This is a genomic window from Streptomyces sp. NPDC037013 (genome assembly GCF_055607265.1).
This window is the reverse complement of sequence record NZ_JBVJRV010000007.1, coordinates 507,631-562,237: the sequence shown is the minus strand read 5'-3', so window position 1 is coordinate 562,237 and position 54,607 is coordinate 507,631. Positions and strand designations below refer to the sequence as shown.

Genomic DNA, 54,607 nt, shown 5'->3' with positions numbered 1-54,607 from the left:
CGGATCCTGGTGCCGGACGTCGCGGCGCCGACGGGCGGCCCGGGGCGGGGGGATGAGCCGGCTGGATCCGCCGACGATCCCGGGCTCCGCGCGCATCTGCTGCGGGGCGTCCGGTCGTACGAGTGTGAGGTGACCGCGCTCGCCCGGCGGCTCCGGCAGGGGGACCGGGCCGAGCTCGACGCGCGGTTCAGGGCGCTGCACATCACGCCCCTGCTGACGTTCTGCCTGATCGACGGCGAGGTGCTGTTCGAGGGTGGCCGGGACCAGGCGGTCCTCACCCTCTGGCGGGCCGAGGCGGGGGCCGTGGGTCGGGCCAAGGTCGCCCAGCGGCAGGATCTTTTCGACACGTTGTGGCGGGTGGCGTCGCCGTTGAGCGGCGGGTTTCCTCTGTGAGGTGGCGGGTCGCTGCCGGGCCCGTCCGCCCGGAGCCGGGGGCGCCGTACCGAGGTCACGCGTAGCGCGTCAGTCCCGTGTGGAGCCGGGTGAAAGCGTCGTTCGCCGCCGTGGTCGCGGCCGGGGCCACCTCGTCCGCGCTCTCGCCCGCCGCGATGCGGCGCCAGTTCTCCTCGGCGAGGATCCGCTGGACGGCCACGATCTGGCCGGCGGCGAGGCGTGCCTCCAGCGCGTCGCCGCCGTGGGCCTCCGACAGGGCGGCGGCCAGGGCCTGTTCGGAGCGGTCCTGGTAGCCGTAGAGGCGGGCGACCAGGGACGGCGTGCCGTACAGGAGGCGGTGGAAGGCGAGGACGGCCGGGGCGTCGTTGAGGCCCGTGACCGGGTCGCGGCGGTCGAGGCCGGCGAGGAAGTGCGCGTGCAGCGCGTCGAGCGCGGTGGCCCCGGCCGGGCGTGCGGCGACCACCCGGGCCGCCTCGTCCTGGTGATCGGCGAAGCGGTGGAGGACCAGGTCTTCCTTCGACGCGAAGTAGCGGAACAGCGTCGGCTTGGAGATCTCGGCCGCCTCCGCGATCTGCGCGACGGACACCTTGTCGAAGCCCTGCTCCAGGAAGAGGGCGATGGCGGTCTCGGAGATCGCCTCGTACCTGCGCTGCTTCTTGCGCGCGCGCAGACCGCCCGCGTCGGCGGCATCGGCGTGCGGGTGGCTGCTGGTACTCGCGCTGCTCATGGCGGGAGTCTAGCGGAACGTCGTTACCGGGTTATCAATGTGACTCGATCATGAATCTGCCTCGGTCATGAATCTGGCTCGGTCACTAACGTAACCCGTATACGAATGTAACTCAGTTGCATTATTCTGGAGCGCATGACCACGCCTCCCGCCCCGGACCCCGGTGACCTCGCCTCCGACGCCCTCGCCCGGGAACGCCGCTTCCACGACCTCTGCCGCGCCGCCCTCGACGGCATGGTCGAAGGCGCCGAGGAGATGGTCGTCGGAGGAGAGGACGTCTCCGCATCGGGAGCCGACGCGGAGGTGCTCGGCCGCCGCTTCCGCAGCCACGCCAGAGCCATGCGCGAACTCCCCGCGGCCCCGCTCTTCTTCGGCCGCCTCGACTTCGCCGAAAACGGCGCCGAGGGCGACCGCGCCGGTGAACACCGCGGCCAGAGCTACCACATCGGGCGCCTGCGCATCACCGAACACCCCTCGGCTCCGCCCCTCGTCGTCGACTGGCGCGCCCCCGTCTCCCGCGCGTTCTACCAGGCAGGCGCACGCGACCCGCAAGGCGTCGCCGTCCGCCGCCGGTTCGGCTGGGCGCCCGGCAGCAAGGGCGACTCCGCCGACCTCACCGGCATGGAGGACGAACTCCTGGGCGGAGCCGGGGAGGCGGGGCCGGGTGCCCTGAATGCACCGACCGGCCGGATCCTCGCCGGGGAGATCGAGCGGCCCCGCGTCGGCCCCATGCGCGACATCGCCGCCACCATCCAGCCCGAACAGGACGACCTCGTCCGCGCCGAACTCGCCGAATCCGTCTGCGTGCAGGGCGCCCCCGGCACCGGCAAGACGGCCGTGGGACTGCACCGCGCCGCCTACCTGCTCTACACCCACCCCCGGCGCGTCCAGCGTTCGGGCCTCCTCATCCTCGGACCCAACCGCACCTTCCTGCGCTACATCGCCGAAGTGCTGCCCTCCCTCGGCGAGACCGGCGTACGGCAGTCCACCGTCCAGGACGAGATCGCGCACCACCCGGTGCGCGCCACCGACAGCGAGGCCGCCGCCGTCGTCAAACACGACGTACGGATGGCCACCGTGCTGCGCCGCGCCCTGTACGCGCACATCGCGCCGCCGACCGGGGACCTCGCGGTGCCGGACGGCTCGTACCGCTGGCGGGTCCCGCTCGGCGAGTTGGAGCGCATCGTCGCGGACGTACGGGACGAGGAACCGCCGTACAGCGTCGGGCGCGAACGGGTGCGCAGCCGGGCCGTCCGGGCCGTCCAGGAGCGCGCCGAACGCAGGGCGGGCCCGCGGAACAACACCTGGCTGCAGAAGATCGCCCGCTCCCGGGCCGTCACCGCCTTCACCGACGCCACGTGGCCGAGGGTCCGGGCCGACGAGGTGCTCGCCGCCCTGCTGGGCGACGCCGACACGCTCGCCGCCGCGGCCGACGGCGTCCTCGGCGACGCCGAACAGCGGGCCATCCGCTGGCCCCGGCCACCCCGCTCGTACAAGTCCGCGAAGTGGTCCGCCGCCGACCTCGTCCTCCTCGACGAGGTGGCAGGGCTCCTGGAACGCCCCCCGGGCTACGGGCACATCGTCGTCGACGAGGCGCAGGACCTCTCACCCATGGAGTGCCGGGCCATCGCCCGCCGCGCCGGCTTCGGCTCCCTCACCGTCCTCGGCGACCTCGCCCAGGCCACCACCCCCTGGGCCGCCCGCAGTTGGCCCGGCCTCCTCGCCCACCTGGGCAGGCCCGACGCCACCGTCACCTCGCTCACCACCGGCTTCCGGGTGCCGCGGGCCGTCGTCGCCCTCGCCAACGAGCTCCTCGCCCGCCTCGACGTGGACGTGCCTCCCGCCCGGTCGCTGCGCGCCGACGGGGAGTTGAGGGTCCGCAGGACGGACGACGTGGCCGCCGCCGCGGTCGACGCCGTGCGCGACGGGCTCGGGCGGGAGGGCTCGATCGGGGTCATCGCGGCCGACGGCGAGGTCGAGCGGCTTGGCCGGGTCCTCGCCGCCGCCGGCATCGACGTGGCGGCCCCCGACGAACCGGGCGCCCGGGTGACGCTGCTGCCCGCGTCGGTCGCCAAGGGCCTGGAGTACGACCACGTCGTCGCCGTCGAACCCGCCGCCATCGCGGCGGCGGAACGGCGCGGCCTGCACCGGCTGTACGTCGTGCTGACCCGGGCCGTCTCCCGCCTCGACGTGGTGCACCGCGGTCCGCTGCCGTGGGAGGAGTAGGGCGGCGCGCCCCCAGCTTCCGGACGGCGTGCTCGGCGCTCCAGGGCCGCGTGCTCAGCGTTCCAGGACCGCCTCCATCACCGCTTTCGCTATCGGCGCCCCCAGCTTGCCGCCCGCGATCTCCGAGCGCGCGATGTTCATGTTGGACGGGTCGACGAAGACGGCGACCGCGACCGGTGACTCGCCCTTGTCGTTCTTGGCGTACGAGACGAACCACGCGTACGGGCGCTCGTCGTTGACGTTCGCGCCGTGCTGGGCCGTGCCGGTCTTGCCGCCGACCGTGACACCGTCGATCCGCGCCTTGTTCGCCGTACCGTTCTCGACGGTGTTCTCCATCATTTCCTGCACCGTCTTCGCCGTCTTCTCGGAGACGGCCCGGTCGAGCTCGTGCGGCTCGCCCTTCTCGATCGCCGAGAGGTCGGGGCCGCGCAACTCCTCGACCAGATAGGGCTTCATGACCACACCGTCGTTGGCGAGACCCGCGGTGACCATCGCCATCTGCAGCGGGGTACTGGTCAGACTGCCCTGCCCCATGCCGGTCAGCGCGGTCTGCGGCTTGTCGAGCTTCTCCGGATAACTGCTGGCCACCGCCCGCACCGGGATGAACTGCTCCTCGTTGAAGCCGAACTTCTCCGCCGTCTCGCGCATCCTGTCCTTGCCGACCTTGAGCGCGATGTCGAGGAAGACGTTGTTGCAGGACCACTGCATGCCCTTCTTCATCGACACCTTGTCGCAGTTGGCGTCGGGCACGTCGTTGCCGATGCGGGTGGAGCTGAGCGGCAGCTTGTACGGGGTCTCGGCGCCCGTCGGCTCGTCGATGTCCGTCACCACGCCGTGCTCCAGGGCTGCGGCGGCCGTCAGGATCTTGAAGGTGGAGCCCGGCGGATAGATCTCGCGCAGCGCGCGGTTGCTCAGCGGCTTGTCCTTGCGCCGGTCGAGCTCCTTGAACCTCCGGCCCTCCTCCTGCGAGATGCCCGAGAAGACCGACGGATCGTACGAAGGGGTGCTGGCCAGGGCGAGCACCTTGCCCGTACGGGGATCGAGCGCCACCACGGCACCCTTGGCATCGAGGTCCACCAGGCCCTGGTAGGCGGCCTTCTGCGCCTCTGGGTCGATGGTCGTGACGACGTCGCCGCCCTGCTGCTTCTTGCCGGTCAGCATGTCCAGGGTGCGCTTGATGAAGAGCCGGTCGTCGTTGCCGCTGAGGATGCCGTTCTCGACGCCCTCCAGGAAGGTGCCGCCCTGCGCCTGCGAGAAGTACCCCGTGACCGGCGCGTACATCGGGCCTTCCTTGAAGACCCGCTTGTACTTGAAGTCGGAGCCGGGCGTCTCCTTCGACCCGGTGATCGACTTGCCGCCGACGATGATGTCGCCGCGGGGGTGGGAGAAGGCCTCGATCTGGACGCGCCGGTTGTGCTTGTCGTTGGCCAGCTCGTCGTTCCGCGCGAACTGCACCCACGTCGCCCGCAGCAGCAGGGCGAGTGTCAGCAGCCCGCAGAAGACGGCTATCTGCCGCAGCGGACGGTTCATGGGTGGCTCCCCCCGGTGCCGACGGACGAACTGTACGAGCTGTGCGAACCATCCTGTCCGCTTTCGCCCCGGCGTGGGGGGAGAACCGGGGATCCGGTGCCGGGGGCGGGGACGGGCCGGGGGAGAGACGGATACGGCTACCGGTGGTCGTGGCCGTCGCGGAGCACCTCGATCACGCTCGCGTAGCTGTCCGGCCCGTGGCCCCTGGCGGCGGCGCGCTCCATCGTCGTACGCAGCAGCTCGGGAAGGCCGGTGTCGACGCCCCGGGCGTGCGCGGCGTGGATGAGGTGCCCGATCGCGACGATCTGCACGTCCACGGTGGCGTCGTCGCCGGGGTAGCGGCCGGCGTCCACCTGCGGCGCGTACGTCGACACGAAGCCGGACACCGCGCCGTTCAGCCAGCGCAGTGCGATCCGGGTGAAGTCCGCGGCCGACGTCCCCCCGGAGGTCACCAGTGCGGTGCCGTGCAGCCAGCCCGTGAACGTCGCCCACATCAGGCCGAGCAGCGCGGCGTCGTAGAGCGAGGCGAGACCCGGGTCCGCGCCCAGGTACAGCGGGTCGCCGAGCGCGTCGAGGGCGGGCCGCCACATCTCGAAGACGGTCTTCGAGCCGCTGTAGAGGAACATCATCTCGGGGCTGCCGACACCCCGCGGGGTGGTCATGATGCCGCCGTCGAGGTACTCGGCGCCGTGCTCCCCGGCCCACGCCGCCATCCCGGCGGCCTGCTCCGGCGCTCCGGAGGTGAGGTTGACCAGGGCCTTCCCGGCGAGCCCGCCCGCCTTCGCGAGGGGGTCCAGGACGGTGCGCAGGGCGTCGTAATCGAGTACGCAGGCGAGGACGAGGCCGCTCGGCGCGACGGCCTCCGCCGGGGTCGCCGCCACGTGCGCGCCGCGGTCGGCCACCGGCTTCGCCTTCTCCGGCGTGCGGTTCCAGACGGTGGTGGGGTGGCCGCGGTCCAGGAGGGCGGCGGCGAGGGCGGAGCCCATGAGGCCGAGACCGATGACGGTGACCGGAGCGGGGGAGTCTGTGGCGGAGGAGTTCGTGGCGGTGGCGGGGGAGTTCGGGTGGGTGCTGTGCTGTGCGTTCATGGGGACCACGCTCGCAGGGCGCGGACGGGCCCGACAGTGACACCGGTGACGGTGATCACCAAATTCCTGCCTGCCCCCGCGGGCCGCCCCACGCCCCGTACGCTCGCGGGATGAGCGCTGGTTCCGTCGCGGTGGTCGTCGCCGACGAGATAGGCATCCCGTCCTGGGATCTGTACGAACTGAGCATCCCCTTCACGGTGTTCGGCAAGCCGCAGCCCGACCTGTCCGACCACTGGTACGACCTGCGGCTCTGCTCGTCCGGCGAACGGGACACCGCCGCCGGGGACTTCGGCGTCACCCTGCGTACGCCCTACGGCCTCGAAGGGCTCGACGGCGCCGGCACCGTCATCGTGACGTCGGTGCCGGACGCCTGCGTCGAGGAGGAGGCGCCGCTCCCGCCGGGCCTCGCCGATGCGCTGCGCAAGGCGCACGCGGCGGGCGCCCGCATGGTCTCCCTGTGCACCGGCGCCTTCGCGCTCGCCGAGGCGGGGCTGCTCGACGGCCGCACGGCCACCGCCCACTGGATGCACACGGCCCAGCTCGCCGCGCGCTACCCGAAGGTCACCGTCGACGACTCCGTCCTCTACGTGGACGACGGCGACGTCCTGACCAGCGCCGGTCTCACCGCAGGCCTCGACCTCTGCCTGCACCTGGTCCGCCGCGACCTCGGCGCGCACGTCGCCAACCAGTTGGCCCGCCGGATGGTGGTGCCCGCCCACCGGCCGGGCGGCCAGGCGCAGTTCATCGACCTGTCCGTGCCGGCGACGGACGACGCGGGCCTCGGACCCGTACTGGAATGGGCCCGCGCGCACCTGGACCGGCCGCTGACCGTCCACGACCTGGCGCGCCGCGCGGCGATGAGCCCGCGCACGTTCTACCGCCGGCTGCGGGCGGCCACCGGTACGACGCCGCTCCAGTGGCTGCTCAACCAGCGGCTCGCCAGGGCCCAGAGCCTCCTGGAGACCACGGACCTGCCCGTGGAGAAGGTGGGCGAACTCAGCGGCCTCGGCACCGCCAACAACCTGCGGCACCACTTCCTCAAGCAGGTCGGGGTGTCGCCCGGCGACTACCGGCGCTCCTTCTTCGGCCGCCCGGCCGCCTGACGAGCAAGCGGTTGGTGCCGGAGGTGGGCGGTCGGCGATCGGTGGTCGGCGGGTCTTCGTCAGCGGATCGTCAGGGGGCCCGAAGCGGCCGGGAGCAGAGTCGTCCCTGTCACCGAGACGGCGCCGCGCCCACGGCGCCGTACCGCTCCGCGAACAGGGGAGAACGCCATGACCACCGCGACTGCCGCCGCGACCGCCACTGAAACTGCCGCCGCAACTGCCTCCGCCACCGCCATCGACCACCCCGGCGGCCCCGGCACCGGCCCCGGCTCCCGCTCCCCCCTCCTGCGGCCCGCGCGGCTCGGTGGGCTCGCTCTCCCCAACCGGCTGGTGCTGGCCCCGATGACCCGCAACCGGGCCTCCGCCGACGGCGTGCCGGAGCCCGTCATGGCCACGTACTACGCCCAGCGCGCCACCGCGGGGCTGATCGTCGCCGAGGCGTCCACGCCCAACGCGGTCGGGCAGACGTACGCCAACATCACCGCCATCCACACCGACGCCCACGTGGCGGGCTGGCGGCGGGTCACCGACGCCGTGCGCGCCGCGGGCGGCCGGATGTTCCTGCAGTTGCAGCACGGCGGCCGGGTCGGGCACCCCGACAACAGCGGTCTGACGCCGGTCGCGCCCTCGCCCGTACCGCTCCCCGACACCATCCACACGCCCACCGGCCACCAACCGGCCGTCGTGCCACGGGAGATGACCGTCGCCGAGATCGACGAGACGGTCGCCGACTTCGCGGCCGCCGCCCGGCGCGCGATCGACGCGGGCTTCGCCGGGGTCGAGGTGCACGCCGCCAACGGCTACCTGCTCCAGCAGTTCCTGGCCCGCAACACCAACCACCGCACCGACGCGTACGGCGGCCCGGTCGCGCACCGCATCCGGTTCGTCGTGGAGGTCGTGCGCGCCGTCGCCGACGCGATCGGCGCCGAACGGGTCGGCGTACGCATCGCCCCCGGCATCACCGTCAACGGCATCGAGGAGGGCGACACCGAGGACATCTACCCGGCCCTGGTCGAAGCGCTCAAGGGCGTCGGCGGCCTCGCCTACCTCCACGTCGTCTTCGCCGACCCCGAGAGCGCCCTCTTCCGGCGGATCCGCGCCGACTGGCCGGGCACGCTCATCGCCAACCCGGTCCTCGGCTGGGGCGGCCCGCTGCCCGACGACGGCGGCCGGCAGGCGGGCGAGCGGCTCCTCGCGGCCGGCGCGGACCTGATCTCGCTGGGCCGCGCGTTCCTCGCCAACCCCGACCTGGTCGAGCGCATGCGCCTCGGCGCACCGCTCAACCCCCTCAAGGACAAGGGCCTGATGTACGTGGGCGGGGCGGACGGCTACACCGACTACCCCACCCTGCGCGACGCCGGGTGACCCGGCGCGCGGCCTCCGAGGGCGCCCGGTCAGTCCTGGAGCTCCAGGACGTCGGCGATCACGCAACTGACGTTGTCGGGGCCGCCCAGGCCGTTGGCGAGCCCGACGAGTTCCCGTACGGCCGCTTCGGGGTCGTCGACGGTGGCGACCACCCGCCGTATGTCCTCCTCCGGTACGACGGCGGACAGGCCGTCGGAGCAGAGCAGGTAGCGGTCGCCGGGCAGGGCGTCGTGCAGGCGTACGTCGGGTGTGGCGTCGCCGCCCCGGGTGAGGGCCCGCCCCAGCAGCGCACGCTGGGGGTGGGAGGAGGCTTCCTCCGGCGTGATGCGGCCCTCGTCGACCATGGACTGCACCAGCGTGTGGTCGTGCGTGATACGGAAGAACTCCCCGCCGCGCAGGAGGCAGGCCCGCGAGTCGCCGATGTGGACGAGCGCGAGCCGCGAACCGGTCCACAGCATCGCGGTGAGCGTGGTGCCGGCCTCGTCCGGGGCGGACCCGGACGACCCGGGCGACCCGGATGACCCGTACGACTCGTACGACCCGGACGTCACGATGCCGTCCACGGCCTGCCGGGCCTGCTCGACCGCTTCTTCCAGCGCGCCGAGGAGACTCCCCGCGGGAACGCTCTCGGCCTCCAGGATCTCCAGGGTCTCCAGCCGCTTGAGCGTCTCGACCGCGGCGGCGCTCGCGGGACCGCCGGTCCGGCCGAAGCCGTCGGCGACGGCGAGCAGCCGGGAACCGGCGTACGCGGTGTCCTGGTTGCTCTCGCGGACGAGACCGGTGTCGGAGAGCGCGGCGTAACGGATTCCGAGGCGTCGGGTCGTCGGTGACAAGGCGGGGTCCTTCCATGACAGATGGTCGATGAGGAAGGTGGCCAGGTCCCGCCGGGCGGCGGTGTCGGCCTCGACCTGCGCCCAGTACGCACGTACCTCCTGGGCCGCGGGACTCCCACCCGCGCCCGCCTCTGCGTCCCCATCCGCCCCCGCGTCCAGCGCGCAGACGTGGCGGATGCGGGCGAGCGGCATGCCGAGGCGGCGCAGCCAGGCGACGAGCCGGGCCCGGTCCAACTGGTCCGGCGCGTAGAGGCGGTAGCCGGTCACGGGGTCGACCCGCGCCGGGGTCAGCAGGCCGAGCTCGTCGTAGAGACGCAGCGCCTTCGGCGACAGCCGGGACGCCTTCGCGAACGCCCCGATGGTCAGCAGCTCCATGCCGCCCCTCCCTCATCCCGGGCGCTCTGCCCGGCCCCACCGATGCTGCGGCTTCCCCCAAGGTGAAGGTCAACGGCCCGCAGCGGCCGCCTTTCCTACTTTGCGTGTGGCTGGACGAAGCGGAGCATGTTGCCGGCCGGATCGCGGAAGGCGCAGTCGCGTACGCCGTACGGCTGGTCCACCGGCTCCTGCAGGACCTCGCCGCCCGCGGCACGGATCCGTTCGAACGTGCCGTCACAGTCGGCGGTACGGAAGTTGACGCCCCGGAGCATGCCCTTGGCCATCAGCTCGGCCGCCGCCCGCCGGTCCGCGGCCGGGGCGTTGGGGTCGGCGATGGGCGGCTCGAGGACGATCTCCACGCCCGGCTGCGCGGGCAGGCCGACGGTCACCCAGCGCATTCCCTCGAAGCCCACGTCGTTGAGCACCTCGAAGCCGAGTACGTCGCGGTAGAAGGCGAGGGCCTTGTCGTGGTCGTCGACGGCGATGAAGCACTGTGCGAGTTCGATGTCCGCGTCCATGTCCGTCTCCCTGTCTCCGCTCCTGGCCGGCTCCACGCGGTCCACGCTAAGCACTGCGGCGGGTCTTCGCTTCTCCGTTCCTGACCGGCCGGGTGCGGAGTTTGGCGACGCAGGCAGGGACGGCGGCACCGTCGGCGTGGTCGCGGGCGCGGTAGGCGCTCGGGCTCTCGCCGACCAGCTCGGTGAAGCGGGAGCTGAACGAACCCAGCGACGTACAGCCCACCTCGAAGCAGACCTCGGTGACGCTGAGGTCGCCGCGGCGCAGCAGCGCCTTGGCGCGCTCGATCCTGCGGGTCATGAGGTAGCTGTACGGGGTCTCTCCGTAGGCGGCGCGGAAGCTGCGCGAGAAGTGCCCCGCCGACATGAGGGCGCCGCGCGCCAGCGCGGGGACGTCGAGCGGCTGCGCGTAGTCGCGGTCCATCCGGTCCCGGGCCTGGCGCAGCCGGACGAGGTCGGAGAGAGACACGTGGGACACATGGACCACGTTACCGATGCGGGCGGCGCGGCGCCTGCGCTCCGGGGACCGCCCCCGCTCCCGCCCCCCGCCCGGTTCAGGCGCCGACGTACTTCGCCAGATGCTCCCCGGTGAGGGTGGAGCGGGCGGCGACGAGGTCGGTGGGCGTGCCCTCGAAGACGACGGTGCCGCCGTCGTGGCCCGCGCCGGGTCCGAGGTCGATGATCCAGTCGGCGTGGGCCATGACAGCCTGGTGGTGCTCGACGACGATGACCGACTTGCCGGCGTCGACGAGCCGGTCGAGCAGGCCGAGGAGCTGCTCGACGTCGGCGAGGTGGAGGCCGGTGGTCGGCTCGTCGAGTACGTAGACGCCGCCCTTGTCGCCCATGTGGGTGGCCAGCTTGAGACGCTGCCGCTCGCCCCCGGAGAGGGTGGTGAGCGGCTGCCCCAGGCTGAGGTAGCCGAGCCCGACGTCCGAGAGGCGCCGCAGGATCTTGTGGGCCGCGGGCGTGTGTGCCTCGCCGCCGCCGAAGAACTCCTCGGCCTCGTCCACCGGCATCGCGAGGACCTCGCTGATGTCACGGCCGCCGAGCCGGTACTCCAGGACCGAGGCCTGGAAACGCCGACCCTCGCACTCCTCGCAGGGGGTGGCGACGCCCGCCATCATCGCCAGGTCGGTGTAGATGACGCCGGCGCCGTTGCAGGTGGGGCACGCGCCCTCGGAGTTGGCGCTGAACAGGGCCGGCTTCACGCCGTTGGCCTTGGCGAACGCCTTGCGGACCGGGTCGAGCAGGCCGGTGTAGGTCGCGGGGTTGCTGCGCCGTGAGCCGCGGATCGGGCTCTGGTCGACGGTCACCACGTCCGCGCCCGCGGGCATCGACCGGTGCACGAGCGAACTCTTGCCGGACCCGGCGACGCCGGTGACGACGGTGAGCACGCCGAGAGGGATGTCGACGTCGACGTCGCGGAGGTTGTGCGCGTTCGCGCCGCGGATCTCCAGCGCCCCGGTGGGTTTCCGCACGGTCTTCTTCAGGGCGGACCGGTCGTCGAAGTGGCGTCCCGTGACGGTGCCGGAGGCCCGCAGCCCCTCGACGGTGCCCTCGAAACAGACGGTGCCGCCCGCCGTTCCGGCGCCGGGGCCGAGGTCGACGACGTGGTCACCGATGGAGATCGTCTCCGGCTTGTGCTCCACGACGAGCACGGTGTTTCCCTTGTCCCGCAGGCGCAGCAGCAGGTCGTTCATCCGCTGGATGTCGTGGGGGTGCAGGCCGATGGTGGGCTCGTCGAAGACGTACGTGACGTCGGTGAGCGACGAACCGAGGTGGCGGACCATCTTGACGCGCTGCGCCTCGCCGCCGGAGAGCGTGCCCGCGGGGCGGTCCAGCGCGAGGTAGCCGAGCCCGATCTCGACGAACGAGTCGAGGGTCTGCCGCAACGCGGCGAGCAGCGGCGCCACGCCCTCGTACGCCTTGGCGGGCGAGGAACCCCCGCCCAGCGCGCGGAGCCACGCGGCCAGGTCCCGGATCTCCATGGCGCACAGGTCGGCGATGCTCTTGCCCTTGATCTTCGAGGAGCGGGCGCCCTCGCTGAGCCGGGTGCCGTCGCACTCGGGGCAGGTGGTGAAGGTGACCGCGCGCTCCACGAAGGCCCGGATGTGCGGCTGCATCGCCTCCTTGTCCTTGGCCAGGAACGACTTCTGGATCTTGGGGATCAGCCCTTCGTACGTGAGGTTGACCCCGTTGACCTTCACCTTGACCGGCTCGCCGTACAGGAAGGCCTGCAGTTCCTTCTTCGTGTACGCGCGGATCGGCTTGTCCGGGTCGACGAAGCCGGACTGGGCGTAGACCTGCACGGTCCACTGGCTGTCCGACTTCCAGCCGGGGATGGTGAAGGCGCCCTCGGCGAGCGACTTGGAGTCGTCGTACAGCTGCTTGAGGTCGATGTCGGAGATGGTGCCGCGGCCCTCGCAGCGGGTGCACATGCCGCCGGTGCGCCGGAAGGTCGCCTTCTGCGCCTTGGTCTTGTTGCCGCGCTCGACGGTGATGGCGCCGCTCGCCCGCACCGACGCGGTGTTGAAGGAGTACGCGCTGGGCGGGCCGATGTGCGGCTCCGCGAGCCGGCTGAAGAGGATGCGCAGCATCGCGTGGGCGTCGGTGGCGGTGCCGACGGTGGAGCGGGGGTCGCCACCCATCCGCTGCTGGCCGACGGTGATCGCGGTGGTGAGCCCGTCGAGCACGTCGACCTCGGGCCGCGCCTGCGTGGGCATGAAGCCCTGCACGAACGAGCTGTACGTCTCGTTGATCAGCCGCTGCGACTCGGCGGCGATCGTGTCGAACACGAGCGAGCTCTTGCCCGAGCCGGAGACGCCGGTGAACACGGTCAGCCGGCGCTTCGGGATCTCGATGCTGACGTCCCTGAGGTTGTTCTCACGGGCACCGTGCACCCGGATCAGATCGTGACTGTCGGCGAGGTGCGGCCCCGAATTCAGCGCGTCCGAGTCTTCAGGCTGGGTCTTCTTGGCCTTGCTCATCATGGTCTCCGTCTGTCGGGCCTCGGACCGGCCGGCGGGCCACCTCGGCCGCCTGCACGTCGGGGTCCGGCACGCGGGGCGTGCGGGAGGGAGTCGGGGTGAAGGGCGACTGCGGGTGTCACGGTAGCGGCGCCCCGACACGAACGCTTCTCGATTACTGATCGATTACTGACCGGTCGCCGACGGAACCCGAAGGTCCCCGACGGCTCGGCCGCCGGGGGCCGGTCGTTTCGGCCTTTCGCGCGTTCGTCAGGAGCCGGGTTTCGGGTCGAAGAATTCGCGCTTGTCCTCGACGCCCTTCCATTTGTCGGCGTCCGGGAGTGCTGAGCGCGTCTCGCTGATGCCGGGCCACTTCTTGGCGTAGGTGGCGTTGAGCTCGAGGTAGTCGGCCCACTTCTCGGGCACTTCGGATTCCTCTTGGATGGCGCTGTTCGGGCACTCCGGCTCGCACGCGCCGCAGTCGATGCACTCCTCCGGGTGGATGACGAGCATGTTCGCGCCCAGGCGGAAGGCGTCGACCGGGCAGACAGCCACGCAGTCGGTGTAACAGCTCGACGTCCCGGAGGCTCCTGGGGGTGAAGTCGGCTCCGTAACCCGAGCTGTTGAGGGCGTCGGCGATCCACTGGGCGCTGGTGTGGATGTCATCGAGGAGGGAGGTCATGACCGGGTCACCTGATCTCTGCGCTGCCGCAGACGAAGGGACAGAAGAACAGCGGGCAAGAGTGGTGTGGCGCACTTTTGCAAGCGGGCGCTTGCAAAAGTTAGCAAGGGTGCCGCACCATCGACGCATGGCATCACTCAACGTCGGCAATCTCGGCGAGTACCTGCGCGAGCAGCGGCGCACCGCGCAGCTGTCGCTGCGGCAGCTCGCCGACGCCGCCGGGGTGTCCAATCCGTATCTGAGCCAGATCGAGCGCGGCCTGCGCAAGCCGAGCGCCGAGGTCCTGCAGCAGGTCGCCAAGGCCCTGCGGATCTCCGCGGAGACGCTGTACGTACGGGCCGGGATCCTCGACGAGAAGGAGCGGGACGAGCTGGAGACGCGCGCCGTCATCCTCGCCGACCCCTCCATCAACGAGCGCCAGAAGCAGGTGCTGCTCCAGATCTACGAGTCGTTCCGCAAGGAGAACGGCTTCGAGACCTCGTCGTACGCGGACGACGCTTCGCCGTACGCCGATCAGGACACCGCCGATGAAGGCACGCCCGAGTCCGACGGCACGTGATGCCCGACCGAAGCACCACCCTCAAGTGACAAGCTGACGCGAATCCGGGAGGACCATCGTCATGGCCATCACCGATGACCTGCGCAAGACCCTCAGCAACCCCACGCCCGCGTACTTCGTCGCCGGATCCGCGGACATCGTGCTCCAGCGGGCGAAGCAGGTGCCCGGTCTCGTCGAGCAGCTGATCGCCGAGGCGCCGGCCCGTTTCGACGCGGTGCGCAACACCGACCCCAAGGCCGTGCAGGACAAGGCCGCCGCCCGCGCCAAGGAGGCGCAGGAGACCCTCCAGGCCAAGGTCACCGAGGTGATCGGCTCGCTCGACACCGACCTGAAGAAGCTCGGTGAGACCGCCCAGGACCTCGCGCTGCGCGGTGTCGGCGTCGCCGCCGAGCTCGCCATCAAGGCCCGCGAGCGGTACGACGCGGTCGCCGAGCACGGCGAGCAGGCCGTGAAGTCCTGGCGCGGCGAGGCCGCCGAGGAGATCCTCGACCTGGCCGAGACCGTCGAGCCCGACGCCGAGCCGGCCACCGGCGAGGACCGGGCCGCCAAGGAGCCCGCCCTCGTCAAGGAGCCCGCCCCCGTCAAGGTCGTCCAGCAGCCCGCCCCGGTCGCCGAGCCCAGGACCGCGGCGGCCCCCCGGGCGAAGACCACGGCAGCGCCGGCGAAGAAGCCCGTCGCGAAGAAGACCGCGGCCCGCAAGGCGCCGGCGAAGAACACCACGCCGCCCGCCGCCGAGTGATCCGGCGGGGCGGCGGTTGAGGGTCCCGGACCCGTCCAGACCCGTCCGGCCCCACCTCCACCCCTTTCGGACACTGTCGTGAGTACGGGGCGGGCACTCCCGAGGTGCCCGCCCCGTTGACGGGGTAGCGGGTACCGTGGCCGCGTACTGATGAGCCGAGACTGGTGGTGGACGTTGTGCTGATGCAAGGGTTCGCGAACTTCATGTGGCTGCTGTCGCTGGCCCTGATCGTCTTCAGCGGATTCGCGCTCATCGACGCCGCCGTCCGGCGCGAGGACGCCTATCGCGCGGCGGACAAGAAGACCAAGCCGTTCTGGCTGATCATCCTCGGGCTCGCCTTCGTGGTGAACCTGATCTTCAACATCCTGTCGTTCCTGCCGATCATCGGCCTCGTCGCCACCATCGTGTACATGGTCGACGTGCGCCCCGCGATCCAGCAGATCACCGGCGGCGGCCGCGGTGGCCGCCGGGGCGGCTCCAGCAGCGACGGCCCGTACGGCCCGTACAACGGCGGCCGCTAGACGTCGTCCGTCAGCGATCGTGCGCGACGGCGGCCCACAGACGTCGGCCGCGACGGCGGCTAGCGGCCGCCCGGTGTCCGGTCCAGGAGCAGTACCGCCACGTCGTCCGTCAGGTCCCCGCCGTTGAGGGCGCGGACCTCGTTCACGGCGGCCTCCAGGAGTTCGTCGCCCCGCAGCCCCGAGTCGATCTGGCGGCGGACCATCTCCACCATGCCGTCCTGGCCCAGGCGCTGGTTGCCCTGGCCGATGCGGCCCTCGATCAGACCGTCCGTGTACAGCATCAGGCTCCACGCGCCGCCCAGCTCCACCTGGCGGCGCGGCCAGCGGGCGCGCGGCAGCAGTCCGAGGGCGGGGCCGCCGTCCTCGTACGGAAGCAGCTCGGCGAGGCGGCCCTCGCGCGCGATCAGCGGCGACGGGTGCCCGGCGAGGCAGAGCCCGGCCCGGCGGCCGTCCGGGGCGATGTCGACCGTGCAGAGCGTCGCGAAGATCTCGTCGTCCGCGCGCTCGTGTTCCAGGACCTTCTGCAGCGTGGACAGCAGATCGTCGCCGCACAGGCCCGCGAAGGTCAGCGCGCGCCAGGCGATGCGCAGCTCCACGCCGAGCGCGGCCTCGTCGGGGCCGTGGCCGCAGACGTCGCCGATCATGACGTGCACCGAGCCGTCGGGGGTGCGAACGGTGTCGTAGAAGTCGCCGCCGAGCAGCGCGCGGGAGCGGCCGGGGCGGTAGCGGGCGGCGAACCGCAGCGGTGAGCCCTCCAGGAGCGGCGTGGGCAGCAGCCCGCGCTCCAGGCGGGCGTTCTCCTGGGCCCGCAGCCGCGACTCGGTCAGCTGGCGCTGGGCGACGTCGGCGCGCTTGCGCTCCACCGCGTACCGGATGGCGCGGCTCAGCAGCCGCCCGTCCAGCTCGTCCCGGAAGAGATAGTCCTGGGCGCCGACCCGTACGGCCTCGGCGCCGCGCTCGGAGTCGTCGTTGGCGGTGAGCGCGAGGACGGCGTGCCGGGGCGCGAGGCGCAGCACATGCCTGAGGGCGGCCAGCTCGTCCTCGTCGGACGCGTCGGTGCCGTCGACCTCCTCCGTCCCGTCGGCCCCGGCGGTCCCGTGGGCGGACGGGGTGGTCGGGCCCGTCAGCGCCAGGTCGAGCAGGATGCAGTGGACGTCGTCGGTGAGCAGCCGCTCGGCCTCGGTGAGGTTGCGGGCGGTGCGGACGCGGATGGGCTTGCCGGCGGAGTCGAGGAGTTCGGGAACGCTCAGCGAGCCCGCCGGGTCGTCCTCGATCACCAGGAGGGTGAGCGGGGCGCCGGCGGTGGTGGCCTTGGCGCCGGGGCGGCCGGGGCCGGGGTTGGGGCGGTGGCCGGGTGCCGCCTGGTCGTGGGCGGGGGTCACGGGGCTGTCGTGGGCGGGCGCCGCCGCGTCGTACGGGGGCGTCGGATGAGCCTGACCGCCTTCCGCGGCCGGGATCTCTCTCTGCCGCGGTATGGGTACGGGCATCGCTGGGTTCCTTCCCTCCCCCCGAGGGCATGGCGCCACGCAGGTCGACGCGGCACCGACGGGGACCATAGCGGTAGCCGCGCCTCCATTGGAATGCCGCGCGGCAAACGGCCACCGTCATATGCCGCATCCAGGAACGCACTTGGGCACGGCAGGCTCCCACCGGGGATGACGAACATCACGCCACGAGGGTTGATCCGGACCCCCCGGGGTGCGGTGGGTCACACGCGAGCCGCAGGGTGGAACGAGCACAAGCCCCCAAGCCCGCCCACCCCCGCTTCCCGGCCTCGCCCGCCGCCTACTTATCCGGCCGTACAACCCCAAGGATCTGCATCGACCCCGCCCCCGCGATCGTCACGTCCCGGCCCGGCCGGGGGGCGTGCACGATCGCGCCGTCGCCCAGGTACATCCCGACGTGGCTCGCGTCCGAGTGGTAGATGATCAGGTCGCCGGGGCGCATGTTCTCCACGGCGACGTGCGGCAGCTGCTTCCACTGCTCCTGCGAGGTCCGCGGAATGCCGCGCCCCGCGGATGCCCAGGCCTTCGAGGTGAGCCCCGAGCAGTCGTACGACTTCGGGCCCTCCGCGCCCCACACGTACGGCTTGCCGATCTGGGCGGTGGCGAACTCGATGGCCTTCTTGCCCTGGGGCGAGGCCTTGCCGCCGACGTCCTTCAGGACGCCCGAACTCACCCACGCCGACTGCTTCTTGAGGGCCGCCGCCTCCTCCAGCTTGCGCAGCCGCTCCCGCTCCTTCTTCTCCAGCGTCGACTCGAGCTTCTCGGCGGCCGCGATCTTCTTCTTGATCTTCTTCTTCGACGCGGCCTTCGCCTTGCGGTTGGCTTCCAGCCTCTTCCAGCGGGCGGTGGCGTCCTCGGCGTAGATCCGCAGGTCGTCCTGGGTTCTCTCCAGCTCGGTCAGCATGCCCTTGGTGGCCTTCTCGCCCTGGCGCATCCGTCCGGCGCCGTCCAGGAACTGGCCCGGGTCCTCGCTGAGCATCAGCCGCGCCTCGGCCGACAGGCCGCCGACGCGGTACTGCGCGCGGGCCGCGGCGCCCGCGCGGGCCTTCAGCTTCTTGAGCTTCGCCTGGCCCTTGGCGATGTCCTTGGCCAGCTTCACGATCTGCTCGGACTGCTTCTCGGCCTTCTCCTCCGCGGCGTTGTACGCGTCGGTGGCCACGCCCGCGTCGTGGTAGAGGTCGTCGATCTCCTTGCGGACCTGCTCCAGGGACTTGTCCGTACGGGGAGCCGGGTCGGCGGGCGGACGCGCCGGACTCGCGGGGGCGCTCGGCGGACTCGCGAAGGCCGTCCCCGGTGCGGCCAGCACCGTCGCCGCGCAGATCAGCGCCACGGCCGTCGCCGTCGAGCATCGCTTCCCAGTCACGCTCCGCCACCCCCAAAGCTGATTTACCGTCAGTAACTTTCGGTCGCCACCGGGATGGTGCCATGCCGGCGCCCGATACGACAGAGCCCGGCAGCCACTTGAATCCCCCCGCCTGCCTCCTGTGACGAACGACACTCGGAGATCGTTCCACCCAGGTCACGGGCGCGCGTCGACCGCGGGGCGGGCGGGTGAACGCCGGGTGCGCCCCGTCAAGGGTCGACCCTCGCCCAACCAGCTTGGCAAGCAGGGGAGTTGGCGCCGGACGCGGCCCCTGGACCCGCGGGCGGCGGGACCGAAATGGAGTACCACCTTCGGCGTATGGCGTGGCGTCAGACCCGGCGCGGGGCCAACGCCTCCCACCGCACCGTCACTTCCCCCTGCCGCCACCGCGCCACGCCGTCGAGCACCGGCCAGTCGGCGGTCAGGTCCCGGACCGCCCTGATCCACCGCTGCCGTGCCCCGTACGAGGCGTACGGCGCCGCGGCCGCCCACGCCCGGTCGAAGTCCCGCAGGAACGCGTGGACCGGCTCGCCCGGCACGTTCCGGTGGATCAGCGCCTTCGGCAGCCGCTCGGCGAGGTCGGACGGCCGCTCCAGGGAGCCGAGCCGCGCCGCGAACGTCACCGTGCGCGGCCCCTCGGGCCCGAGCGCCACCCACACGTGCCGCCGCCCGATCTCGTCGCAGGTGCCCTCGACGAGCAGCCCGCCGGGGGAGAGGCGGCCGCACAGCCGCTCCCACACGCCGGCGACCTGGTCCTCGTCGTACTGGCGCAGGACGTTCGCGGCCCGGATCAGGTCCGGGCCCCGCCCGCGCGCGGGGCCGTCGCCGGGCAGCGGCACCTCGAAGCCGCCGTGCCTGAAGGAGAGCCCCTCGCGCTCGTACGGGGCGGCGGCCGCGACCCGCGCCGGATCGATCTCGATGCCGACCACGCGCACGCGTGGCGCGACGGTACGCAGCCTGAGCAGCAGCTCGACCGCGGTCCAGGGGGAGGCGCCGTAGCCGAGGTCGACGGCGACCGGGTCCGCGGCGCGGCGCAGTGCGGCGCCGTGGGCGGCGGCGATCCAGCGGTCCATGCGGCGCAGCCGGTTCGGGTTCGTGGTCCCGCGCGTCACCGTTCCCACGGGGCGGGAAGAGGAGCGTGGGGCCATGGGAGAAGGGTATGCGGGAACGACGGTGGAGAAGCTCCGCGTAACGCTTTGGCAAAGACGTGCCAGGCGGAAATGGAGCGGCGACGTCCGGTGTTCTCCCTCTGGAGGACCGTACGCCCTCCGTGTAGTCATGCCCGTACGCAAGGAGGACCGCCACGTGAGCCAGTACGTGTCCAGGCTCGGGCGTCGCTCCCCGGCGGCACCCTCCCGGCTCCGCATGCCCGGCTCCCAGCGCCGGCCGCGCCGCGTGGCCATGCTCAGCGTGCACACCTCGCCGCTGCACCAGCCCGGCACGGGCGACGCGGGCGGCATGAACGTCTACATCGTCGAACTCGCCAAGCGCCTCGCCGCCATCAACGTCGAGGTCGAGATCTTCACGCGCGCCACCGCCGGCGGACTGCCGCCCGCCGTCGAGCTGGCGCCCGGCGTCCTCGTGCGGCACGTCGACGCGGGCCCCTACGAAGGGCTCGCCAAGGAAGAGCTGCCGGCCCAGCTCTGCGCCTTCACCCACGGTGTGATGCAGGCCTGGGCAGGCCACCGCCCCGGCTACTACGACCTGGTCCACTCCCACTACTGGCTCTCGGGCCACGTCGGCTGGCTCGCCGCCGAACGCTGGGGCGCCCCGCTCGTCCACGCCATGCACACCATGGCGAAGGTCAAGAACGCGGCGCTCGCCGAGGGCGACACCCCCGAACCGGCCGCCCGCGTCATCGGCGAGACCCAGATCGTGCGCGCCGCCGACCGCCTCATCGCCAACACCGCCGAAGAGGCCGACGAACTCGTACGCCACTACGAGGCCGACCCAGGCAAGGTCGCCGTCGTCCACCCCGGCGTGAACCTCGAACGCTTCCGCCCCGCCGACGGGCGCGCCGCGGCCCGGCACCGCCTCGGCCTGCCGCAGAACGCCCTCGTACCGCTCTTCGCGGGCCGCATCCAGCCTCTGAAGGCCCCCGACCTGCTGCTGCGCGCGGTCGCCGTCCTGCTGGCCGAGCGTCCCTCGCTGCGCTCGAACATCGTCGTCCCCATAGTCGGCGGCCCGAGCGGCAGCGGCCTCGCGAAGCCGGAAGGGCTGCAGAAGCTGGCCGCGCGGCTGGGCATCGCCGACGTGGTCCGCTTCCAGCCGCCGGTCGGGCAGGAGCAGCTGGCCGACTGGTTCCGGGCGGCGTCGGTCCTGGTGATGCCCTCCTACAGCGAGTCCTTCGGTCTCGTCGCCATCGAGGCGCAGGCCGCCGGGACGCCGGTCCTCGCCGCGTCGGTGGGCGGCCTGCCCGTCGCCGTCCGCGACGAGGTGACGGGCTTCCTCGTCCACGGCCACGAACCGGCCCACTACGCGCGCGTGCTGCGTGATTTCGCCGACCACCCCCACCTCGTGGACCGCATGGGGGAGGCGGCGGCCCGGCACGCGGAGTCCTTCGGCTGGGACACGGCGGCCTCCGCCACGGCGGACGTCTACACCGCCGCGATGCACGACTTCCGCACCGCGCACCGTCACGTACGCTCGCACCATGGCTGAGCAGGCAGACCCCGCGACGATCATCGAGCGGACGCTCGACGAGGCCGAGCTGGAGTGGGAGGCACCCGAACCCGGTTCGTACGTGGTGAAGCTGCCGGGCACGAGGAAGCTCTCGACCACGCTCTCGATGCGGGTCGGCAAGCACTCCCTCTCCCTGAACGCCTTCGTGATCCGCCACCCCGACGAGAACCACGAGGCGGTCCACCGCTGGCTCCTGGAGCGGAACCTCCGCCTGTACGGGATCAGTTACGCGATCGACTCCCTCGGCGACATCTACCTCGCCGGCAAGCTGCCGCTCGCCGCGGTCACGCCGGCGGAACTGGACCGGCTCCTCGGCTCGGTCCTCTCCGCCTCGGACGACTCCTTCAACACGCTCCTCGAACTGGGTTTCGCCTCGGCGATCCGCAAGGAGTACGAGTGGCGGGTCTCCCGGGGGGAGTCGACGCGGAATCTGGACGCGTTCACGCATCTGACTCAGCCGAAGGGCTGAGCGGCCCGCCGCCGAGTACCTCTTGAGGCGCCACCTCGCCTTGCCTTCTTACGTGGTTACGTGAGGCCCTCTTCCGCGGGGCGCTGCGCCATGGCATGCTCCGGTCACACGACGCCCACATGAACTTCATTCACGTACATGTACGCGGAAGGCGGCCGCACCGTGACGCAAGCGCACCCCACCAGACGAGGCCTGCTCGGCGGCGCGACAGCCGTGGCGGCCGCAGCCGTGACCGGCACCGCGGTCGGCCACGCCCAGGCGGCGGCCGCCCCGCCCGCCCACGCCCAAACCCCCGCTCTCTGGCGCGAGTTCACCGCGGCCCCCTACACCCACCCCCAGATCCCCTACATCGGCCGAGCCGGCGCCCGTAGGGGACGGAGACCCTCCCAGGGCCAAGGGACCCACGGGCCCCACCGCCGCATCGACGTCCCCCCGAACGGCACGTCCGACGCGGCCCCCGCGATCAACCGCGCCCTCGCCGAGGCAGGCAGGGCGGGCGGCGGCACCGTAGTGCTGCGCCCGGGCACCTACCGCATCGACGACCTCATCCGCATAGGGCACGACAACGTCACCCTGCGCGGCGCGGGCAGCGCCCGCACCACCCTCCTCGCCACGAAGAACCTCACCGAGCTGATCGGCCCCTACGGCTCGCGCTACGGCGGCGACAAGTCCAGCTGGTCCTGGGCGGGCGGCCTCATCTGGCTCTGCCCCGAGGCCCGTTGGGAGTCACTCACCACCGCCATCAGGGCCAGGGACTGGCCCTTCGAGGGCTGGACCGGCAACAAACGGGACGAGTGGCAGACCCTCACCACCGTCCGCCCCGCCCACCGCGGCTCCTGGTCGGTGGCCGTCACCGACGCCTCCCGCCTCCGCAAGGGCGACCTCGTCCTCCTCCGCCTCGCCGACGACCCCGACCACACGCTCCTGGAGCACATGGCGGGCGACGGCGCGGGCACGCGCGCGTACCGCTGGGACGACAAGACGAAGCTCATCTCGTACGTCCCCTACGAGTGGCCCGTACGGATCGCGGCCCTCGACCACGCCAAGCGCAGGGTCACCTTCGAACGGCCGCTGCCCCTCGACGTACGCCCCGAGTGGGACCCCCGCCTCACCACGCACGTCACCGCCCTGACCGGATCCGGCGTGGAGGGCCTCACCCTGGAGGCCGTCGAGACGCCGCAGTCCCCGCATCTGCTCGACAAGGGCCACAACGGCGTCACGTTCCAGTGCGCGTACGACTGCTGGGCCGAGGACGTCGTCGTACGCCACGTGGACAACGGCTTCGGGCTCGTCGCCGCCTCCGCCTGCACCCTGCGCCACACGCGCGTGGCGGGCCGCGGCTCGCACCACCCGTACTTCTGCCGCGAAGGCTCGCACGACAACCTCATCGAGGACTTCAGGATCGACGCCCGTACGACGCCGGCCCCGGCCGCCACCCAACTGCACGGCATCAACGTGGAGGGCCTCTCCTCCCACAACGTCTGGTCGCGCGGCCACATGGAGATGGGCACGTTCGACAGCCACCGCGGGATGCCCTTCGCGAACGTCCGTACGGACATCACCGTCGAGAACAACGGCCGGCACGGCGGCGACGCGAGCGCGGGCCCCCTCTTCGGCGCCCGCTTCACCCACTGGAACATCCGCGTCACCAACGAGCGCGCGGGCCTGATGAAGATCGACGGACTCGCGCCGCACAGCGCGACGGTCGGCCTCAACACCGTCCGCGAGTTCGACCAGACCGACGTCCCCGACTTCACCGGCGACCTGCACGCGCGCCTGGAGCTGTACGGCACTACGGGCGTGGTGCGCCCACGGAATCTGCACGAGGCGCAACGGGCGCTGCGCCCGTGACGTCCCCACCGGGGCCGCCGTCCACGACGGTCACCACGGACTCCACGGCCACGACATGCTCCACGGCGTCAGCGACGACCACCTCCGCAACCGCTTCCGCTTCCTCTTCCTCCGGAAGCGCTCGCATCAACCCCCAGTACCCGAGCCCCGCGGCCGATCCCAGCACCGCGCAGGCGCCCCACAGCCACTCCGCCCCGAACCGGTCGATGATGAGGCCGGACATGAGCGGGGCGACCAGTGCGGCCACGGACCAGGACATCGTGTACATGCCCTGGTAGCGCCCGCGCCCGTGGACGGGGGAGAGCCGTACGACCAGGCCCGTCTGGGTCGGCGCGTTGATGATCTCGGCGAGGGTCCACACGCAGACCGTCACCGCGAAGACCCCGACCGACCCGGCGAACGCGGTGAGCCCGAAGCCGTACCCGGCGAGGACGGAGGAGATCACCAACAGCCGCCGCGCGTCCCGGTGTTCGATGAACCGCGTGACGGGGATCTGCAGGGCGACGATCAGCACGCCGTTGACGGCGATCACGACGCCGTAGTCGGCGGGCGTGAATCCGGCCTCGCCCATGGCGACCGGCAGCCCCACCGACCCCTGCTGGAAGATCAGCGCGACGAGGAAGGAGAGCCCCACGACGCCCATGAACCGCCCGTCCCGCAGCACGGTCCCGAGGCCGACCGCCGGCTCCGACTCCTTCTCCAGGGCCGTGCGCACCGGCCGCGACTCCGGCAGCTTCGCGAAGACGACGACCGCGCAGACCAGCGTCATGGCGGCCTCGATGAGGAAGCCGGCCCGGTAGCTGTAGGAGGCGATGAACCCCGCGCCGGTCGAGGAGATGGCGAAGCCGAGGTTGATGGCCCAGTAGTTGAGGGAGAAGGCCCGCACCCGGTCCTCGGGCCGCACGATGTCGGCCATCATCGCCTGCACGGCGGGGCGGGAGGCGTTGCTCGCCATGCCCACGAGGAAGGCGACACCGGCGATGGCGACGGGGTGCTCCATGAAGCCGAGCACCGCCACCGACACGGCCGTCGAGGTCTGCGCGATCAGCAGCGTGGGCCGCCGCCCGAGCCGGTCGGTCATCACGCCCGCGCCGAGCGAGGAGACGACGCCGCCGAGGCCGTGCAGAGCGGCGACGAGCCCCGCGTACGAGGCCGAGTAGCCGCGCTCCAGGGTGAGGTAGAGGGCCATGAAGGTGGCGACGAAGGCCCCGAGCCGGTTGACCAGCGTGCTCGTCCACAGCCACCAGAAGGCGCGTGGAAGACCCGAGACGCTCTCGCTTACGGCGCGTCTCACGGCGGTGAACGGCATGAAGATCCCCCGAAGTGTGTAAGTGGCTGTGTAAGTGGCTCACTGGGCACTCGCACGTTACGAGCCCGGAGTCCGGGACCGCCACTCATTTGACGAGAGCCGTCAACTGTCGCGGCCCACTCTCATCTCCACTGTCTCCCGCGCCCGCGCGCGAGGGTCCCCGCGGTTGGATTACGCTCAGGAGCATGGCCGACGCACCGTACAAGCTGATCCTCCTCCGCCACGGCGAGAGCGAATGGAACGAGAAGAACCTGTTCACCGGCTGGGTGGACGTCAACCTCAACGAGAAGGGCGAGAAGGAGGCGGTCCGCGGCGGTGAGCTGCTGAAGGACGCCGGCCTGCTCCCCGACGTGGTCCACACGTCGCTCCAGAAGCGCGCCATCCGCACCGCGCAGCTGGCCCTCGAGTCCGCCGACCGCCACTGGATCCCGGTCCACCGCAGCTGGCGCCTGAACGAGCGCCACTACGGCGCGCTGCAGGGCAAGGACAAGGCGCAGACCCTGGCCGAGTTCGGCGAGGAGCAGTTCATGCTCTGGCGCCGCTCGTACGACACCCCGCCGCCGCCGCTGGACCGCGACGCCGAGTACTCCCAGTTCGAGGACCCGCGCTACGCCACGCTCCCCCCGGAGCTGCGCCCGCAGACGGAGTGCCTCAAGGACGTCGTCGTCCGCATGCTCCCGTACTGGTTCGACTGCATCGTCCCCGACCTTCTGACCGGCAGGACGGTCCTGGTCGCGGCCCACGGCAACAGCCTCCGCGCCCTGGTCAAGCACCTGGACGGCATCTCCGACGCGGACATCGCGGGCCTGAACATCCCCACGGGCATCCCGCTCTCGTACGAACTGGACACGGACTTCAAGCCCCTCAACCCGGGCGGCACCTACCTCGACCCGGAAGCCGCGAAGGCAGCGATCGAGGCAGTAAAGAACCAGGGCAAGAAGAAGTAAGAGCCCACAAAGAAGCCCCCTACCTGCGGATTGTCCGCTGGTAGGGGGCTTCTTGTTGCCTTTGGGCCGTCTATGGGCCGTCAGGTGTGACCGCACCAGCGGCGGATGCGGACGTCGAAGATGATCAGGAGCGCCACAGGGGCGGTCGCTTCGGGCGGCGCGTCAGCCCAGAGCGCGAGTGCGCCCCCAGCCAGGCCGATAAGCGCGATCGGTAAGTCGCGTGGACATATGTCGACGGTGACACCTCTGCGTGGGAGCATGTGGACTCCATGTGTGGTCGGTTCCTGTCGAGGGGTTCCGAGCGTGGAGATGGAAACGAATGCCGCCCCTAGCCCCGGCGGCATTCGCGTGTGGTGAGACTTTTGCATAGCTCAGCTTCGTAGACAAACGCGCAGCTAGAAGGCCTCTGACTTCAACTTCTACAGTAGAAATGTGTAGCCAGATCAGCCCGGTCGCGGCCGGGGCATTCAACGAGATGAATGATTCGTTGCGCAACCTGAACAGAGAAGATCCCTCCCTAGGGAGGGATCTTCTTCCAGCTCAGGGAGGGGCGTTCGCCTCGGAGATGGGCGCGGAGGGCAAGGAATTATGGCTCCGATCTGCCGCTAAGAGCTCAATTAGAAGGCGCCCCTAGCTTTCTTTCTCGGATGAAAGCTTGCTTTCTAGGCAGAAAGAAAGCATCCACCCTCAGTTCTGAGGCTCAGGTTTCCGACCTAAGAGATTAGTATGCGTGCTCGACTGCCCTCCGCGTCCGTTCTTTGCTGGAGGGCACCAGATGGGTATATACGCGGAGCGTGAGCCCTGGGTCCGAGTGGCCGAGGTACTCAGCGACGGCCTTGATGCTCTCCCCGGCGTCCAGGAGCACCGAGGCGTAGAAGCGCCTCAGGGCGTGCATGCCGTTCCCGCGTGACTCCGCGTAGGACTCACCTCGCTTAGGCTTCGGGATCACATCGGCAGCGGCCAGAGCGCGTTTCCACACCTCCTCGTTGAGCGAGGACGCCAGACATGCCCGCCACGAGGCCCGGTGAAAATGAGTCGCTTGGTCACGGGGGCCCGTCGACGACCTTCCAGGGCAAGGTGACCTCGACCGGTGGAAACTCCTTTATGTGGGCGCGCAGAGCATCGGCGACTGGGCCAGGGAGCGGGACGTCCCGGAGCTTGCCGCCCTTGGGCGAGCGAACACGGGCTTGCTCCGGCTCAGCTTGAGCTGCTGGACCACGTGGAGCGTGCCCGCCGCGAAGTCGATCGCGTCGATGGCGATGCCATGGATCTCCCCCTGGCGTAGACCGCAGCCGCTGCCCAGATCGACCATGGCTTGGTACCGCTCAGGCATGCCAGCCCGAACAGCGAAGACCCGTTCCACCGTCCACGGGACGATGCGCATGCTGTCCGCGGTCGGTGGCCGGACCGCGCGAGCGGCACACGGGTTCCGGGGAAGATGCCCATCGTCCACGGCAGCACTCAGAGCCGCCCGCACGTTGGAGTAGATCGTCCGAGCGTACGAGCCACGGACGCCGTTCTCTTGGAGTTGCCTCACCCGGTCACGGATGTGCGCGGGCAGCGAGCGGCCCCAATTGCTCGGCCGGCACTGGGTAAGAGGAGGCACCATTCACGGCCGCAGGGGCACGGTGGCGTGGTGGGGAGGGTGAGCAGGATTCGGAGTGCATACGCGCCATTGATCGATTAAGAGGGGTCTCTTGCCACTGGCAGATCGTGGCCCTCCAAGACATGCGCTGCCCGAGCGGTGAAGGCGCCAAGACACTCGCCCCAGTGCTGGCTGTGGTCTTCGTACTGCTGACGCCACTCGTTTGGATGCCCCACGCCGTTGACCATGCTTGGCAGGACCCGACTTAGAGACGAGAGTCGCGAGTGCATCAGCTGAAGCAGGTTGTACGAGCTATCAACTAGGCTCTGCGGGCCGAGGATCAGAATCTTGGCATGCCAGGTACCTGCGCGGACCATTGCTTCCTTCGCGGCCCGCAGGTGCTCCACCGCTGACTCCGCGTCCTCCAAACGCTCAGCCTCGTCCTCTGCCTCCCCAAGCCCGTCGAGCTCGATCTGTGCGTCTCGAAGCGAAGCGTTGGCATTCTGCACTGACTCGATGAAGGAAGAGAACGCTTCGACTCTTTCCGATCTCACTACCTGCCGCAGTTGGTTCGCGGCCGTGGAAGCCGTTTGGTGTCGCACTCCGACATAAGTCAGCGCTGCCGTCCCCAAGGCTCCTATGACGCCCACCCCGGCACCGAGGATGGCTGCTACCCCCTGATCCATATCTGGATCCTGCCAAACCCGATGCGCTCCGGGTGCAGGTCGGGCGTCATCGGCGCGCAGCTGGGCCGTCTGAGGCCGCTCTGCAGCGCCCGACAATGCAAGTGACAACAAGTCAGGCGATCGTGACCGGGCCCGGAGCGGCAAAACGCAGGCCCGGAAGATCACCGACAAGAACCAGGGCAAGAAGAAGTAGCCCTACGGTTGGCTGAAGCCTGTCACGAGTGAGGGAGTCTCCATAGGGCGGTATCGGCTCGGGCCTGTGGGGGCGGCATCTCGCGTACCAGGTGGTAGAGGTTCTCGAAGTACGCCTGCCAGCGGTCCGGGTCCGGCAGGGCGTTCTGCATCCGTTTGGCTCGCTCCACCTGTACCAGTGACTCCATCTGCTCCCACACCGAGATCACCGATCCCCCCAAGTACCCGGAGACGGGTTCGATGTCCACCACGCCGTGTGCGACCAGGGCGCCCAGGTTGTCGTAGAACCAGGCCAGTTCACGTATCAGGTTCCGCTCGGGCTCCGGCAGCCCTTCCATGCCGGCTGACAGATCCCAGTCGGGGAGCTTCTCGAACACGAGGGACCTGGCGTGGGCCAAGTGCTCGCTACGGTGCTCACGGTAGAGATCGACCAGGACCGGCAGCGTATTCGCGTCTCCGCCGCCCCGGGGATCCGCCCCGGAGATGTCACCCCAGGGACAAGGCTCAAGGGCTCCCCGAGTCCGTGATTCCCTGGGCCAGGGTGCCTGCCGTTTCTGCTATCCACTGGCCGAAGCCGGTCGGGGCGATCAGGACGCCGAAGACCAGGACGATGGCCACCGTGAGCTGCTCGTCGTTCCGGCTTCGTGCCTGGGTGCGCCTCCGTAGTCGCACGACGATGATCACGGCGAGGAGAACCGCAACGTTGATCGTCAGCACCATCGGCCAGGCACCTCCGCGTGAGAACGTCCCGGCTTTCTGTGTAGCAAGAACTCCCCACCGTGGCCGACCGGTTACCTGTAGTTGGCAACAATGTGTCGCCCCGCGGCCGAATCCCTGCGGGGGAGGGGGAGGGAGGGAGTAAGGGGGCGGTCGCCGCGTAGTGGTCTCCGGTACGCGCCCCTTTCGCGCCCGGGGTCGCTTCACGCGCGCGTGCGCCGTTGACGCGCCCCGCCCCGGTGGGCATGCAATGGGCAGCAGGCAGTACGCCGTACGCCTTCGAGGAGGAGACCATGGCCGAGTCCCCCGAGTCCCCCATGCGCGAACCCGTCCGCGAGCAGCCGGTGGATACGCCGGGGCTGCCCGCCCTCGTCCTTCTGGGCGCCTGCGGCTGCGGCGCGGGCTGCAGTTGCGGCTGCCAGTCCGGCGGGCCCTGCTCGTGCGGCGGCGGCTGCGGCTGACCCACGAGGTAGCGCAAGGGGTTAAGGATCTCAGGAGCGCCCGAGCTCAGGCGTGCATACGCACGTGCCCCGCCCCGACAACCTTGCGTCGAGCGGGGCACACGCGCGTGCGGGCCGGAGCCGGAGGGGGCGTTCCGTTACGCCCCGCCCTCCACCTGCGCCGGGCCCGTCGGCTGGATCTCGTCCGCGTGTTCGCCCGTGACCAGGTACACGACCCGCTTCGCCACCGATACCGCGTGGTCCGCGAAGCGCTCGTAGTAGCGGCCCAGGAGCGTCACGTCGACGGCCGTCTCGATGCCGTGCTTCCAGCGGTCGTCCATCAGGTGCTGGAAGAGCGTGCGGTGCAGCTGGTCCATCTCGTCGTCGTCCTGCTCCAGCTGGAGCGCCAGGTCGACGTCCTTGGTGATGATGACCTCCGCCGCCTTCGCCATCAGGCGCTGCGCGAGCTGACCCATCTCCAGGATCGTGGCGTGCAGGTCCCGCGGGACCGCCGAGTCCGGGAAGCGCAGCCGCGCCAGCTTCGCCACGTGCTGGGCGAGGTCGCCCGAGCGCTCCAGGTCGGCGCTCATCCGCAGGGAGGTGACGACGATGCGCAGGTCGGTGGCGACCGGCTGCTGGCGCGCCAGCAGGGCTATCGCGCGGGCCTCCAGGTCGTGCTGCAGATCGTCGACCTTCTGGTCGGCGGCGATCACGCTCTCGGCCAGTTTCAGGTCGGCGTCGAGCATGGCCGTCGTGGCGCGCCCGATCGCGGACCCGACGAGGCGGGCCATCTCGACCAGGCTCTCGCCGATCGAGTCAAGTTCCTCGTGGTACGCGTCCCGCATGTGGCTGTCCCTCTCTAGTACGTCTCGGGGGCTGGCCCCTACCGCTCCAGTACGTCTCAGGGGGCTGGCCCCTACGCTCCCACGGTGCGGGCCCGACGCGTCCGTTTCCGGCATCCCATGTGAATCACCCCCGTCCTCAAGGTGAACTCTGGGCGACGAGTGTTCGAGGCGGCACCCATTTGGCTGGGGGGTGCACTCAACCGGCGCATAACCTGGACACATGGACGTGAACGCGGCGGTCGCCGCAGCGGCAGCGATCGCCGGGGTGTGCACCGGTGTCATCGCCATGCTGGCGTTCCGATGGAGCGAGCGCGACCAGAAACGCCCCACCCGGAGCTCCCTGCACACCGACGCGGTACTGCCGCCCGGCGTGGACACGGTGCTCTCCGTGCTCCGCTCCTCGGCCGTCGTACTGGACGAGGCCGACAGCGTGGTCAAGGCCAGCTCGGCCGCGTACGCGCTCGGACTCGTACGCGGCGGCAAGCTCGCCGTCGAACCGATGCTGCAGATGGCCCGCGACACCCGGCGCGACGGAGAGATACGCCAGGTCGAACTGGACCTGCCCCGGCGCGGCACCGGCCGCGGCGAGGCCCTCGCGGTCTCCGCCCGGGTGGCGCCGCTCGGCTCGCGCCTCGTGCTGCTGCTGGTCGAGGACCTCACCGAGGCCCGGCGCATCGAGGCCGTCCGCCGGGACTTCGTGGCCAACGTCAGCCACGAGCTGAAGACCCCGGTCGGCGCGCTCTCCCTGCTCTCCGAGGCCGTCATGGACGCCTCCGACGACCCCGAGGCCGTCGAGCGGTTCGCGGGCCGCATGCAGATCGAGGCGACCCGCCTGACCAACCTCGTCCAGGAGCTCATCGACCTCTCCCGGGTCCAGAACGACGACCCCTTGGAGGACGCCGAGCCGGTCCGGGTCGACGAACTGGTCGCGGAGGCGATCGACCGCAGCCGGCACCAGGCCTCCCACAAGCAGATCACCATGGCCGCCGGCGGCACCGCCGAGCTGCAGATCTGGGGGAACCGCGGCCAGCTCGCCGCCGCGCTCGGCAATCTCGTGGAGAACGCCGTGAACTACAGCCCCGCCCGGACCCGCGTGGGCATAGCGGCCCGCAGGGTCGCCGCCCCCGGCGGCGACCTCATCGAGGTCGCCGTCACCGACCAGGGCATCGGCATATCCGACAAGGACAAGGAGCGCATCTTCGAGCGCTTCTACCGCGTCGACCCGGCCCGCTCCCGGGCCACCGGCGGAACCGGCCTCGGCCTCGCCATCGTCAAGCACGTGGCCGCCTCGCACGGCGGGGAGGTCACCGTGTGGAGCTCCGAGGGACAGGGCTCCACCTTCACCCTGCGGCTGCCCGAGGCGGCCGCGCACCGCGACCGCGGAACCGCGCAGGGCGGCGGACTCGACGACGAGACCACCCCGCCCGACGAGTCCGCAGCGACCACCACGTTCGAACCCATCCCTGCCCCGGAGGTCCTTCCGTGACCCGAGTGCTCGTCGTCGAGGACGAGGAATCCTTCAGCGACGCCCTGTCCTACATGCTCCGCAAGGAGGGCTTCGAAGTCGCCATCGCGGCGACCGGCCCGGACGGACTCGACGAATTCGAGCGCAACGGCGCCGACCTCGTCCTGCTCGACCTGATGCTGCCCGGCCTGCCCGGCACCGAGGTCTGCCGCCAGCTGCGCAGCCGCTCCAACGTCCCGGTGATCATGGTCACCGCCAAGGACAGCGAGATCGACAAGGTGGTGGGCCTCGAAATAGGGGCCGACGACTACGTCACCAAGCCGTTCTCGTCCCGCGAGCTGGTGGCCCGCATCCGCGCGGTGCTGCGCCGCCGCGGGGAGCCCGAGGAGGTCGCCCCGCAGGCCCTGGAGGCGGGCCCGGTCCGCATGGACGTGGACCGCCACGTGGTGACGGTCTCCGGCGCCAAGGTCGACCTGCCCCTGAAGGAGTTCGACCTCCTGGAGATGCTCCTGCGCAACGCGGGCCGCGTGCTGACCCGCATGCAGCTCATCGACCGCGTCTGGGGCGCCGACTACGTGGGCGACACCAAGACCCTCGACGTCCACGTCAAGCGGTTGCGCGCCAAGATCGAGCCGGACCCGGGGGCGCCGCGCTACCTGGTGACGGTCCGCGGCCTCGGCTACAAGTTCGAGCCGTAGACCGCGAGCGGACCCGGAGCGGCGCCCGGGACACCGTGAAGGGCGGGACCCCGGTGGGGGTCCCGCCCTTCACGCGTGTGCGTCGTGTACGCCGGTCAGTGCTCGGCGCCGGTGTCCGCGCCGTGCGAGGCGCCGGCGTCACCGGAGGCGTTCGGGTCGGCCGCCTCGCCCGACGGGTCCGTGCTCGCGGCGCCCGAGGGCTTGCCGGACGGGTCGGCCGAGTTCCCGGTCCGCGGCTCGCCGGGCTTGCCCGACTTCTCCGGCTTCGAGGGCTTGGCGTCCGGGGCCTGCGGGACCTGGCTCGGACCCCACGAGCTGAAGTAGCTCTCGGCCGGGACGACGAACGCCTTCATCTTCACGTCGCCGGTCCTGCTGAAGGAGAAGGTGATCGGCTGCGCGTTGCCGTCCTTGATGCCCTCGCGGCCGCCGGGGAGCACCGCGGAGGCGTTGTTCTTGCCGCCGATGACGAGGGACCCGCCGGCCGGGACGGTCAGCGAACCGTTCGCCTTGGCGGCCTTGGCAGCCTTGTCGTCCTTGCCGGGCGTGAGCTCGGCCTTCTTGCCGGTGCCCGCGACCGAGATGGACTCCAGCTTCTGGGGCTTGTCACCGGCGTTGAAGATCGTGGCGGAGACCGCGGCAGGACCCGTCGACTCCTGGTCGGGCTGCGTGATGACCATGGCGTTCTGGATCTTGATGTTGCCGACGGAGGTCGCGGCGTTGTCCGGCTTGACCTCCATCGTCTGAGCGTTGTTGCCCGCGGCGCACGCGGAGAGCGAGGCGAGCGAGAACGCGAGGGCGGTGGCGGCGAGGGCGCCGCGTCGAAGGCTGCGGCTCACGGCGGCGGCAACTCCTTGAACGTGGGCGGTACGGGACGGGCGGGCGGCCGTAAAGCCGTCCTAAGGGTGTGTCAGCGCGCTTAGGTTACCGAGCCGTTCCCGCGCCACCGCACCCGACCCGCCCCTTACGGCAGGTACTGGCGCCCCCGGCCCATCGGCGGGTGTCACGAACCCCGCCGGAGGCTCTGAGTCCCACCCGTCCCAATCTCCCCTCGGGTGTCTTTCGCATTAGCGCCGTCAAGAGCCCGCGCGGCCCGGCTCGGGGATTTCCCGTAAGGAATGCATGGGGGTCCGGAGAATTGATCACCCCGCGGCTTGATCAATTCCGGAATCGTGACGGACGACGCGCGGCACACCTCTCCGGCGTCCGAACGGAGTATCGGAAGTTCACCGCTTGGAACCGCGCAAACCGGGACGTTCAGCCGTCCGGATCGCTCTTGAGGGGTACGTAACGGGCGCGTTTCACGGTCGCCGGAGAGCCGCTCCGACCTGCGAATACCCCGTTCCGGGACCCCTCCGCAGCACGTTCGTGTTGCAGTTGTCAAGCCCCGAGAACCGCCCTGACCTGCGAAAACGCCATTCAGAAGAGTCGGTTCTCGTGTTAGGATGGATAGCCACGGAAGGGGTACCTGTCACATGACGTTCAAGGTTGGCGACACCGTGGTCTATCCCCATCACGGGGCCGCGCTGATCGAGGCCATCGAAACTCGCCAGATCAAAGGCGTGGACAAGACCTACTTGGTGCTGAAGGTCGCCCAAGGCGACCTGACGGTGCGTGTGCCAGCGGACAATGCGGAGTTCGTCGGCGTGCGTGATGTGGTCGGTCAGGACGGCCTCGACCGGGTCTTCGAAGTACTGCGCGCGCCGTACGCGGAAGAGCCCACGAACTGGTCGCGCCGCTACAAGGCAAATCTCGAGAAGCTCGCCTCCGGCGATGTCATCAAGGTCGCGGAAGTCGTGCGTGACCTGTGGCGTCGGGAGCGCGAGCGTGGACTGTCGGCCGGTGAGAAGCGCATGCTCGCCAAGGCCCGCCAGATCCTGGTGAGCGAACTCGCCCTCGCGGAGAACACGAACGAGGACAAGGCCGAGGCCCTGCTCGACGAGGTCCTCGCGTCCTGACGCGGACGCTCCGGGGCACCCGCCTCGGAAGTTCCGCGCTGAATCGGCGCAGCAATGCCGCGGTGCCCGCTGACCCTTACTGGAGTCGCCGGGCGCTGCGGCATGTTCGTACCCACATTCTCGTACCCGGAACTCGGCCGTGTGCCGACGGCCGTGTGCCGACCCCCACAGGAGCCGTACTGGGCGTGCCGGGCTCCGGCAGCCGGCTCGACCAGATGTCACGGAAGGGGTCCGGTCAAGGCTCGTGCCCGGCACTCCCCCAGGCTCTCGGTCTCGCTCGAGCAGGGGGCACGCCCAGGCCATACCCACGTCGGCCGAGCACACAAACCTGAACGGAACCGATGTCTAGCGAATCCCGTACCGCGGTGGTCATTCCCGCGGCAGGGCGGGGCGTGCGCCTCGGCCCTGGCGCCCCCAAAGCGCTTCGCGCGCTGAACGGCACCCCGATGCTCATCCACGCCGTACGCGCCATGGCGGCCTCCCGCGCCGTCTCCCTCGTCGTCGTGGTGGCACCGCCGGACGGCGCCCCCGAGGTCAAGACCCTCCTCGACGACCACGCGCTGCCCGAGCGCACCGACTACCTCGTCGTGCCCGGCGGCGAGAGCCGCCAGGAGTCAGTGCGCGCCGGCCTGGACGCGCTGCCGCCCGGCTTCGACATCGTGCTCGTGCACGACGCCGCCCGCCCCCTCGTCCCCGTCGACACCGTCGACGGCGTCATCGAGGCCGTACGCGACGGGGCGCCCGCCGTGGTCCCCGCGCTGCCCCTGACCGACACCGTCAAGCAGGTCGAACCGGCCGCCGGGGCGGGCGCGCCCGAGCCCGTCGTCGCCACGCCCGAGCGGGCGCGGCTGCGCGCCGTGCAGACCCCGCAGGGCTTCGACCGGGCCACGCTCGTGCGCGCCCACGAGAGCGTCGCCGGCCAGGTCACCGACGACGCCGGCATGGTCGAGCAGCTGGGGCTGCCGGTCGTGTGCGTGCCGGGACACGAGGAGGCGTTCAAGGTGACGCGCCCCCTCGACCTCGTGCTCGCCGAGGCCGTCCTCGCCCGCAGGAGGGCCAACGATGTCTTCTGAGACGCCCGCACCGGCCGCCGCGCCCCTGCTGCCGCTCGTCGGCATCGGCACCGACATCCACGCCTTCGAAGAGGGCCGCGAGCTGTGGTGCGCGGGCCTGAAGTGGGAGGACGAGGGCCCCGGGCTCGCCGGGCACTCCGACGCCGACGTCGTCGCGCACGCCGCCTGCAACGCGCTGTTCTCCGCAGCCGGCCTCGGCGACCTCGGCGCGCACTTCGGCACCGGACGCCCCGAGTGGTCCGGCGCCTCCGGGCTGACCCTGCTCGCCGAGGCCGCCCGCATCGTCCGGGCCGCCGGCTTCACCATCGGCAACGTCGCGGTCCAGGTCATCGGCGACCGCCCGAAGATCGGCAAGCGCAGGGACGAGGCGCAGAAGGTGCTCTCCGAGGCGGCCGGCGCCCCCGTCGCCGTCTCCGGGGCCACCACCGACGGCCTCGGCTTCCCGGGGCGCGGCGACGGGCTCGCGGCGGTCGCCACCGCGTTGGTCGTACGTACGTCGTCCTGACGGGGCGACGGGGTAGTCGTATGTCTTGTACCGGCGAATGCCCCGTACGAGACGTATGTCCCCCACGAAGGAGTGAGGTCCATGTCCGCCGCTCTGTCCGACGAGCTCAAGGCGCTGCTCGACACCCCGGTCTTCATCACCGTCGCGACGATCCAGCCCGACGGCAGTCCGCAGCTCTCCCCGGTCTGGGTGAAGCGGGACGGTGACGACGTGCTGTTCTCCACGACCGTCGACCGCCGCAAGACGAAGAACCTGCGGCGCGACCCGCGGGTGACGGTCCTGGTGCAGCCGGCCGACGCCCCGTACACGTACGCGGAGATCCGCGGCACGGCGACGATGACGACGGAGGGCGGCCCCGAGCTCATCGACGAGCTGTCGGTGAAGTACACCGGCAAGAAGTACGCGGAGTTCAACCCGGCCTCGAAGGACGACGCGCAGCGCGTCGTGGTCCGGGTCAGCGCCCGCAAGGTCGTTGGACGGGTCTGAGGCCGCGCCTGACGTCACAGTTGCGTGCCCGGTCGCGGAAGTGGTCGCGGGGCACTGCCCCGCGACCACTACCCTGGAGTGGTGACGATTCGCCTGTACGACACCAGCGCCCGGCAGATCCGTGACTTCAGCCCGCTCGACGAAGGCTGTGTCTCGATCTACCTCTGCGGTGCCACGGTGCAGGCGGCCCCGCACATCGGGCACATCAGGTCCGGCCTGAACTTCGACATCATGCGCCGCTGGTTCGCCTACCGCGGATACGACGTGACGTTCGTGCGGAACGTCACCGACATCGACGACAAGATCATCAAGAAGTCGGCCGAGCAGGACAGGCCGTGGTGGTCGATCGGCTATGCGAACGAGCGCGCGTTCAACAGCGGATACGACGTGCTCGGCTGCCTGCCGCCCACCTACGAGCCGCGCGCCACCGGGCACGTGACCGAGATGGTCGAGATGATGCGCGGCCTCATCGAGCGCGGCCACGCCTACGAGGCCGACGGCAACGTCTACTTCGACGTGCGCTCCTTCCCCGGCTACCTGGAGCTCTCCAACCAGGACCTCGACGACCTGCGCCAGCCGTCCGGCGAGGGCGAGACCGGCAAGCGCGACCCGCGCGACTTCGCCATGTGGAAGGCGGCCAAGGAGGGGGAGCCCAGCTGGGAGACCCCCTGGGGCCGCGGCCGTCCCGGCTGGCACCTGGAGTGCTCGGCGATGGCCCACAAGTACCTGGGCCGCGAGTTCGACATCCACGGCGGCGGCATCGACCTGATCTTCCCGCACCACGAGAACGAGATCGCCCAGGCCAAGGCCTTCGGCGACGCGTTCGCGCGCTACTGGGTGCACAACGCCTGGGTCACGATGAGCGGCGAGAAGATGTCGAAGTCCCTCGGCAACTCCGTCCTCGTCAGCGAGATGGTCAAGCAGTGGCGCCCCATCGTCCTGCGCTACTACCTCGGCACCCCGCACTACCGCTCGATGATCGAGTACAGCCCGGAGGCCCTCGGCGAGGCCGAGGCCGCGTTCTCCCGCATCGAGGGCTTCGTGCAGCGCGTGGTGGAGATGGCGGGCCACGCCGTCGAGCCCGCCGCCCAGGTGCCGCCGGCCTTCGCCGACGCCATGGACGACGACATGGGCGTCCCGCAGGCGCTCGCCATCGTCCACACCACGGTCCGCCAGGGCAACAGCGCGCTGGCCGCCGACGACAAGGAGGCCGCCGTGGCGCGCCTCGCCGAGGTGCGGGCCATGCTCGGCGTCCTCGGTCTCGACCCGCTCGACCCGCACTGGGCCGGCGCCGAGAGCGACCGCGGCGAGGACCTGCACGGCGTCGTCGACAGCCTCGTCCGCCTAGTCCTCGACCAGCGCGAGGCCGCCCGCGGCCGCAAGGACTGGGCCACCGCCGACGCCATCCGCGACCAGCTGAACCAGTCGGGCCTCGTCATCGAGGACAGCCCGAGCGGCCCCCGCTGGACGCTCGGTCAGCGCTGACCGACACCGCTGATGTGCCGCCCGGCCTTCCGGGCGGCACACTTCATAGACGTACACCCGTGCGCGTACGCACGTACGCGCCCACGCATCACGACAGACAGGTAGGTCATGGCCGCTAACAACCGCCGCATGTCCGGCAAGAAGGGCGCGCAGGTCGGCAGCGGCGGCAATCGGCGCCGCGGCCTCGAGGGCAAGGGCCCGACGCCGCCCGCCGAGGCACGCAAGGGACATGTGAAGAACCGCATCGCCAACGCCAAGGCCAAGAAGGCCGCGGGCCGCCGCCCCGCCGCCAAGAACCGAGGCGGCAAGGGCACGTCCGAGATGGTCGTCGGCCGCAACCCGGTCTTCGAGGCGCTGCGCGACGGCGTGCCCGCCACCACGCTCTACGTCCAGCAGTTCATCGACAACGACGAGCGGGTCCGCGAGGCGCTCCAGCTCGCGGCCGAGCGCGGCGGCATCCACCTGATGGAGGCGCCGCGGCCCGAGCTGGACCGCATGACGAACGGCCTCAACCACCAGGGCCTCGTCCTGCAGGTCCCGCCGTACGAGTACGCGCACCCCGAGGACCTCGCCGCCGCCGCGTACGACGAGGGCCAGGACCCGCTGATCGTCGCCCTCGACGGCGTGACGGACCCGCGCAACCTCGGCGCCGTCGTCCGCTCCGTCTCCGCCTTCGGCGGCCACGGCGTCCTCGTCCCCGAGCGGCGCGCCGCCGGCATGACGGCCGGCGCCTGGAAGACGTCCGCGGGCACCGCCGCCCGTACGCCGGTCGCGCGCTGCACCAACCTCACGCGCGCCCTGGAGGCGTACAAGAAGGCGGGCATCGCCGTCGTCGGCCTCGCCGCCGACGGGGAGCACGAGGTCGGTGACCTCCAGGCGCTCAGCGGCCCGGTCGTCATCGTCGTCGGCAGCGAGGGCAAGGGCCTCTCCCGGCTCGTCGGCGAGACCTGCGACTTCCGGGTGCGCATCCCGATGCCCGGCGGCGCGGAGTCCCTGAACGCCGGTGTCGCGGCGGGCGTCGTGCTGTACGAGGCGTCGCGCCGGCGCGCCTGATCGTTCCCGATGTCCGGGCCGCCATGATCTCTTGACGCGGCCCGGACATTTCCCCATGGTCAAGGCAGTGTCCTAAACACACATCACTCGGTTAGATGAGTGTGGACACCAGAACACCCCGCACTCCCACGGGGGGAAGCTCGTCAGGTTTCGACGATGCTCCCGCGCTGAGCATGGTGAAGGTGCCGAGCGACCCGGCGCAGGTCATCGTCAATCACGCGAGTTTCCGCGTGCAGCTTCCCGCCGCTGGGCGCACTCAATCCCCGCGCATCTCACGGCACTTGGGCACCCCCGACGAGACGGTGCGCATCCCCGCCGTCGGAGCGGCCGCCAAGCGCCGCGCCCCCGTCGTCTGGAGCGGGAAGTCCGACCCGGACGACACCGGCGCCATCAGACTGCTGCAGGCCGTGCGCGGCAGCGGCGTGCGCCGTTCGGCGGAAGAGGCAGGGCCCTACGACGGGGGAGCCACCCAGGTCATCCCGCGCGTCGACCTCGACGACGGCCCCGAGACCACCGAGACACCCGCCGTCATCGGGCCGCGCAACCCCCACTCCGAGACCCGCCTGCTGCCGCAGATGCGGCCCTCCGGCAGCGACTACGACGAACGGTTCGCCCAGGAGGCCGACGAGCCCTACGCGTACGAGGACGACGGCGGCGAGGAGCGCCCCCGCAGGCACGGCTCGGACCCGGTCCGGCACGCCTACTACCCCGGGCGCCGCATGAACCTCGGCGTCGTCCTGCTCCCGCTGCGCGTCTTCCTCGGCTTCATCTCGATCTACGCCGGCATGGGCAAGCTCTGCGACCCCGTCTACTTCGACGGCGGCGAACGCGGCTCCATGGTCAAGTGGCTGCACTCCCTGCACCCCTGGGCGCTCGCCGAACCGCTGCGCGACTTCGCGCTCCAGCACCCCGTGGGCGCCGGCCTCTTCATCGCCTTCCTCCAGGTCGTCGTCGGCGTCCTGACGGTCCTCGGGCTCTGGCAGCGCGTCGCCGCCTCCATCGGCGTGCTGCTCTCGGCGGCGCTCATCGTCACCGTGAGCTGGAAGACCGTCCCCGCCTACGACGCGCCGGACATCATCTACCTCGCCGCCTGGTCGCCGCTGATCATCGCGGGCGCCCCCGTCTACTCCGTCGACGGCCGCCTCGCAGGCGAGGCCTGGCGCACACTCGGCCCGCGCGTCGACATCTGGGACCTGCGCCGGCGCGTGCTGCGGCGCGGCGGCCTGATCGGCGCCGTCGTGGTCGGCCTGACGCTGCTCATCGGCTCGATGCTGGGCGGCGCGGTACGGGACGCGGACCGTGTCACCGTGCCCGGCCCCGGCGAGGCCCCGCGCAACGAACTGCCGGGCTCCCCGCTCCCCGGGGACCCCGCGAAGAAGCGGCAGCACCGGCAGTCGCAGAGCCCCACCGCCTCGTCCGGCGCGCCCACGCAGGGCAGTTCGGCGAGCCCCACGCGGGGTGCGGGTGCGACGGCGCCGGGGGCGGCGAGTACCCGCGAGACGGGCACGACCGGCTCCACGCAGCCCAGCCGGACGCGCGGCAGCGGCACGACGGGCCAGGCCCCGCCGCAGCAGTCGACGCCGCGGCAACAGCAGCAGCCGGCCGCCACGGCCGCGGGACCGTCGTCCAGCGGTGGTTCCGGCGGCGGTACGGGCGGCGGCACGGGCGGCACCGGTTCCTCCGGCGGCTCCGGGGGCGAGGAGCCGGGCGGCCTGCTGGGCGGCGTGCTCGGCCGCTGACGTCTTGGCCCCGCTGTTCCGTTTACGCCGACGGGGCCCCGCACACATGTGGTGCGGGGCCCCGTCGGCGTACCCGAAGAGCAGTATCCCGTGCGGGTGCGGGCTCTCAACGGGCCTGGGCGGCAAGCTCCTTGGCGGCCTCGGTGAGGTCCTTGGCGGTGTCGATCGCCCGCCAGTAGGCGCCCTGCGGCAGCGGGAAGCCCGCGAGGAGCTTCTCGCGGGCCAGGCGCGGGAACGTGGTGCGCTCGTGGTCGCCGAGGTCCGGCAGCAGGTCGGCGAAGGCCGCCGAGAAGACGTACACGCCCGCGTTGATGAGGTACGGGGACGGCGGGGCCTCGATGAAGTCCGTGATGTGGCCGAAGGCGTCCGTCTCGACGGCGCCCCACGGGATGCGGGGGCGGGCCAGGGCGAGGGTCGCGGTGGCGTCGCGCTCGGCGTGGAAGGCCGCCATGTCGCGCAGCGAGAAACGGGTCCAGATGTCGCCGTTCGTCGCGTACCAGGGCCGGTCCGCGTGCGGCAGGTGGCGGGCCGCGTACTTGAGGCCGCCGCCGCGGCCCAGCGGCTCCTTCTCGACGACCGTGGTGACGTTCAGCGGGAGGTCCGCGGAGTCCAGCCACTCCTGGAGGACCTCGGCGAGGTGTCCGCAGGAGACGACGGCGTCCGTCACGCCCTCCGCGGCCAGCCAGGCAAGTTGATGGCCGATGATCGGGGTCCCCGTGCCGGGGATCTCGACCATCGGCTTGGGCCGGTCGTCGGTGTACGGGCGGAGGCGGGAGCCCTGGCCTCCGGCCAGGACGACGGCCTGCGTGGGCTTCTGCGTGGTCATGCCGGAAACCCTACGCGGCGGTACCCGCCTGCCCGCTCAGCCGTTCTGATGGGCCGCGGCCACGCCCGCGGCGAAGGACGTGTCGCAGACGGGCCTGGCGTACGACTGGGCGCGGCTCGGGCCGTACGCCCGCACGGCGGCGCGGCCGAGTGCGCGGGCGATCGAGACACAGTGCCGGGCCAGCGACGGATGGCGGTTCACCTCCTGCTGGAGGTGGGTGAGCGCGACGCCCGGGTTCTTCTCCTGCAGTTCGAGGAGAAGGCGGTCGCGCAGGATGTCCTGCGGGGCGCGCGACTTGGCGGGCTTGGAGAGGTTGTCGGCGGATGCGGTGAGCATCGAGTCCGAGGAGTTCCCCGACCAGTTGACGCTGGTGACCGCGAGGGTCCCGGAAAGCACCAGCATCACGGGCAGGACGAGGGCGAGCGTGCGGCCGATGCGGCGGGCGGGGCCCCGATGGGCTCGGCGCGGCTTCTGGGTGTAGTTGGCGGAGTGCGTCACGCGAGTGAGCGTAGCGCTAGGTGATGATTTGGCGACATTTAGTCACTCGGTCGAGCGACAGGGAAGTGGCTTTCTCCGGTGCGGTGTTGACGTCGCCCCCCGAAATGACCGATGTGCCGGGGTATTTGTCGACAACGAGAGGGTTTCCGGGGTTTCTGTGCGGGGCCGGTCGGCCGTACGCGAAGGGCCCCGCACGTCGGTGCGGGGCCCTCTGGGCGTGGTGGGGCGGTGTGACGGGGTGGTGCGTGACGCGGGGGTGCGTGACGCGGGGGTGCGGTGCGTCAGTCGCTGAGACGCTCGCCCGTCGACGTCGAGAAGACGTGCGTCTCGCCCGGACGCGGCACGACGTGCAGCTGGGCGCCCTTCTCCGGGACCCGGCGGCCGTTCACCCGGACCACTAGGTCCTTGTGCTCGCCGCCGACCTCCGCGGAGCCGTACACGTAGCCGTCGGCGCCGAGCTCCTCGACGACGTTCACGGAGACGGCGAGGCCGGCCGGCGCGTCGGCGGTCTCCTTGGACAGGGACTTCGCGGTCGTGCCGTCCTGCTCCACGATGTCGAAGTGCTCGGGGCGGACGCCGACGGTGACGGTGCGGTCGCCGCGGTCGGCGGCGGCGGACAGTGCCTCGCGGCTGACCGGGACGACGGAGTTGCCGAACTTCACGCCGCCGTCGGTGATCGGGACCTCGACGAGGTTCATGGCGGGGGAGCCGATGAAGCCGGCGACGAAGAGGTTGGCCGGGCGGTCGTACATGTTGCGGGGGCTGTCCACCTGCTGGAGGAGCCCGTCCTTCAGGACGGCCACGCGGTCGCCCATGGTCATGGCCTCGACCTGGTCGTGGGTGACGTACACGGTGGTGATGCCGAGGCGGCGCTGGAGCGACGCGATCTGCGTACGCGTCGACACACGCAGCTTGGCGTCGAGGTTGGAGAGCGGCTCGTCCATGAGGAAGACCTGCGGCTCACGCACGATGGCACGGCCCATGGCGACACGCTGGCGCTGACCACCGGAGAGGGCCTTGGGCTTGCGCCCCAGGTACTCGGTGAGGTCGAGGATCTTGGCGGCGTCCTCGACCTTCTGGCGGATCTCGGCCTTGTTGACGCCGGCGATCTTCAGGGCGAAGCCCATGTTGTCGGCGACGGTCATGTGCGGGTAGAGCGCGTAGTTCTGGAACACCATGGCGATGTCCCGGTCCTTCGGCGGCAGGTGCGTGACGTCGCGGTCACCGATGCGGATGGCGCCGGCGTTCACGTCCTCGAGCCCCGCGAGCATGCGGAGCGAGGTGGACTTGCCGCAGCCGGACGGGCCGACCAGGACGAGGAATTCGCCGTCCTCGATCTCGATGTCGAGACCGTCGACGGCGGGCTTGTCGCCACCCGGGTAGATCCGGGTCGCCTTGTCGAACGTAACAGTGGCCATGGTGAGGGCCCCCTTCACCGGCAGGAACGTGCCGGACGATCCGAGTAGAGGGAGTGGTGTAGTCCACCTGAGTGAACTGCTCGTGACCGTACCCCGGAGGTCCGCGGTCTGTCAGCAGTCGCGCCGCCGCGACCTTCGAGGAAATTTTCGACGGGCACACGGAAGGTGTTGGTTACACTGCTCGGGCACGCCCGACACCACACCGGGCGCGCACGCCTCCTTAGCTCAGATGGCCAGAGCAACGCACTTGTAATGCGTAGGTCGTCGGTTCGAATCCGACAGGGGGCTCTGCTGGAACCCCAGGTCGGATCTTTTCCCCGGCAGGGCGGCAGCGCTAGGCCTTTGAAGTGGGCTTACCTTCGCTGGGCCACTCGAACAGCACGACATGCCAACGGTTGTGCTCGTGCACCAGCTCTACGGCCTCTTGCACTGGGCGGCCTTCTTCGTCCGAGGCGGTCAGAGAGGCTTTGCCCAGGTAGGAGCCCATTTGTTCGTACTCGATGGGCATCTTCTCGATGGTGAGATGCCTACCGCCCTTTTCGCTCACGATCCGATCCGCCTGGCGCCGGGACCACGGCTTGTCGGGGGCGGCCCCCACTTTCAGGAGTGCCTCCGTGTCGCGAGCGTTGAGCGCCCGCACGTATTCCTTGACGGCGCCCGAGGCCCCCTGGGGTGGGCTGCCTGGGTCGGACCAGTTGTCGGTGGTGGAGCTACAGCCCGCGGCGAGAACCAAGGCGATGGTCGAGGCGAGGAGATGTCGTCTACGCATGGCTGTCTCCGGTGTCGACGGGCATTCAGCGTGTCAGGTGCGGTGGGCGTACCACCAGGCTCCACAGGAAATCTCGCACGCGTCGGCGGAGTGGTGGGCCCGGCGCAGAGCAGGCCCGCCGACACGGTGAGCCACGTGTGGTGGCTCACCGCTCGTGGCTCAGTGGCGGCCCGCCAGTTTGTCCGCCCATTGGGCCAGGCGGGAGGAGTCCGTGGTGTGGGTGGTTCGTTCGCGGCGGTCGGCCGCGTGGTACGTGGCGTACATGCCGTGGACGCCGAGCCAGCGGAACGGTTCCGGTTCCCAGCGGCGGACCTTGTGGTTGACCCAGGGGAGCGTGGTGAGGTCGGTGGGACCCGCCTGGCCCGAGTCCTGTTGGACCAGGTCGCGCAGGGTGCGGGCGGCGAGGTTGGCGGTGGCGACGCCCGAGCCGACGTAGCCGCCCGCCCAGCCGAGGCCCGTGGCGCGGTCCAGGGTGACCGTGGCGCACCAGTCGCGGGGGACGCCGAGGACGCCGGACCAGGCGTGGGCCACGCGGACGCCCGCGAGCTGGGGGAAGAAGCGGGTGAGGATGGCGTGCAGCGCCTCGACGGTGGGCTGTTGGGTGCGGCCGTCGTTGTCCGTCTTCGAGCCGTAGCGGTACGGGACGCCGCGGCCGCCGAGCGCGATGCGGCCGTCGGCGGTGCGCTGGGCGTACATGTACGCGTGGGCCATGTCGCCGAGCGTCTCGCGGCCCTCCCAGCCGATCGACTCCCACTGGGCGTCGGAGAGCGGTTCCGTCGCGATCATCGAGGAGTTCATGGGGAGCCAGGTGCGGCGCTGGCCCTTGAGGGACGCGGTGAAACCCTCCGTGCAGCGCAGCACGTAGGGGGCGCGGACCGTGCCGTACGGGGTGATCGCGTGCTTCGGTTCGATCCGGGTGACGGGGGTCGACTCGTGGATCGTGACGCCCAGCGCCTCGACGGCGGCGGCCAGGCCCTGCACCAGTTTCACCGGGTGCAGGCGGGCGCCGTGCGGCGTCCAGGTGGAGCCGACCGCGCCCGCCACCCGTATCCGCTCGGCCGTCTCGCGGGCGCCGTGCAGGGTGCGGTCCTTCTCCCCGTACGAGAGTTCCGTCTCGTGGAACGCCTTCAGGCGCGTCAACTGGGCCGGGGTGTACGCGACTTCCAGGACGCCGCCGTGGTGGATGTCCGCGTCGATCGACTCCTCGCCGGCGACGCGGATCACCTCGTCGACGGTGTCGTTCATCGCACGCTGGAGGCGGACGGCCGCCTCGTGGCCGTGCAGCTTGGCGTAGCGGTCGCGGCCCGCGATGCCGTTGTAGAGCCAGCCGCCGTTGCGGCCGGAGGCGCCGTAGCCGCAGAACTTCTGCTCCAGGACGGTGACGCGGAGGAAGGGGGCCGCCTTCTTCAGGTAGTACGCGGTCCACAGGCCGGTGTAGCCGCCGCCGACGACACAGACGTCCGCCGTGCTGTCGCCGGTCAGGGGCTCGCGGGCGGGGGGCAGGCCCTGGTCCGCGTACCAGAAGGAGATGCCGCCGTTGACCGTGCCGCCTGTGGTGCCTGTGTTGCTGCCTGCGGGACCCGGGTTGCTGCCTGTGCTGTTCCTGCTGCTCATGGGCGGACGTTACTGCGCAGGTGGGGGGCGTGGGCAGGGGTCGGGGCCTTGGTCCTGAGGGGCGGGTCGTTCGGCGGGCCGGGCCCGGGATAGATTTCGATACTTTGAGCGGTACGTGTCGAAAATCTTGGGAGGGCTTCACTCATGGCCGTACACAAGGCCGGGCGCAGGGCCGGGCGTATCGCCGCCGCGGTGGCAGCGGCGGCGCTGATCGGGGTGGCCGCGTCCGCCTGCGGCCCCAGCGATGACAAGGCAAGCGGCAGCGGCGGCGACAAGCCGGCCAGGGCCAGCCTCGCCGATGTGCCCGCCTCGGTGAAGGGCGGCGTGATCACCGTCGGCGATGCGAAGGCCAAGCATACGGTCAAGGTGTACGAGGACCCGCGCTGCCCGTTCTGCAAGAAGTTCGAGGACGGCGGGGCGCAGGCGTTGGTGCAGCCGCTCATCGACGGCAAGGTCAAGGTCGAGTACACGATCGCCTCGTTCCTCGACAAGAACCTCGGAGGCAAGGGCTCGGTGAACGCCGCGAACGCGCTGCGCGCCTCCGTGGAGGCGGGCAAGTTCCCGCAGTTCCACGCCGCCGTCTTCGCCGCCCAGCCCGCGGAGGAGAGCGACGACGTCTTCACCCCCGCGTTCCTGCTGAAGGTCGCCGACAAGGTCGACGGCCTGCGCGGCGCCGCCTTCGACAAGGCGGTCACCAACGGGAAGTACAAGAAGTGGGTCGGTCAGGCGATGCACGCCTTCTCCGCCGACGGCATCCAGGGCACCCCCACCGTCTTCATCGACGGGAAGAAGCCCGGGGGTGACTCGGTGTACGAGCGGGGGGCGTTCGCGGCAGAGCTCAAGAAGGCGGGTATCTAGGCGTTATCTAGGCGGGTATCCAGGGCTCGTGTCCTGGGGTGGGGGTGCCGCCGCGTCCGTGTGGCCCGTGCGGCGCCCCCGCGTCAGCGGGTGGCAGGCCAGACCGATCAGGACCGCCGTGAAATGGCCGAGGTCGGTGAAGGTCCTGCCGGTGATCAGCGGGGTGCCGTACACCGCGAGGACGACGAGCAGATACCCGTACCGCCACGGCTTCGGGATGAGATACGTGAGTACGGCGACCACCCCCGCGAGCGCGTAACTCACGCCCACGTCAAGGGTGTTGGCCGAGGTGTGCGGGGCCGCTCCGTGGCGGATCGCGAGCGCGAGGACGCCCTCGCTGATGAGGGTGGCGAGCACGTGGGCGAGTGCCGCCACCGTCAGCCAGCGCCTGGTGCCGAGCCGCCGTTCGGCGCTCGCGTGGAAGACGGTGTACAGCACGGCGTACGGCAGCCAGCCACCGCCGTCGATCCAGAACGCGCTGGAGATCAGCACCCGCACGGGGTTCCGCGACAGTTCGTGGATGTTCGTGGAGCGCCGGCGGAGGAACTCCTCCTCGAACTCCGGCGACATGTGGTGCATCGCGACCGTCGTCACGAAGAGGACCGCCAGCCAGACGTACGTGCCCGGGGCGCGGCGGACGTACGCCGTGACGGCCCGTGCGACGGGGGAGGCGACGACGCGTGCGACGGCGGCACCGACGGTGGACGCGATGGCGGCCGCGATGGTGGACGCGAGGGCCGATCCGGTGGCGCGGGCGGCCCCGGCCGTGCGCCGGAAAATCCTCATGCGGCGATTCACCCACGCCGGTAGGGTCCCGAACGTGATCGACATTCGCATTCCGGACGAGCTGGTCGAGTCCCAGTACATGTACGCGGGCGAACCGGGGCGGGCGTTCATCGCCGGGCTGCCCGCGCTCGTACGGGAGTTCGTGGAACGCTGGGTGCTGACGCCCGACGGCGAGCCGATGCACGGCATGGCCGCGCTCGTCCTGCCGGTGGTACGGGCCGACGGCACGCCCGCCGTGGTCAAGTTCCAGCTCCTCGACGAGGAGACCGAGGGCGAGCCGGTCGCGCTGCGGCTCTGGGACGGCGACGGCGCGGTCCGCCTCCTCGACCACGACGACCGCACGGGCACCATGCTGCTCGAACGCCTCGACCCCACACGGATGTTGTCGACGATGACCGACACCCGCAAGGCCGTCCTCGTCATCGCGGAACTCCTCGCCCGGCTCACCGCGGGGCCCGCCCCGGACGGCATGCGCCGGCTCGGCGACATCGCGGCGGAGATGGTCGAGGAGCTGCCCCGCGCCCTGAAGTCGATCCCCGACCCGGCGGAGCGCGCCGTCGTCGAGCGGTGCGGGGGCGCGGTGCGCGAGGTCATGGGGGAGCCGGGTGACCGGCTGCTGCACTGGGACCTGCACTTCGAGAACGTCCTGGCCAGCGACCGCGAACCGTGGCTCGCCATCGACCCGAAACCGCTCGCCGGCGACCCCGGCTTCGACCTGTGGCCCGCCATCGACAACAGGTTCGACGCGGGCGACGTGCTGTGGCGCTTCGACGCGATGACCGAGGTGCTGGGCCTGGACCGCGGACGGGCACGCGCGTGGACGCTCGGACGGGTGCTGCAGAACGCGCTGTGGGAGATCGAGGACGGGCGGCCGCTGGTGGCCGATGACATGGAGATCGCGCGGGTGTTGCTGGGGCGGTGAGGGTGGCGGCCGTTGTGTGTGGGAGGGGGGAGGAGGCAGGGTGGTTCGGAGCGTGAGACGGCGTTGACCTCGGCGGGGCCGCCATGGCTTGCTGCCCCCATGATTCGTACCGCCACGCCTGCCGACATCCCCGTCATCCACGCCCTGATCCGCGACCTCGCCGCGTACGAGAAGGCCCCCGACGAGGCACGCGCCACCGAGGAGCAGCTGCGCGAGGCGCTCTTCGGGGAGCGCCCCGCCGCTTTCGCGCACCTCGCGGAGGACGACGTGTCCGGTGAGGTGGTGGGCTTCTCGCTGTGGTTCCTGAACTTCTCCACCTGGCGCGGTGTGCACGGGATCTACCTGGAGGACCTGTACGTACGCCCCGAGGCGCGCGGCGGCGGGCACGGCAAGGCGCTGCTGACCGAACTCGCCCGGATCTGCGTGGAGCGCGGCTACGAGCGGCTCGAATGGTCCGTCCTGGACTGGAACGAGCCGTCGATCAACTTCTACAAGTCGCTCGGGGCGCTGCCCCAGGACGAGTGGACCGTGTACCGGCTGACCGACGGCGCGCTGGCCGAGTTGGGCTCGGCCGGGGTGTAGGGCTCGGTCCGACGTCTGGGGGGCGAGGTCGGGGGGGGGCGAGGTCGAGGGGCGGTCTCGTCAGGGGATCAGGACGACCTTGCCCATCGTCTCGCGGTTCTCCAGCGCGCGGTGTGCCGCCGCCGCCTCCGCGAGCGGGAAACGCTGCACGGCCGGTGTGAAGTGGCCCAGCTCCGCGGCGGAGAGGGCGGCGAGCTCCAGGACGCGGACCGGGTTGTCGCCGCCCGCCTTCCGCATCATCGCCGGGCCGAGGACGTTGATCCGGGTGATGCCGCGCTCGGCCGGTCCCTCGGGGGCCGGCTCCTCGGCGGTCGGCTCCTCGGTGGCCGGCTTCTGCGCGTCGTCGTCGCCCGGTCGCCCGCCGGACCAGCCGAAGACGAGGTGGGTGCCGCCCGGGCCGAGCAGGCCGACCGCGGCGCGGCCCGCCTCGCCGCCCACTCCGTCGAAGACGACGGTGGCCGCGCGGCCGTCGAGCCGCTCGTCGAGGTACGCGCGGACCTCGTCCGGCCAGGCCGGGTCGGTGTAGTCCACGGCGAGGTCGGCGCCGTTCGCGCGGACGCGGGCGGTCTTCTCCGGGCCGCCCGCCAGGCCGATCACGGTGGCGCCCCGGTGTACGGCGTACTTCGTCAGGAGCGTGCCGATGCCGCCCGCGGCCGCGGGGATGACGACCACGGAGTCGGGGGACAACGTCGTGAACTGCAGGATCCCCATCGTCGTGCGCCCCGTGCCGATCAGGGCGACCGCCTCCGCGGGGTCCAGCCCGTCGGGCACCTCGTGCAGGCGGGACGCCTCGGTGACGACGCGCTCGGCGTAACCCCCGGGGGCGAAGCCGATGTGGGCGACGACGCGCTTGCCCAGCCAGTGGGCGGGGACGCCGTCGCCCAGGGCGTCGACGGTGCCGGCGATCTCCCGGCCGGGGATGGTGGGCAGCGTCGGGAGCTCGGGGAGCGGGCCCTGTATTCCCTCGCGGACCGTGGTGTCCAGGAGGTGCACGCCGGCCGCGGCCACGGTGATGCGGACCTGGCCCGGGGCCGGTTCGGGTGCCGCCACCTCCTCGTAGGTGAGGTTCTCGGCGGGACCGAAGGCGTGGAGGCGGATGGCGCGCATGGTGGTGGGTGTGGTCGTGGTGGTGTCAGTGGTGGTCGCGGGTGCGGTGGGCGTCGTGGGCATCGTGGGGCTCCTTAAGGTGGTGGCCCGCCGTTGCGTGCGGGCCCTCCGGATCGCTCCGGTACGCCCCTCAGCCTTCAACTTGAAGTGGACTTGAGGTCAAGCGCCGACTTGGTCAGCGCCAGCGAGACCGCCTCCATCGCGCTGTTGAACGAGACCTCCGACAGCAGACCGGGGGCCGCCACCTGATCACCCGCCAGGTAGACGTCGTCGCCCCGGTCGATCGCGGGACGGTCCCGCCACGTGGTGCCCGGGCGGTCCACCGCACCCGTACGGCCGTTCGCGACCGAGGCGCGGCGCCAGGTCAGACGCTCGCGCCAGCCCGGGAAGCCGAGGTCGAGGAGGTGCTCGGCGCGGGCCACGCCATCCGCTTTGGTCTCGTCCGGGGCGAGAGGGATCTGCGCCTGTACGAGCTGCTCGCCCTCAGGGGCGAGCGTGCGGTCCTGGGCGGTGAAACGTTCGACCCAGCCCGTCCGGTCCAGGTCGGACACGATGAAGGCGTCGCCCCTGCGGGAGCGGAACGCCACGTCCACGAGCGTGGTCCGGCCGCTCTCCCAGCGCAGGGACTCGTCGCCGAGGAGACGGCGGGCCGACTCGAGTGAGGTGGCGACGACGACCGGGCCGCCGCGGGCGACGTCGGCCAGGCTGTCGACGCGGTCCAGCGTCTCCGTGCGTACGCCCATGTTCCAGGCGAGCGCGGCCATGCGGTCGATGACCGAGCCCCAGCCGCCGCGCGGGTAGTGCGCCTCCGGGGGCAGCTTGGTCGCGCGGCGCAGGCGCTCGTGCACGAAGCGGGCGGAGAGCGAGCCGGGGTCGTGGTGGAAGGTGGCCACGGCGACGTAGTGCGCGGCGGCGCGGGCGCCCTCCTCGCCCACCTGGGCCGTCGCCCAGGTGGTGAAATCCTCGTCCACCGGGGCGTGTTCGGCCTTGCGGCGCAGCAGTTTGACCATGGCGAGCGGTGGGGTGCGGCGCAGTTCGCCGCGGTGCAGCAGACGCAGGCGGGCGCCTTCCAGGGGCGGGATCGGGGCGAGGGGCCCGATGAGGTCGCGCTGTTTGAGCCAGGTCCAGTGGGGGCCGCCGTTGTAGAGGGCGTGCGGGCCCTCGTTCGTCTTGTACGTGCCTTCGGAGGTGCGGGCGCGGCCGCCGAGCGTGTGGTGGGCCTCGCGCAGGGTCACGCGGGCGCCCGCCTCGGCGGCGGTGATGGCCGCGGTGAGGCCGGCGAAGCCGCCGCCGATGACGGTGATGTGGTCGGGGATGCGGGAGGAGGTCTTGCGGGGGGTGGGGCGCGGGGTGCGGTGGGGAGTCGAGTGGGGAGGGGTGTCGGGCATGGTGGGCTCCCTTGAGGTGCTCGGGCTTTCTCCTCTTGGACGTGCGGGGACGGTCCGGATGTGACATCGCGGGGAGCGGGCGTTGTCAGTCGGGGCGTGCACGATGGGGGCATGGCTCGGAGTGGGAGAAGCGGGAAAGCGACGCAGGCGGTCGACGGGGTCAAGGAAGCGCGGCGGGCGGAGGTGCGGTTGCCGCGGCTCCGGCCCTTCGAGGGAGCGGGGCTGGAGCCCGACGGGGACTACGACGGGGTGGAGTTCCGGGGGCTGGACCTCGGTGGGCAGGACGGTGGTGGGGCGCTGTTCATGGACTGCGCGGTCACGGGGTGCGCCGTGGGGGAGACGCGGTGGACGCGGGCCCGGTTCGTCGACTCCGTCCTCACGGAACCGCACGGGGTGGGGACGGACCTCTCGGAGGCGTCGCTGCGGGACGTGGAGGTGGTGGACGCGCGGCTCGGTGGCGTACGGGTGGACGGGGGCGTCCTGGAGCGGGTGGTGGTGCGGGGCGGCAAGATCGACTACCTGAACCTGCGGAAGGCGCGGTTGCGGGACGTGATCTTCGAGGAGTGCGTGCTGGTGGAGCCGGACTTCGGGTTGGCCACGCTGGAGCGGGTGGGGTTCCGGGGGTGTGTGGTGCGGGGGGCCGATTTCGCGGGGGCGAGGATGCGGGACGTGGACTTCCGGGAGGCGGGGGAGCTGGGGATCGCGCGGGGGATCGATTGCCTGGCCGGGGCGGTGATCAACCCGTCCCAATTGATGGAACTGGCGCCGGGGTTTGCGGCGCAGGTGGGGGTCAGGGTGCTGTGATCTTTTCTGGCGGGGGCGCCTTGGGGTGATCTTGGGGTGCGGGCCGCGTGGGGGTTGGTGGGCTCGGTGCTCGGTGCTCGGTGCGCACATACCTCCATGTCCCCTCGCGTCTCGCGGGCGGGTGCGGTCCGGTGGGGTCGCCCGCGCTGCCCGCCTTGGGGTGCGGGGCCGCGGGGGTATGTGCGTACTCGCTATCCCTGCGCCGCGCTGCACGAACAAAGGCGGCACAGTGTGCTCGGTGCTCCGTGCGCACATACCCCCACGTCCCCTTCCGTCTCGTACGCGCCTGCGGCCCGGCGGGGGTAGCTGCCGCCGGGCCTCGGCTCTCCCGGCCTCTGCTCGGCCCCGCGAGGCGGGGCAAACGCCCGCCTTGGGCCCCCTGGTCCGGCCCTGCATGACGGGGCGACCTTTATCCCCGCCTGCGTCGCGGGCAAACGCCCACCCCGCCCCTGCGTCGTAGGGCAAACGACCCCACCCCGCCCGCTGCTCTCGCCCTACGCTGCGGCAAACGTCCACCCCCACCCCCTGCGTCGCGGGGTGAACACACCCACCACCCTGCCCCTACTCCCGCATGGCGTCGCGGGCTGAGCGCATTCCCGCCCGCCCCTACTCCCGCCCTGCGTCGCGGGGCAAACGGGTGGGTGGGTGGGGGAATCCGCCGCGGAGCGGCGGGGTGGGTGGGGGCTAGGGGTGGCGGGGGAAGCGGGATTGGAGGGACCAGAGGGCCGGGTTGTCCGCCAGGGAGTCGTGGAGGTCGGTGAGGTCTGCCACGAGGTCGTGGAGGAAGTCGCGCGCCTCGCGGCGCAGCTCCGTGTGGGAGAAGGTCAGCGGCGGCTCTTCCGGGTCCATCCAGTCCGCCTCGATGTCGACCCAGCCGAACCGGCGGGTGAACAGCATGCGGTCCGTCGACTCGGTGAAGTCGAGTTCCGCGTACTGGGGGCGGGAGGCCCGGCTGCCCAGCGGGTCCCGGTCGAGCGTCTCCACGATGTCGCACAGCGCCCACGCGAAGTCCAGGACGGGCACCCATCCCCAGGCTGTGGACAGTTCCCGGTCCGCCTTGGTGTCCGCCAGGTACACGTCCCCGCAGAACAGGTCGTGGCGCAGAGTGTGGACGTCCGCACGGCTGTAGTCCAGCTGAGGGGGGTCAGGGAAGCGGGCGGAGAGCGCGTAGCCGATGTCGAGCACGGGTCGATGGTGTCACGGCCCGGCGGGGCGGGCGGCCCGAGGCCCGAGGCCACCGGCGGGAGCGGGGGGAGCGAGGGCGCGGGGGAGCGTGCCGGTCACGGCAGCAGGCGCTGTTCCTTCGCCACCGCCACCGCGCCGGCCCGCGTGTCCACGCCCAGCTTGTCGTAGATCCGGCCCAGGTGAGTCTTGACCGTCGCCTCGCTGATGAACAGGGCGCGGGCGATCTCGCGGTTGCCGAGGCCCTGGGAGAGCTGGCCGAGGATGTCGCGTTCGCGGTCGGTGAGCGTGGGGTACGGGGCGCGCATGCGGGCCATGACGCGGGAGGCGACGGGCGGCGACAGCGTCGTGCGGCCCCGGGACGCGGCGTGGATGGCGGAGAAGAGTTCCTCGGGGCGCTCGGCCTTGAGGAGGTAGCCGGTCGCGCCCGCCTCGATGGCGCGGGTGATGTCGGCGTCCGTGTCGTAGGTGGTGAGGACGAGGACGTGGGGGGCGGGGGAGAGTGCCGTGATGCGGCGGGTGGCGGCCACGCCGTCGATGCCCTCGCCCAGCTGGAGGTCCATGAGCACGACGTCCGGGGTCAGTTTCGTGGCGAGGGCGACCGCTTCCTCGCCGGTGCCGGCCTCGCCGACGACCTCGATGTCGGGCGCGCTGCCGAGCAGGGCCAGCAGTCCGGCGCGTACGACGACGTGGTCGTCGCAGACCAGCAGGCGTACGGGTCGGGCGGGCCGATCGGGCCGGGCGGGGGCGTTCGTCACTGCGGCTCCAACGGGATCGATACGGACAGGACCGCGCCTTCGCCCGGCGCCGACTCGATCGTCAGTGTGCCGCCGAGCTGGCCCGCCCGCGCGCGGATGGCGGGCAGGCCGTGTCCCCGTACGCCGCCCGTGCGGTCCGGCGGCGTGAAGCCGCGGCCGTCGTCCGCGATGTCCAGGACCACCTGGTCGTCCAGGAGGGTCAGGGTCAGCGCCGCGGTGGTGGCCCCGGCGTGTTCGCGTACGTTGGCCAGCGCGCCCTGGGCGATGCGGAGAAGGGCCGAGCCGACGCGGTCGGGCAGCGGCACCGGGGTGCCCTCCACGTGGAAGCGGACGGTGAGGCCCGCGTCCGATTCGCGTGCGGCGAGCGTCCGCAGCGCCTGGATGACGCCGCCGCCGTCCGCGAGGTCGGCGGGGGCCAGGTCG

The 54,607-nt window shown here is 71.4% G+C and carries 53 protein-coding genes, 1 tRNA gene and 1 pseudogene (2 of these 55 running past the window's edge); 26 read left to right on the top strand and 29 right to left on the bottom strand.

Annotation, left to right across the window (positions count from 1 at the left end; translation table 11 throughout):
• Positions 1-393: the final stretch of a hypothetical protein gene (locus tag ACZ7DY_RS27955; RefSeq protein WP_471139692.1), read on the top strand. The gene continues 444 nt to the left of window position 1, outside the view; 393 of the gene's 837 nt are visible here — the last part of the coding sequence; the start codon falls outside the window, past its left edge; its stop codon occupies positions 391-393.
• A gap of 55 nt (positions 394-448) precedes the next feature.
• On the opposite strand, the gene ACZ7DY_RS27950 is transcribed toward ACZ7DY_RS27955, so the two are convergent.
• Positions 449-1,120, bottom strand: a complete 672-nt coding sequence (locus tag ACZ7DY_RS27950) for a TetR/AcrR family transcriptional regulator (protein ID WP_471139689.1) — start codon at positions 1,118-1,120, stop codon at positions 449-451.
• A 135-nt stretch (positions 1,121-1,255) separates the two neighbouring features.
• Here ACZ7DY_RS27950 and ACZ7DY_RS27945 point away from each other — a divergent pair, with 135 nt between their 5' ends.
• On the top strand, positions 1,256-3,346 hold the full coding sequence (locus ACZ7DY_RS27945) for a HelD family protein (RefSeq protein ID WP_471139687.1): 2,091 nt from the start codon (positions 1,256-1,258) through the stop codon (positions 3,344-3,346).
• A gap of 54 nt (positions 3,347-3,400) precedes the next feature.
• Here the strand turns inward: ACZ7DY_RS27945 and ACZ7DY_RS27940 are convergent, their stop codons facing one another.
• Both ACZ7DY_RS27940 and ACZ7DY_RS27935 read right to left on the bottom strand, forming a co-directional pair.
• Positions 3,401-4,876 carry a peptidoglycan D,D-transpeptidase FtsI family protein gene (locus tag ACZ7DY_RS27940; protein ID WP_471139685.1) on the bottom strand — a complete coding sequence of 492 codons (1,476 nt, stop codon included), beginning with the start codon at positions 4,874-4,876 and terminating at the stop codon, positions 3,401-3,403.
• Between the two features lie 137 nt (positions 4,877-5,013).
• Complete coding sequence (locus ACZ7DY_RS27935) at positions 5,014-5,964, bottom strand: NAD(P)-dependent oxidoreductase (protein ID WP_471139683.1); 951 nt, start codon at positions 5,962-5,964, stop codon at positions 5,014-5,016.
• Positions 5,965-6,095: 131 nt separating this feature from the next.
• Between ACZ7DY_RS27935 and ACZ7DY_RS27930 the strand changes: the two genes are divergently transcribed.
• Together ACZ7DY_RS27930 and ACZ7DY_RS27925 are read left to right on the top strand one after the other, a co-directional pair.
• A complete protein-coding gene (locus ACZ7DY_RS27930) occupies positions 6,096-7,067 on the top strand; it encodes a helix-turn-helix domain-containing protein (protein WP_471139936.1) in 972 nt (323 codons plus the stop codon).
• Between the two features lie 168 nt (positions 7,068-7,235).
• A complete protein-coding gene (locus tag ACZ7DY_RS27925; protein WP_471139680.1) occupies positions 7,236-8,432 on the top strand; it encodes an alkene reductase in 1,197 nt (398 codons plus the stop codon).
• 29 nt (positions 8,433-8,461) lie between these two features.
• Here the strand turns inward: ACZ7DY_RS27925 and ACZ7DY_RS27920 are convergent, their stop codons facing one another.
• The 5 genes from ACZ7DY_RS27920 to ACZ7DY_RS27900 form a co-directional block, all read right to left on the bottom strand.
• Complete coding sequence (locus ACZ7DY_RS27920; RefSeq protein WP_471139677.1) at positions 8,462-9,640, bottom strand: MerR family transcriptional regulator; 1,179 nt, start codon at positions 9,638-9,640, stop codon at positions 8,462-8,464.
• 95 nt (positions 9,641-9,735) lie between these two features.
• A complete protein-coding gene (locus tag ACZ7DY_RS27915; RefSeq protein WP_471139675.1) occupies positions 9,736-10,158 on the bottom strand; it encodes a VOC family protein in 423 nt (140 codons plus the stop codon).
• A gap of 46 nt (positions 10,159-10,204) precedes the next feature.
• Positions 10,205-10,624, bottom strand: coding sequence for a helix-turn-helix transcriptional regulator (locus ACZ7DY_RS27910; protein WP_471139934.1), 420 nt, complete (start codon positions 10,622-10,624; stop codon positions 10,205-10,207).
• 85 nt (positions 10,625-10,709) lie between these two features.
• Positions 10,710-13,142 carry an ATP-binding cassette domain-containing protein gene (locus ACZ7DY_RS27905; protein ID WP_471139672.1) on the bottom strand — a complete coding sequence of 811 codons (2,433 nt, stop codon included), beginning with the start codon at positions 13,140-13,142 and terminating at the stop codon, positions 10,710-10,712.
• Positions 13,143-13,391: 249 nt separating this feature from the next.
• Positions 13,392-13,676 carry a ferredoxin family protein gene (locus ACZ7DY_RS27900; RefSeq protein WP_471139670.1) on the bottom strand — a complete coding sequence of 95 codons (285 nt, stop codon included), beginning with the start codon at positions 13,674-13,676 and terminating at the stop codon, positions 13,392-13,394.
• A 254-nt stretch (positions 13,677-13,930) separates the two neighbouring features.
• On the opposite strand from ACZ7DY_RS27900, the gene ACZ7DY_RS27895 reads away from it, so the two are divergent.
• The 3 genes from ACZ7DY_RS27895 to ACZ7DY_RS27885 all read left to right on the top strand — a co-directional run bounded on the left by ACZ7DY_RS27895 (position 13,931) and on the right by ACZ7DY_RS27885 (position 15,622).
• Complete coding sequence (locus ACZ7DY_RS27895) at positions 13,931-14,362, top strand: helix-turn-helix domain-containing protein (RefSeq protein ID WP_471139667.1); 432 nt, start codon at positions 13,931-13,933, stop codon at positions 14,360-14,362.
• Between the two features lie 61 nt (positions 14,363-14,423).
• Positions 14,424-15,101, top strand: a complete 678-nt coding sequence (locus ACZ7DY_RS27890; RefSeq protein WP_471139665.1) for a hypothetical protein — start codon at positions 14,424-14,426, stop codon at positions 15,099-15,101.
• A gap of 182 nt (positions 15,102-15,283) precedes the next feature.
• Positions 15,284-15,622, top strand: a complete 339-nt coding sequence (locus ACZ7DY_RS27885; RefSeq protein ID WP_384261218.1) for a DUF2516 family protein — start codon at positions 15,284-15,286, stop codon at positions 15,620-15,622.
• A 59-nt stretch (positions 15,623-15,681) separates the two neighbouring features.
• Here ACZ7DY_RS27885 and ACZ7DY_RS27880 read toward each other — a convergent pair whose 3' ends face one another.
• The 3 genes from ACZ7DY_RS27880 to ACZ7DY_RS27870 all read right to left on the bottom strand — a co-directional run bounded on the left by ACZ7DY_RS27880 (position 15,682) and on the right by ACZ7DY_RS27870 (position 19,638).
• Entirely contained in the window at positions 15,682-17,109 is a 1,428-nt protein-coding gene (locus ACZ7DY_RS27880; protein ID WP_471139662.1) for a PP2C family protein-serine/threonine phosphatase, read from the bottom strand.
• Positions 17,110-17,407: 298 nt separating this feature from the next.
• Positions 17,408-18,490: a C40 family peptidase gene (locus tag ACZ7DY_RS27875; protein WP_471139659.1), complete on the bottom strand. Its 1,083-nt coding sequence runs from the start codon at positions 18,488-18,490 to the stop codon at positions 17,408-17,410.
• 329 nt (positions 18,491-18,819) lie between these two features.
• Positions 18,820-19,638 carry a methyltransferase domain-containing protein gene (locus ACZ7DY_RS27870; RefSeq protein ID WP_471139656.1) on the bottom strand — a complete coding sequence of 273 codons (819 nt, stop codon included), beginning with the start codon at positions 19,636-19,638 and terminating at the stop codon, positions 18,820-18,822.
• Positions 19,639-19,795: 157 nt separating this feature from the next.
• On the opposite strand from ACZ7DY_RS27870, the gene mshA reads away from it, so the two are divergent.
• The 3 genes from mshA to ACZ7DY_RS27855 all read left to right on the top strand — a co-directional run bounded on the left by mshA (position 19,796) and on the right by ACZ7DY_RS27855 (position 23,492).
• Entirely contained in the window at positions 19,796-21,151 is a 1,356-nt protein-coding gene (mshA, locus tag ACZ7DY_RS27865) for a D-inositol-3-phosphate glycosyltransferase (protein WP_471139654.1), read from the top strand.
• Positions 21,144-21,641 carry a type III secretion system chaperone family protein gene (locus tag ACZ7DY_RS27860; RefSeq protein WP_471139652.1) on the top strand — a complete coding sequence of 166 codons (498 nt, stop codon included), beginning with the start codon at positions 21,144-21,146 and terminating at the stop codon, positions 21,639-21,641. The genes mshA and ACZ7DY_RS27860 overlap by 8 nt, the downstream gene beginning before the upstream one ends.
• A gap of 138 nt (positions 21,642-21,779) precedes the next feature.
• Positions 21,780-23,492 carry a glycosyl hydrolase family 28-related protein gene (locus tag ACZ7DY_RS27855; protein ID WP_471139649.1) on the top strand — a complete coding sequence of 571 codons (1,713 nt, stop codon included), beginning with the start codon at positions 21,780-21,782 and terminating at the stop codon, positions 23,490-23,492.
• On the opposite strand, the gene ACZ7DY_RS27850 is transcribed toward ACZ7DY_RS27855, so the two are convergent.
• Positions 23,434-24,801: an MDR family MFS transporter gene (locus tag ACZ7DY_RS27850; protein ID WP_471139647.1), complete on the bottom strand. Its 1,368-nt coding sequence runs from the start codon at positions 24,799-24,801 to the stop codon at positions 23,434-23,436. The genes ACZ7DY_RS27855 and ACZ7DY_RS27850 overlap by 59 nt on opposite strands.
• A 185-nt stretch (positions 24,802-24,986) precedes the next feature.
• Here ACZ7DY_RS27850 and ACZ7DY_RS27845 point away from each other — a divergent pair, with 185 nt between their 5' ends.
• Positions 24,987-25,748, top strand: a complete 762-nt coding sequence (locus tag ACZ7DY_RS27845; RefSeq protein ID WP_471139644.1) for a phosphoglyceromutase — start codon at positions 24,987-24,989, stop codon at positions 25,746-25,748.
• A 721-nt stretch (positions 25,749-26,469) separates the two neighbouring features.
• Here ACZ7DY_RS27845 and ACZ7DY_RS27840 read toward each other — a convergent pair.
• The 4 genes and pseudogenes from ACZ7DY_RS27840 to ACZ7DY_RS27825 all read right to left on the bottom strand — a co-directional run.
• A pseudogene (locus tag ACZ7DY_RS27840) lies at positions 26,470-27,318 on the bottom strand (tyrosine-type recombinase/integrase); the annotation flags it as partial.
• Positions 27,319-27,431: 113 nt separating this feature from the next.
• Positions 27,432-28,019 carry a hypothetical protein gene (locus ACZ7DY_RS27835; RefSeq protein ID WP_471139641.1) on the bottom strand — a complete coding sequence of 196 codons (588 nt, stop codon included), beginning with the start codon at positions 28,017-28,019 and terminating at the stop codon, positions 27,432-27,434.
• Between the two features lie 215 nt (positions 28,020-28,234).
• Positions 28,235-28,609: a DUF4760 domain-containing protein gene (locus ACZ7DY_RS27830; protein WP_471139639.1), complete on the bottom strand. Its 375-nt coding sequence runs from the start codon at positions 28,607-28,609 to the stop codon at positions 28,235-28,237.
• A 106-nt stretch (positions 28,610-28,715) separates the two neighbouring features.
• The gene (locus ACZ7DY_RS27825; RefSeq protein ID WP_471139637.1) at positions 28,716-28,931 is read right to left on the bottom strand and encodes a hypothetical protein; all 216 of its coding nucleotides are present in this window, start codon (positions 28,929-28,931) and stop codon (positions 28,716-28,718) included.
• A gap of 242 nt (positions 28,932-29,173) precedes the next feature.
• Here ACZ7DY_RS27825 and ACZ7DY_RS27820 point away from each other — a divergent pair, with 242 nt between their 5' ends.
• Positions 29,174-29,389 (top strand): hypothetical protein, encoded by a 216-nt coding sequence (locus ACZ7DY_RS27820; RefSeq protein ID WP_471139635.1) that lies wholly within the window; start codon positions 29,174-29,176, stop codon positions 29,387-29,389.
• Positions 29,390-29,526: 137 nt separating this feature from the next.
• Here ACZ7DY_RS27820 and phoU read toward each other — a convergent pair whose 3' ends face one another.
• Positions 29,527-30,213: a phosphate signaling complex protein PhoU gene (phoU, locus tag ACZ7DY_RS27815; RefSeq protein WP_471139632.1), complete on the bottom strand. Its 687-nt coding sequence runs from the start codon at positions 30,211-30,213 to the stop codon at positions 29,527-29,529.
• 220 nt (positions 30,214-30,433) lie between these two features.
• On the opposite strand from phoU, the gene phoR reads away from it, so the two are divergent.
• Entirely contained in the window at positions 30,434-31,699 is a 1,266-nt protein-coding gene (gene phoR, locus ACZ7DY_RS27810; RefSeq protein ID WP_471139630.1) for a two-component system sensor histidine kinase PhoR, read from the top strand.
• On the top strand, positions 31,696-32,376 hold the full coding sequence (gene phoP, locus ACZ7DY_RS27805; protein ID WP_471139627.1) for a two-component system response regulator PhoP: 681 nt from the start codon (positions 31,696-31,698) through the stop codon (positions 32,374-32,376). Before phoR ends, phoP begins: the two co-directional genes overlap by 4 nt.
• Positions 32,377-32,471: 95 nt before the next feature.
• On the opposite strand, the gene ACZ7DY_RS27800 is transcribed toward phoP, so the two are convergent.
• A complete protein-coding gene (locus ACZ7DY_RS27800) occupies positions 32,472-33,212 on the bottom strand; it encodes a copper chaperone PCu(A)C domain-containing protein (protein WP_471139625.1) in 741 nt (246 codons plus the stop codon).
• Positions 33,213-33,848: 636 nt separating this feature from the next.
• Here ACZ7DY_RS27800 and ACZ7DY_RS27795 point away from each other — a divergent pair.
• The 7 genes from ACZ7DY_RS27795 (at position 33,849) to ACZ7DY_RS27765 (ending at position 40,672) form a co-directional block, all read left to right on the top strand.
• On the top strand, positions 33,849-34,331 hold the full coding sequence (locus tag ACZ7DY_RS27795) for a CarD family transcriptional regulator (RefSeq protein ID WP_003953493.1): 483 nt from the start codon (positions 33,849-33,851) through the stop codon (positions 34,329-34,331).
• 341 nt (positions 34,332-34,672) lie between these two features.
• Positions 34,673-35,404: a 2-C-methyl-D-erythritol 4-phosphate cytidylyltransferase gene (gene ispD / locus ACZ7DY_RS27790; RefSeq protein ID WP_471139623.1), complete on the top strand. Its 732-nt coding sequence runs from the start codon at positions 34,673-34,675 to the stop codon at positions 35,402-35,404.
• Positions 35,394-35,909: a 2-C-methyl-D-erythritol 2,4-cyclodiphosphate synthase gene (ispF, locus tag ACZ7DY_RS27785; RefSeq protein WP_471139620.1), complete on the top strand. Its 516-nt coding sequence runs from the start codon at positions 35,394-35,396 to the stop codon at positions 35,907-35,909. Before ispD ends, ispF begins: the two co-directional genes overlap by 11 nt.
• Before the next feature lie 81 nt (positions 35,910-35,990).
• Complete coding sequence (locus ACZ7DY_RS27780; protein WP_471139618.1) at positions 35,991-36,395, top strand: PPOX class F420-dependent oxidoreductase; 405 nt, start codon at positions 35,991-35,993, stop codon at positions 36,393-36,395.
• A gap of 81 nt (positions 36,396-36,476) precedes the next feature.
• Positions 36,477-37,880, top strand: a complete 1,404-nt coding sequence (cysS, locus tag ACZ7DY_RS27775) for a cysteine--tRNA ligase (RefSeq protein ID WP_471139615.1) — start codon at positions 36,477-36,479, stop codon at positions 37,878-37,880.
• 108 nt (positions 37,881-37,988) lie between these two features.
• Complete coding sequence (gene rlmB, locus ACZ7DY_RS27770; protein ID WP_471139613.1) at positions 37,989-38,933, top strand: 23S rRNA (guanosine(2251)-2'-O)-methyltransferase RlmB; 945 nt, start codon at positions 37,989-37,991, stop codon at positions 38,931-38,933.
• 95 nt (positions 38,934-39,028) lie between these two features.
• Positions 39,029-40,672 carry a DoxX family protein gene (locus ACZ7DY_RS27765; protein WP_471139610.1) on the top strand — a complete coding sequence of 548 codons (1,644 nt, stop codon included), beginning with the start codon at positions 39,029-39,031 and terminating at the stop codon, positions 40,670-40,672.
• 106 nt (positions 40,673-40,778) lie between these two features.
• Here the strand turns inward: ACZ7DY_RS27765 and ACZ7DY_RS27760 are convergent, their stop codons facing one another.
• The 3 genes from ACZ7DY_RS27760 to ACZ7DY_RS27750 form a co-directional block, all read right to left on the bottom strand.
• Positions 40,779-41,498 (bottom strand): nucleotidyltransferase family protein, encoded by a 720-nt coding sequence (locus ACZ7DY_RS27760; RefSeq protein WP_471139607.1) that lies wholly within the window; start codon positions 41,496-41,498, stop codon positions 40,779-40,781.
• A 36-nt stretch (positions 41,499-41,534) separates the two neighbouring features.
• Positions 41,535-41,996, bottom strand: a complete 462-nt coding sequence (locus ACZ7DY_RS27755) for a hypothetical protein (protein WP_471139606.1) — start codon at positions 41,994-41,996, stop codon at positions 41,535-41,537.
• 281 nt (positions 41,997-42,277) lie between these two features.
• Positions 42,278-43,414, bottom strand: a complete 1,137-nt coding sequence (locus tag ACZ7DY_RS27750) for an ABC transporter ATP-binding protein (RefSeq protein ID WP_471139604.1) — start codon at positions 43,412-43,414, stop codon at positions 42,278-42,280.
• 214 nt (positions 43,415-43,628) lie between these two features.
• Between ACZ7DY_RS27750 and ACZ7DY_RS27745 the strand changes: the two genes are divergently transcribed.
• Positions 43,629-43,702, top strand: a tRNA-Thr gene (locus ACZ7DY_RS27745).
• 46 nt (positions 43,703-43,748) lie between these two features.
• Here the strand turns inward: ACZ7DY_RS27745 and ACZ7DY_RS27740 are convergent.
• Together ACZ7DY_RS27740 and ACZ7DY_RS27735 are read right to left on the bottom strand one after the other, a co-directional pair.
• On the bottom strand, positions 43,749-44,183 hold the full coding sequence (locus ACZ7DY_RS27740) for a hypothetical protein (RefSeq protein ID WP_471139602.1): 435 nt from the start codon (positions 44,181-44,183) through the stop codon (positions 43,749-43,751).
• Positions 44,184-44,342: 159 nt separating this feature from the next.
• Positions 44,343-45,797, bottom strand: a complete 1,455-nt coding sequence (locus ACZ7DY_RS27735; protein WP_471139600.1) for an NAD(P)/FAD-dependent oxidoreductase — start codon at positions 45,795-45,797, stop codon at positions 44,343-44,345.
• Between the two features lie 144 nt (positions 45,798-45,941).
• Between ACZ7DY_RS27735 and ACZ7DY_RS27730 the strand changes: the two genes are divergently transcribed.
• The gene (locus ACZ7DY_RS27730; RefSeq protein WP_471139598.1) at positions 45,942-46,655 is read left to right on the top strand and encodes a DsbA family protein; all 714 of its coding nucleotides are present in this window, start codon (positions 45,942-45,944) and stop codon (positions 46,653-46,655) included.
• A 3-nt stretch (positions 46,656-46,658) separates the two neighbouring features.
• Here ACZ7DY_RS27730 and ACZ7DY_RS27725 read toward each other — a convergent pair whose 3' ends face one another.
• A complete protein-coding gene (locus tag ACZ7DY_RS27725) occupies positions 46,659-47,441 on the bottom strand; it encodes a rhomboid-like protein (protein ID WP_471139597.1) in 783 nt (260 codons plus the stop codon).
• Between ACZ7DY_RS27725 and ACZ7DY_RS27720 the strand changes: the two genes are divergently transcribed.
• Both ACZ7DY_RS27720 and ACZ7DY_RS27715 read left to right on the top strand, forming a co-directional pair.
• A complete protein-coding gene (locus ACZ7DY_RS27720) occupies positions 47,440-48,363 on the top strand; it encodes an aminoglycoside phosphotransferase family protein (protein ID WP_471139595.1) in 924 nt (307 codons plus the stop codon). The two genes, ACZ7DY_RS27725 and ACZ7DY_RS27720, sit on opposite strands and share 2 nt — an antisense overlap.
• A gap of 99 nt (positions 48,364-48,462) precedes the next feature.
• Positions 48,463-48,945 carry a GNAT family N-acetyltransferase gene (locus tag ACZ7DY_RS27715; protein WP_471139593.1) on the top strand — a complete coding sequence of 161 codons (483 nt, stop codon included), beginning with the start codon at positions 48,463-48,465 and terminating at the stop codon, positions 48,943-48,945.
• 60 nt (positions 48,946-49,005) lie between these two features.
• On the opposite strand, the gene ACZ7DY_RS27710 is transcribed toward ACZ7DY_RS27715, so the two are convergent.
• A complete protein-coding gene (locus ACZ7DY_RS27710; RefSeq protein ID WP_471139931.1) occupies positions 49,006-50,052 on the bottom strand; it encodes a zinc-binding dehydrogenase in 1,047 nt (348 codons plus the stop codon).
• Positions 50,053-50,189: 137 nt separating this feature from the next.
• Entirely contained in the window at positions 50,190-51,440 is a 1,251-nt protein-coding gene (locus ACZ7DY_RS27705; RefSeq protein ID WP_471139590.1) for an FAD-dependent oxidoreductase, read from the bottom strand.
• Positions 51,441-51,551: 111 nt separating this feature from the next.
• On the opposite strand from ACZ7DY_RS27705, the gene ACZ7DY_RS27700 reads away from it, so the two are divergent.
• Positions 51,552-52,244, top strand: a complete 693-nt coding sequence (locus tag ACZ7DY_RS27700; protein WP_471139587.1) for a pentapeptide repeat-containing protein — start codon at positions 51,552-51,554, stop codon at positions 52,242-52,244.
• Positions 52,245-52,928: 684 nt separating this feature from the next.
• Here ACZ7DY_RS27700 and ACZ7DY_RS27695 read toward each other — a convergent pair.
• From ACZ7DY_RS27695 to ACZ7DY_RS27685, 3 genes are all read right to left on the bottom strand, one after another.
• Positions 52,929-53,429, bottom strand: a complete 501-nt coding sequence (locus tag ACZ7DY_RS27695) for a hypothetical protein (protein WP_471139585.1) — start codon at positions 53,427-53,429, stop codon at positions 52,929-52,931.
• Between the two features lie 95 nt (positions 53,430-53,524).
• Complete coding sequence (locus tag ACZ7DY_RS27690; RefSeq protein WP_471139583.1) at positions 53,525-54,184, bottom strand: response regulator; 660 nt, start codon at positions 54,182-54,184, stop codon at positions 53,525-53,527.
• Positions 54,181-54,607 carry the end of a sensor histidine kinase gene (locus ACZ7DY_RS27685; protein ID WP_471139928.1) on the bottom strand. The gene runs 698 nt beyond the window's last position, so the window shows 427 of its 1,125 coding nt (coding positions 699-1,125); its start codon lies beyond the right edge, outside the window — the gene reads right to left on this strand; the stop codon is at positions 54,181-54,183. The genes ACZ7DY_RS27690 and ACZ7DY_RS27685 overlap by 4 nt, the downstream gene beginning before the upstream one ends.

Bases quoted from the DNA above. Each gene is read 5' to 3' on its own strand.
- ACZ7DY_RS27725 (WP_471139597.1), bottom strand. From the start codon at position 47,441: ATGAGGATTTTCCGGCGCACGGCCGGGGCCGCCCGCGCCACCGGATCG.
- ispF (WP_471139620.1), top strand. From the start codon at position 35,394: ATGTCTTCTGAGACGCCCGCACCGGCCGCCGCGCCCCTGCTGCCGCTC.
- ACZ7DY_RS27825 (WP_471139637.1), bottom strand. From the start codon at position 28,931: ATGGTGCTGACGATCAACGTTGCGGTTCTCCTCGCCGTGATCATCGTC.
- phoU (WP_471139632.1), bottom strand. From the start codon at position 30,213: ATGCGGGACGCGTACCACGAGGAACTTGACTCGATCGGCGAGAGCCTG.
- phoR (WP_471139630.1), top strand. From the start codon at position 30,434: ATGGACGTGAACGCGGCGGTCGCCGCAGCGGCAGCGATCGCCGGGGTG.
- ACZ7DY_RS27920 (WP_471139677.1), bottom strand. From the start codon at position 9,640: ATGGAGCTGCTGACCATCGGGGCGTTCGCGAAGGCGTCCCGGCTGTCG.
- ACZ7DY_RS27760 (WP_471139607.1), bottom strand. From the start codon at position 41,498: ATGACCACGCAGAAGCCCACGCAGGCCGTCGTCCTGGCCGGAGGCCAG.
- ACZ7DY_RS27860 (WP_471139652.1), top strand. From the start codon at position 21,144: ATGGCTGAGCAGGCAGACCCCGCGACGATCATCGAGCGGACGCTCGAC.
- ACZ7DY_RS27895 (WP_471139667.1), top strand. From the start codon at position 13,931: ATGGCATCACTCAACGTCGGCAATCTCGGCGAGTACCTGCGCGAGCAG.
- ACZ7DY_RS27855 (WP_471139649.1), top strand. From the start codon at position 21,780: ATGTACGCGGAAGGCGGCCGCACCGTGACGCAAGCGCACCCCACCAGA.
- ACZ7DY_RS27715 (WP_471139593.1), top strand. From the start codon at position 48,463: ATGATTCGTACCGCCACGCCTGCCGACATCCCCGTCATCCACGCCCTG.
- ACZ7DY_RS27880 (WP_471139662.1), bottom strand. From the start codon at position 17,109: ATGCCCGTACCCATACCGCGGCAGAGAGAGATCCCGGCCGCGGAAGGC.
- ACZ7DY_RS27820 (WP_471139635.1), top strand. From the start codon at position 29,174: ATGCAATGGGCAGCAGGCAGTACGCCGTACGCCTTCGAGGAGGAGACC.
- ACZ7DY_RS27905 (WP_471139672.1), bottom strand. From the start codon at position 13,142: ATGAGCAAGGCCAAGAAGACCCAGCCTGAAGACTCGGACGCGCTGAAT.
- ACZ7DY_RS27730 (WP_471139598.1), top strand. From the start codon at position 45,942: ATGGCCGTACACAAGGCCGGGCGCAGGGCCGGGCGTATCGCCGCCGCG.
- ACZ7DY_RS27765 (WP_471139610.1), top strand. From the start codon at position 39,029: ATGAGTGTGGACACCAGAACACCCCGCACTCCCACGGGGGGAAGCTCG.
- ACZ7DY_RS27950 (WP_471139689.1), bottom strand. From the start codon at position 1,120: ATGAGCAGCGCGAGTACCAGCAGCCACCCGCACGCCGATGCCGCCGAC.
- ACZ7DY_RS27700 (WP_471139587.1), top strand. From the start codon at position 51,552: ATGGCTCGGAGTGGGAGAAGCGGGAAAGCGACGCAGGCGGTCGACGGG.
- ACZ7DY_RS27850 (WP_471139647.1), bottom strand. From the start codon at position 24,801: ATGCCGTTCACCGCCGTGAGACGCGCCGTAAGCGAGAGCGTCTCGGGT.
- ACZ7DY_RS27720 (WP_471139595.1), top strand. From the start codon at position 47,440: ATGCGGCGATTCACCCACGCCGGTAGGGTCCCGAACGTGATCGACATT.
- ACZ7DY_RS27705 (WP_471139590.1), bottom strand. From the start codon at position 51,440: ATGCCCGACACCCCTCCCCACTCGACTCCCCACCGCACCCCGCGCCCC.
- ACZ7DY_RS27780 (WP_471139618.1), top strand. From the start codon at position 35,991: ATGTCCGCCGCTCTGTCCGACGAGCTCAAGGCGCTGCTCGACACCCCG.
- ACZ7DY_RS27890 (WP_471139665.1), top strand. From the start codon at position 14,424: ATGGCCATCACCGATGACCTGCGCAAGACCCTCAGCAACCCCACGCCC.
- ACZ7DY_RS27925 (WP_471139680.1), top strand. From the start codon at position 7,236: ATGACCACCGCGACTGCCGCCGCGACCGCCACTGAAACTGCCGCCGCA.
- ACZ7DY_RS27710 (WP_471139931.1), bottom strand. From the start codon at position 50,052: ATGCGCGCCATCCGCCTCCACGCCTTCGGTCCCGCCGAGAACCTCACC.
- ACZ7DY_RS27740 (WP_471139602.1), bottom strand. From the start codon at position 44,183: ATGCGTAGACGACATCTCCTCGCCTCGACCATCGCCTTGGTTCTCGCC.
- ACZ7DY_RS27940 (WP_471139685.1), bottom strand. From the start codon at position 4,876: ATGAACCGTCCGCTGCGGCAGATAGCCGTCTTCTGCGGGCTGCTGACA.
- rlmB (WP_471139613.1), top strand. From the start codon at position 37,989: ATGGCCGCTAACAACCGCCGCATGTCCGGCAAGAAGGGCGCGCAGGTC.
- ACZ7DY_RS27795 (WP_003953493.1), top strand. From the start codon at position 33,849: ATGACGTTCAAGGTTGGCGACACCGTGGTCTATCCCCATCACGGGGCC.
- ACZ7DY_RS27750 (WP_471139604.1), bottom strand. From the start codon at position 43,414: ATGGCCACTGTTACGTTCGACAAGGCGACCCGGATCTACCCGGGTGGC.
- ACZ7DY_RS27845 (WP_471139644.1), top strand. From the start codon at position 24,987: ATGGCCGACGCACCGTACAAGCTGATCCTCCTCCGCCACGGCGAGAGC.
- ACZ7DY_RS27935 (WP_471139683.1), bottom strand. From the start codon at position 5,964: ATGAACGCACAGCACAGCACCCACCCGAACTCCCCCGCCACCGCCACG.
- ACZ7DY_RS27945 (WP_471139687.1), top strand. From the start codon at position 1,256: ATGACCACGCCTCCCGCCCCGGACCCCGGTGACCTCGCCTCCGACGCC.
- ACZ7DY_RS27915 (WP_471139675.1), bottom strand. From the start codon at position 10,158: ATGGACGCGGACATCGAACTCGCACAGTGCTTCATCGCCGTCGACGAC.
- ACZ7DY_RS27735 (WP_471139600.1), bottom strand. From the start codon at position 45,797: ATGAGCAGCAGGAACAGCACAGGCAGCAACCCGGGTCCCGCAGGCAGC.
- ACZ7DY_RS27885 (WP_384261218.1), top strand. From the start codon at position 15,284: ATGCAAGGGTTCGCGAACTTCATGTGGCTGCTGTCGCTGGCCCTGATC.
- ispD (WP_471139623.1), top strand. From the start codon at position 34,673: ATGTCTAGCGAATCCCGTACCGCGGTGGTCATTCCCGCGGCAGGGCGG.
- ACZ7DY_RS27835 (WP_471139641.1), bottom strand. From the start codon at position 28,019: ATGGATCAGGGGGTAGCAGCCATCCTCGGTGCCGGGGTGGGCGTCATA.
- ACZ7DY_RS27870 (WP_471139656.1), bottom strand. From the start codon at position 19,638: ATGGCCCCACGCTCCTCTTCCCGCCCCGTGGGAACGGTGACGCGCGGG.